Origin of the sequence: Aquipseudomonas alcaligenes NBRC 14159, assembly GCF_000467105.1 — a bacterium.
GTDB classification, from domain to species: domain Bacteria; phylum Pseudomonadota; class Gammaproteobacteria; order Pseudomonadales; family Pseudomonadaceae; genus Aquipseudomonas; species Aquipseudomonas alcaligenes.
Genome location: NZ_BATI01000017.1, coordinates 1 through 55,883, shown reverse-complemented (window position 1 = coordinate 55,883; position 55,883 = coordinate 1). Strand labels below are relative to the sequence as shown.

Sequence of the window (55,883 nt, the reverse complement as noted above, 5' to 3'; positions counted from 1 at the left end):
TTCTACGCCCTCGACGAGGCCGAGCGCGACGGCATCCTCGACCGCCTGGTAGCCGAGAAGCGCCGTGGCAAGCCGCAGGTCACCCGCTTCAAGGGCCTTGGCGAGATGAACCCGCCGCAACTGCGCGAAACCACCATGGACCCCAACACCCGACGCCTGGTGCAGCTGAGCCTGGACGACTTCCAGGCTACCCATGAGGTGATGGACATGCTGCTGGCGAAGAAGCGCGCCGGCGACCGCAAGAGCTGGCTGGAAAGCAAGGGCAACCTGGCCGAGGTGCTGGCGTGAGGCTGAGCCTGGCCCTGGCTGGCCTGCTGCTGGCCGGTACGGCCGCTGCCGGCGACCAGCCTGCCGCGCTGGCGGAACTGGAGCTGCTCGCCGAGCACCCGGTAGCCGGCATGACCGCCGGCAACCTGTCCGGCCTGACCCGCTGCGGCGGCGAATGGCTGGCGCTGTCCGACCGCGAGGACGACCGCCTGTACCGCCTGCAGCCGGGCGATGGCGTCTGGCAGGCCGAGGCCGAGACCTTCGATGCCCCGCCGGTACCGCCCAGCGCCCTGCCCTGGGGCCTGCGCATGCGCACCTGGGCCGCCAACCTGGTGCGCGGCGGCAAGCTCGACTTCGAAAGCATCAGCTGCGACGCCAAGGGCAACCGCTACCTGCTCAGCGAGGCGCACGTCGCCCTGCTGCAGGTGGGTCCCAGCGGCATGGCCGAATGGCTGGCGCTGCCGGACGGTCTGATCCGCCAGGCGCGCGCCAGCGGCATGCTGCTGCGCCACAACGCCCTGCTCGAGGGCCTGGCCATCGAGCCGGGCGGCACGCGCCTGTGGCTGGCCGCCGAGCGTGAGCGCCGCGGCCTGCTGGTACTGCACCTGGAGAAGGGCCGCTGGCGCTGCACCGGCGGCTGCATCCTGATGTCCGAGGCCGGGCAGCGGCGCTCACCGCTCACCCCACAGAGCGATGCGCACTACCCGCGCAGCTTTGGCGACCTGGCCTACTTCGACGGCAAGCTGTTCAGCCTGGAACGTCTGGAACACCGCATCTGCCGCCGTGACCCGACGACCGGCGCGGAAGAAAAATGCTGGTCGTTCGTCGCTGCCGCCCTGGCCGAGGGTCGCGCCTACCCCGAACCCTACGGCGTCGCCGAGGCCCTGTGGCTGGATCAGGAGGGTGCCTGGCTGGGCCTGGACAACAACGACCTGGCCCGCGCCGACGGCGAGCGCCGCCCGCTGCTCTGGCAGTTCAAGGCGCCGGCCGGCGGCTGGAGCGCGCCATGAGCGAGCGGCCGGCCGGCCAGCGTGCCGCCCGCATCATGCTGGTGCTGGCCTGGGTCGCCGCCCTGGCCCTGGCCACCCACTGGTTCGGCAACTGGGAAGAGCAGCAGGCCAACCCCAATCGCCAGCCGCAGTCGGTGCATGGCGACGGCTACATCGAAGTCAGCCTGGCCAGCAGCCGCGGCGGCCACTACCTGCTGGACGGCAGGATCGACGGTCACACCGTGACCTTCCTCCTCGATACCGGCGCCAGCGCCGTGGCCATTCCGCAGCAGCTGGCCAAGGAGCTCGGCCTGCAGCCCGGCGCTCCCGTACAGATCCGCACCGCCAACGGCACAGTCACCGGCTGGCGCACTCGCCTCGGCTTGCTGCAGCTCGGCGATATCCAGCTGCGCGAGGTGGCGGCACTGATCACCCCCGGCATGGAAGGCCACGAGGTGCTGCTCGGCATGAGCGCCCTCAAGCAACTCGAATTCACTCAGAAGGGCGGCACCCTGGTGCTGCGCCAATCAACACGATAATGAGGCACGCATGAGCGACTCCCTCGATTTGAGCCTGGAAGGCGTGGAACGCCGTTCCCTCGCCGATTTCACCGAGCAGGCTTATCTCAACTATTCCATGTACGTGATCATGGACCGCGCCCTGCCGCATATCGGCGACGGTTTGAAGCCTGTGCAGCGGCGCATCGTCTATGCCATGAGCGAGCTGGGCCTGGACGCCGACGCCAAGCACAAGAAGTCGGCGCGTACCGTCGGTGACGTGCTCGGCAAGTTCCACCCGCACGGCGACAGCGCCTGCTACGAAGCCATGGTGCTGATGGCGCAGCCGTTCAGCTACCGCTACACCCTGGTCGACGGCCAGGGCAACTGGGGTGCGCCGGACGATCCCAAGTCCTTCGCCGCCATGCGTTACACCGAGGCGCGCCTGTCGCGTTACTCGGAAGTGCTGCTGGCCGAGCTGGGCCAGGGCACGGTGGACTGGGTGCCGAACTTCGACGGCACCCTGGACGAGCCGGCCACCCTGCCGGCGCGGCTGCCCAACCTCTTGTTGAATGGCACCACCGGCATCGCCGTGGGCATGGCCACCGACGTGCCGCCGCACAACCTGCGCGAGGTGGCTACTGCCTGCGTGCGCCTGCTGGACGAGCCGAGCGCCACGGTCGAGCAACTATGCGAGCACATCCAGGGCCCTGACTTCCCCACCGAGGCGGAAGTCATCACGCCCAAGGCCGACCTGCTGAAGATCTACGAAACCGGCCGGGGCTCGGTGCGCATGCGCGCCGTGTACCGCGTCGAGGACGGCGATATCGTGGTCACCGCGTTGCCGCATCAGGTCTCCGGAGCCAAGGTGCTGGAGCAGATCGCCGCGCAGATGCAGGCCAAGAAGCTGCCGATGGTCGCCGACCTGCGCGACGAGTCGGACCACGAAAACCCCTGCCGCATCGTCATCATCCCGCGCTCCAACCGCGTGGATGCCGACGAGCTGATGACCCACCTATTCGCCACCACCGACCTGGAGTCCAGCTACCGGGTCAACACCAACGTCATCGGCCTGGACGGCAAGCCACAGGTGAAAGACCTGCGCACCCTGCTCACCGAGTGGCTGGTCTACCGCGTTGGCACCGTACGGCGCCGCCTGCAGTTCCGCCTGGACAAGGTCGAGAAGCGCCTGCACCTGTTGGAGGGCTTGCTGGTTGCCTTCCTCAATCTGGACGAAGTGATCCACATCATCCGCACCGAGGACCAGCCCAAGCCGGTGCTGATGGCGCGCTTCGGTCTGACCGAGGTGCAGGCCGACTACATCCTCGACACCCGCCTGCGTCAGCTGGCGCGTCTGGAAGAGATGAAGATCCGTGGCGAGCAGGACGAGCTGGCCAAGGAGCGCGACAAGCTGCTGGCCCTGCTCGGCAGCGAAGCCAAGCTGAAGAAGCTGGTGCGCCAGGAAATCCTCGACGACGCCGAGAAATACGGCGACAACCGCCGCTCGCCGATCGTCGCCCGCGCCGAAGCCCGCGCCCTGTCGGAAACCGAGCTGATGCCGACCGAACCGGTCACTGTGGTGCTCTCGGAAAAAGGCTGGGTACGTTGCGCCAAGGGCCACGATATCGACGCCACCGGCCTGTCGTACAAGGCCGGCGACGGCTTCAAGGCCGCCGCGCCGGGCCGCTCGAATCAGTACGCGGTGTTTATCGACTCGACCGGGCGCAGCTACTCGCTGGCCGCGCACTCGCTGCCGTCGGCCCGTGGCCAGGGCGAGCCGCTCACCGGCCGCCTGACCCCGCCACCGGGCGCGACCTTCGACTGCGTGCTGCTGCCGGACGACAGCGCCCTGTACGTGATCGCCTCGGACGCCGGCTACGGCTTCGTGGTCAAGGGCGAGGACCTGCAGGCCAAGAACAAGGCCGGCAAGGCCCTGCTGTCCCTGCCCAACGGCTCGCTGGTGGTGCCGCCCAAGCCGGTGACCAGTGTCGAGGACAACTGGCTGGCGGCGGTGACCACCGAAGGCCGCCTGCTGCTGTTCCCGGTGCGCGATCTGCCGCAACTGGGCAAAGGCAAGGGCAACAAGATCATCGGCATCCCCGGTGAGCGCGTGGCCAGCCGCGAGGAATACCTCACCGACCTGGCCGTGCTGCCCAGCGGCGCGGCGCTGGTGCTGCAGGCCGGCAAGCGCACCCTGACGCTCAAGGCCGACGACCTGGAGCACTACAAGGGTGAGCGTGGCCGCCGTGGCAACAAGCTGCCGCGTGGCTTCCAGCGGGTCGACCAGCTGCTGGTCGAGGTGCCCGGCGCCTGACCGCGCGACCGCCAAGGAGACGCACCATGGACGCCGCCGAACTGCGCTGGCAACAGGACACCCAGGGCCGCACGCACCTCTGCGTCAGCGGCCACTGGACCCTGGCCACGCGCAAGCCGGACCTGCAGGCGGTGTTCGAGGCCTTCGCCAGCCAGGACGCCGAGCTGCCGGTACGGGTAACGGTCGCGGCCTGGGACAGCAGCCTGCTGGCCCTGCTGCGGCGCCTGCAACGCCTAGCCAAGGAGCGCCAGCTGCAGTTGCGCTGGCTGGAACTGCCGGACGGCGTCGAGCGCCTGCTGCAGATGGGCAGCGCCCATCCGATCCAGCCCGGCAGCAGTGCCCAGACGCGCGGCGGGCCGCTGACCCGCCTGGGCCTGATGGCCATGGCGGCCCAGGCCAGCCTGAGCACCGCGGCCACCTTCCTCGGCGAAGTCAGCCTGGCCCTGCTCAACCTGCTGCACGGGCACGCGCGCCTGCGTGGCGGCGACTTCTGGCTGGCCCTGCAGCAGTGCGGCCCCGGCGCCCTACCCATCGTCGCGTTGATCGCCACCCTGGTCGGCCTGATCCTCGCCTTCGTCGGCGCTGCCCAGCTGGAAGCCTTCGGCGCCCAGCTGTACATCGCCAACATGGTGGCCATCGGCATGACCCGCGAGATGGGCGCGCTGATGACCGCAGTGATCATGGCCGGGCGCACCGGCGCGGCCTACGCCGCCGAACTGGGCAGCATGCAGGCCAACGAGGAGATCGACGCGCTGAAGACCTTCGGCTTCCCGCCGCTGGAATTCCTCGTGCTGCCGCGTCTGCTGGCGCTGCTGGTGGCCATGCCGCTGCTGTGCGTGTTCGCCGATGCCCTGGGCATCCTCGGCGGCTTCGTCATCGGCGCCGGGCTGTTCGACATCTCCGCCGCGCAGTACCTCCACCAGAGCCTGGAGATGCTCAGCCTCACCGACTTCCTGCTGGGCGTGTTCAAGAGCCTGGTGTTCGCCGTGCTGATCGGCCTGATCGGCTGCCACTACGGCCTGGCCTGCGGCCGCAACGCCCAGGCCGTGGGCCAGGCGACGACCCGCGCGGTGGTCAGCATCATCGTCGCGCTGGTGGTCAGCGATGCGCTGATCACGCTGATCTGCACACAACTGGGGATCTGAGATGAGCGATGCCGTGCTGATCGCCGAAAACCTCGCCGCCGGCTACGGCAAGCGGGTGATCCAGCGCGACCTGAACTTCCGCATCGCGCGCGGCGAGGTGTTCGTCATCATGGGCGGCAGCGGCTGCGGCAAGAGCACCCTGCTGCGCCACCTGATCGGCCTGCAGGCGCCGCTGGCCGGGCGCATGCTGTTCAACGGCGAGGAGTTCTGGGCGCAGTCCGAGGCACGCCGCGCCGAGCTGCAGCAGGAGTTCGGCGTGCTCTACCAGAACGGCGCGCTGTGGGGCTCGATGACCCTGCGCGAGAACATCTGCCTGCCACTGGAAACCTACCGCCCCAACCTCGGCCGCGCCGAGCTGGACGAACTGGCCGCGCTCAAACTGGCCCTGGTCGGCCTTGGCGGCTGCGACGAGCTGTACCCGGCCGAGCTGTCCGGTGGCATGCGCAAGCGCGCCGCACTGGCCCGCGCGCTGGCGCTGGACCCGCAGGTGCTGTTCTTCGACGAACCCTCGGCCGGCCTCGACCCGATCAGCTCGATGGCCCTGGACGAGCTGATCCTGCAGCTGCGCGACAGCCTCGGCTCCAGTATCGTACTGGTCACCCACGAGCTGCCGAGCATCTTCGCCGTCGCCGACACCTGCCTGTTCCTCGACGGCCAGGCCGGCACCCAACTGGCCCTCGGCCCACCCGACGAATTGCTCGCCCACGGCCCGGAGGCGGTGCGCCGCTTCCTCGGCCGCAGCCGGCACCCGGCCAAGGAGGCCCCATGAGTGAATCACGCAAGCCGCTGCTGATCGGCAGCTTCCTGCTCAGCGGACTGTTCCTGCTGGTCGTCGGCACCCTGCTGCTGTCGCGGGACAGCTGGTTCAGCCAGCCCAGCGAGTACGTGGTGTACTTCAAGGGCGCGCTGGATGGCCTCGACGTCGGCGCCGACGTCACCTACCGCGGGGTCAAGGTCGGCAGCGTGCGCGAAATCCGCCTGTCCTACGACCGCAACATCAAGGATGTGGTGATGCCGGTGATCCTGCGCATCGACCCGCGCCAGGCCACCAGCAAGCGCAGCTTCGACCAGGTCCTCGAACAGCTGGTGCAGCGCGGCCTGCGCGCCCAGCTGCAGACCCCCAGCCTGCTCACCGGCAAGGCCATCGTCGCGCTGGACATCTTCCCCGACACCCCCGGCTACGTGCGCGAGCCCAACGAGCTCGAGCTGCCGGCCATTCCGAGCGTGCCGTCGCGCATCGACCAGGCGGCCAACCTGCTCAATGATCTGGTCGCCGAAATCCGCGAACTACCGTTGCTCGAACTGATCGACTCGGCCACCCAGGCCATGCGCGGCATCGAGCGCCTGAGCCGCTCCGACGACCTCAACAACGGCCTGCACAGCCTGGCAGCCACGCTGGCCAACCTCGACCGTCTCAGCCAGCGCCTGGACGCCCAGCTGCCGGCGCTGCTCGCCTCGGCGCAGCGCAGCAGCGGCGAACTCGATGCCACCCTCGGCGAGATTCGCCAGGCCTCCGCCGGCCTGCGTCAGACGCTGGAGCAGACCAACGCCCTGCTCGGCGACAGCCGTCGCAGCCTGGGACCAGAATCCGAGCTGCAATACCAGCTGGGCAGCACGCTGCAGGAACTCAGCCGCGCCAGCAAGGCGCTGCAACGCACCGCCGAAAGCCTGGAACAGCAGCCACAATCGCTGATCTTCGGGAAGCCCAAACCATGAGCCGCTACCTGCTACCCCTGGCCCTTCTGCTGCTGGGCGGCTGCGCTGCCAGCACGCCGCAGGCGTTCTACCAGCTGCCCGCGCCCGCTGCCCAGCTGCCGGCCAACGCCGCCGGCCCGGCGGTGCTGCTCGGTCCGCTGCAGCTGGCCGACTACCTGCAGCGCGAGAACCTGATGCAGCGGCAGAGCGATCAGCGCCTCAGCGTCAGCGCCAGCGGGCGCTGGGCCGGCAGCCTGCAGGACGACATCGGCAACCTGCTGCTCGCAACCCTGGCCACGCACCTGCACAGCAGCGACCTGGCGCTCTACCCGGACCGCGTCGGCTTCAGCGCCCAGGCGCAGATCATCCTCAACATCTCCCGCCTGGACTCCGGCCCGCAGCAGGCGGCGGTGCTGGAGGCGCGCTGGCGTCTGCTCGATGCCCGGGGCCAGCAGCGTGCCGGCGACCTGCTGCAGCTGCGCGAAGAGCACGACGGCAGCCTGGAAGGCCAGGTCGCCGCCCAGGGCCGCCTGGTCGAACGCCTCGGCCAGCGCCTGGCCGAGGCCGTGCAGAAGCTGCCAGCGGGCGGCTGAGCTGGAGTCCGCACGCGCTTTGACGGATGATACGCGGCCGTTTCGCACACGTTTCCGGCCGCCCCGGCGGCCCAGGGTAGAGAGAATGAAACCGCTGTACCTCGTTTCCGTCCTGCTGCTGTCCGGCCTGCTCGGCCTGACGGGCTGCACCGTGCACCAGCCGGTGCCGCTTTACCAGCTGGACAACGGCAACGCGCCGCTGCCGACGCAGGCCCAGGGCGTGGCCGTGCTGCTCGGCCCGGTGTCGATCGCCGACTACCTGCAGCGCGAAGCCTTCCTGCAGCGCCAGACCGACGGCAGCCTGCTGGTCGCCGACGACGCGCGCTGGGCCGGCAGCCTGGCCACCGACATCGACCAGGTGCTGCTGCGCCAGCTGGCCTCGCGCCTGGACAGCCAGCGCACCGTGCTGGCCCCGACCAATGCCGAGTTCAAGGCCGACGTGCAGGTGCTGCTGAACATCATCCGCCTGGACTCCGGCCCGCAGCTGCCGGCCGTGCTGGAAGCGCAATGGCGCCTGCTCGACCGCAACGGCCAGCTGCGCGACAGCCGCCTGCTGCGCCTGGAAGAGGCGCACAGCGGCACCGTCGCCGACCAGGTACAGGCACAGAGCCGTCTGCTGCGCCAGCTGACCCAGCAACTGGCCGCGGCCATCGAACCGCTGCGCGATCAGCCGATAGCCGAGGCCAGCAAACCGGCGCAAACGCCCAAGCGCCCGGCGCGCGCACCGCAGCAGCCGGGACCGAAGATCCCCATGGTCGGCCCGACGCCGGGCGGCGGCGAAGTGCTGCGCTTCTGATCACCGGCCCCGCCGTTGCGGGGCCGTCCATTTGCCCCGCCGCGCGCCGCTCTGCTAGTGTCGCGCCCGTTCCAACCCCGCCGAGACCCTGCACATGGCCCGCAAGAAAGCCGCCGACTTCGAAACCTCCCTCGCCGAACTGCAAACCCTGGTCGAGCGCCTGGAGAGCGGCGAGCTGTCGCTGGAAGACTCCCTCGGCGCCTTCGAACAGGGCATCCGCCTGACCCGCGACTGCCAGGCCTCCCTGGCCCAGGCCGAGCAGAAGGTGCAGCAACTGCTCGAACGCGACGGCGAGCTGCAGGAAGTCCCGTTCGACACGGACGACCAGGCATGATCGGCGAATACCAGCAGCGCTGCGCCGCGCGCGTCGACGCGGCCCTGGCCGAACTGTTCGAGGCCCCGCGCGAGGAGCTGACGCGCCTGTACCAGGCCATGCGCTACAGCGTGGTCAACGGTGGCAAGCGTGTGCGCCCGCTGCTGGTCTACGCCGCCTGCGAGGCGCTGAATGGCGATCTCGATCGCGCCGATGGCGCCGCCTGCGCGGTGGAGCTGATCCACGCCTATTCGCTGGTGCACGACGACCTGCCGGCGATGGACGACGACGACCTGCGCCGCGGCCAGCCAACCACCCACATCGCCTATGACGAGGCCTGCGCCATTCTCGCCGGCGACGGCCTGCAGAGCCTGGCCTTCGAGGCACTGGCCGACGCCCGGCGCAACCCGGCGGATGCCCACCTGCGCCTGTCCATGGTCATGGGCCTGGCCCGCGCCGCCGGCCCGGCCGGCATGGTCGGCGGCCAGGCCATCGACCTCGAGTCGGTCGGCCGCCAGCTCGACCAGCAGGCCCTGGAAACCATGCACCGGCACAAGACCGGGGCGCTGATCGAGGCCAGCGTGCAGCTCGGCGCCCTGGCCAGCGGCAACGCCGACGAGCCGGCCCTGCGCTCGCTGCAACACTATGCGCAGGCCATCGGCCTGGCGTTCCAGGTGCAGGACGACATCCTCGACGTGGAAAGCGACACCGCCACCCTGGGCAAGACCCAGGGCAAGGATGAAGCCAACCACAAGCCCACCTACCCCGCCCTGCTCGGCATGGAGGCGGCCAAAGCCTACGCCCTGGAACTGCGCGACCAGGCCCTGCACGCCCTGCGTCCGTTTGGTGACAGCGCCGAACCGCTGCGCGAGCTGGCCCGCTACATCGTCGAACGACGCAGCTAAGCCGCCGCCACGAAAAACGCCGGGCATCGACCCGGCGTTTTTCATGGTCCGGCGAAATACGGCGTAGGGCGGGCGCAACCCGCGCGACAGACAACGCGAGTTTCATTCGCCCCATGAAGATCAGACGGCGGCGCCGACCGGCAGCGCCGACGCATCCCGCCGCACTGCCGCCAGCAGGCCCAGGCGCACCAGCAGCCAGGGCATCAGCCAGGCCACGAACAACCCCAGCGCCAGGCCACGCAGGCCCTGCCAGGCCAGCGGCTCCCACGGCCAGGCGGCCCCGGCCAGTTTCAAGCCCTTCTGCAGCAGGATAAACGCCAGCGCGCCGAGCACGGCGGCCGCCAGCCGGCGCCACAGCACCACCTCGGCGGAAAAGGCCAGTTGGCGATAGCCAAACAGCACCCCGAGCAACATGCCCGCCAGCAGCGGCACATAACTGGGTGCCGTGCCCGGCCAGCTCAGCCAGGCGCAGGTGGCCACCAGCAGAATCAGCACCAGATGCCAGCCGGCATGGGCCTCGCGCCACCAGTCCCAGCGGCGCACCCACTCGAACACCAGCAGCGTAGCGCTACCCAGCAGCGCGCCACCGAGCACGTCCTCGACATCGTGGGCACCCAAGTACAGACGGCTGAAGATGATACCCGTCGCGATCACCCCGGCGACCAGCCAGGCCCAGGCCCGGCGCAGCTCCCAGGCCAGCCACAGCCAGATGACGATGGCGATCTGCGCATGACCGCTGGGCAGACCGAAGCTGTCGCCCACCTGATGATCCATGCGCAGGGCAACCGGCGGGCGCGGGTCCTGCCAGAAGTCCTTGAGCCAGGCATTGAGCAGCGCGGTGAACGCCACCAGCACCAGCAGGCGCAGGAACACGCCACGGTGCCAGACCCAGTAGCCCAGCGGCAGGAAGAACAGAATGAACTTCTCGTAGCCCAGCAGGGTGAAGAAACGCATCAGCGGGGTCAGCTCGTCGCTGCGCAACGGCAAGACCCAATCCAGGCTGTGGAGCAATTCGTTCATGGCGGTCCTTGCGATACGCGGCGAAAGGTCACTGCTACTGCCCGCGCGCATGGCCGGCAAGGGCCGATTCGGACAAATCGTGCAACGGATCATCAACCACCCTGAGTGGTCGGTATTCGGCGCGGCACAGTTGGCTGCGGTAGCCGGCCGCGACTGCCTAAGATGGCGGATCACAAGAACGACACCGGAGCGGTGCGCATGCCCTTCACCTCCCTGCTGATCGCCAACCGCGGCGAGATCGCCATCCGCATCGCCCAGGCCTGTGCCGACCTCGGCATCCGCTCGATCGCGGTCTACGCCGAGGACGACGGCCCCTGCCTGCACACGCGCAAGGCAGACCTCGCCGTGCCGCTCAAGGGCCGTGGCGTGCCGGCCTATCTGGATATGGACCAGCTGATCACCATCGCCCTGGAGCAGAGCTGTACGGCGGTGCACCCCGGCTACGGTTTTCTCGCCGAGAACGCCGAGTTCGCCCGGCGCTGCCAGGCCGCCGGGCTGACCTTCGTCGGGCCGGCGCCGGAGGTGCTCGAGCTGTTCGGCGACAAGGCCGCTGCCCGCGCCCTGGCCGAGCGTTGCGGCGCGCCGCTGGTGGCCGGGCTCAACCAGGCGGTGAGCCTGGAGCAGGCGCGCGCCTTCCAGGCCGAACATGGCGCGGTGATGATCAAGGCCCTGGCGGGCGGTGGCGGGCGCGGCATGCGTGCGATTCATGCTGCCGCCGAGCTGGACGAGGCCTACGCGCGCTGCCAGTCCGAGGCGCAGCACGCCTTCGGCAACGGTGCGCTGTATATCGAGCAACTGGTGCGCAGCGCCCGCCATATCGAGGTGCAGGTGCTGGGTGACGGCAGCACGGTCAGCCACCTGTGGGAACGCGACTGCAGCCTACAGCGCCGCCACCAGAAACTGCTGGAAATCGCCCCCAGCCCGGACCTGCCGAGCGCTACTCGCGACGCCATCATCGCCTGTGCCCTGCGCCTGGCCGCCGCGGTGAACTACCGCGGCATCGGCACCTTCGAGTTCCTCCTCGAGGGCGAGCACTTCTACTTCATGGAGGCCAACCCACGGGTGCAGGTGGAGCACACGGTGACCGAGCAGGTCACTGGCATCGACCTGCTGCACACCCAGCTGCGCCTGGCTGCCGGCAGCAGCCTGGAGCAGCTCGGCCTGCGCCAGCCACCGCCCGTGCAGGGCTGCGCCGTGCAGCTGCGGATCAACCTGGAGACCCTGCACGCGGACGGCAGCGCGCGCCCGGCCGCCGGCGTGCTGAGCGCCTACCAGCCGCCCTCCGGCCCCGGCCTGCGGGTGGATGGCCATGGCTATGCAGGCTGCCCGGTGAGCCCGGCCTATGACTCGCTGCTGGCCAAGCTGATCGCCAGCGCCGCCGACTACCCGAGCGCCCTGCGCCGCGCCTACCGCGCCCTCTGCGAATTCCGCCTGGAAGGCGTGGCGAGCAACCTGCACCTGCTGCAGAACCTGCTGCAGCGCGAAGAGGTCATCGGCAACCGCGTCGATACCCGCTTTATCGAGCAGCACCTGGCCGAGCTGCTCGGCGCCCACGGCGAAGCCCACCCGCACCGCTATTTCGCGGCCGGCGCCAGCGGGCAGGACAGCACGCGGAAGGCCATCGATGCGCCGCCCGGCACCCTCGCCAGCAACGCGCCGAGTAGCGGCGTGCTGGTTGCCCTGGCGGTGGCCGAGGGCGACGCCGTGGCCGCCGGCCAGGTCATCGCCGTGCTGGAAGCGATGAAGATGGAGTTCGAAGTGCGCGCCGAGTGCAGCGGGATCGTCCGCGCCCTGGCGGCCGCCCCCGGCGATGCCCTGGCCGAGGGCCAGCCCCTGCTGTTCCTCGAGCCGGCCGAAGTGGCCAGTGCTGGCGGCGCCAGCGAGGAGAGCCGCGACCTCGAACATATCCGCGCCGACCTCGCCGAAGTGCTGGAACGCCACGCGCGCCTGAGCGACGCGCGGCGCCCCGAGGCCGTGGCCAAGCGGCGCAAGACCGGCCAGCGCACCACCCGCGAGAACCTCGCCGACCTGCTCGACGCAGGCAGCTTCAACGAGTACGGCGCCATGGCCCTGGCCGCCCAGCGTCGCCGGCGCTCGCCGGAAGAACTGCTGGAGCTGAGCCCGGCCGACGGCCTGGTGGCCGGCACCGGCACGGTCAACGCCGGGCTGTTCGGCGACCAGGCCGCGCGCTGCCTGGCCATCGCCTACGACTACACGGTGTTCGCCGGCACCCAGGGCGTGATGAACCACAAGAAGACCGACCGCATGCTGGCCCTGGCCGAGCAGTGGCGCCTGCCCGTGGTGCTGTTTGCCGAGGGCGGCGGCGGCCGGCCGGGTGATACCGACTTCGTCGGCGTGGCCGGGCTGGACTGTCACACCTTCGTCGGCATGGCCAGGCTGTCCGGCCTGGTGCCGACCGTGGGCGTGGTTTCCGGCCGCTGCTTTGCCGGCAACGCCGCGCTGCTCGGCTGCTGCGATGTGATCATCGCCACGCAGAACGCGACCATCGGCATGGCCGGCCCGGCGATGATCGAAGGCGGCGGGCTGGGCAGCTACAAGCCGGAGGAAGTCGGCCCCACCAGCGTGCAAGGCCCCAACGGGGTGATCGACGTGCTGGTGGCCAACGAAGCCGAGGCAGTGCGGGTAGCCAAGCAGTACCTGGGCTACTTCCAGGGGCCACTGGCCGACTGGCAGTGCAGCGACCCACGCGAGCTGCGCCATGTAATCCCCGAGAACCGCCTGCGCGTCTACGACATCCGCAAGGTCATCGAGCTGCTGGCCGACCACGGCAGCGTGCTGGAGCTGCGCCGCCAGTTCGCCCCGGGACTGATCACCGCGCTGATCCGCATCGAGGGCAAGCCCTTCGGCCTGATCGCCAACAACCCGGCCCACCTCGGCGGCGCCATCGACGCGCTGGCGAGCGACAAGGCCGCGCGCTTTATGCAGCTGTGCGATGCCTTCGATATCCCCATGGTTTCGCTGTGCGACACCCCCGGCTTCATGGTCGGCCCGGAGGCGGAGAAACAGGCCACGGTGCGCCATGTGTCGCGCCTGTTCGTCGCTGCTGCCAGCCTGTCCGTGCCCTTCTTCACCCTGGTGCTGCGCAAGGGCTACGGCCTCGGCGCCCAGGCCATGGCCGCCGGCAGCTTCCACGCGCCGCTGTTCACCGCCGCCTGGCCCAGTGGCGAATTCGGCGCCATGGGCCTGGAGGGCGCGGTACGCCTGGGCTTCGCCAAGGAGCTGGCGGCCCAGGCGGACGACGCCAGCCGCCAGGCGCTGTTCGACAAGCTGGTGGCCAAGGCCTATGACAACGGCAAGGCGCTGAACATGGCCAGCTACCTGGAAATCGATGCCGTCATCGACCCGGCCGAAAGCCGCGCCTGGCTGCTGCGCGGGCTCAATGCCACGCCGGCACCGGCGCCACGCAGCGGCAAGAAGCGCCCCTTCGTCGACACCTGGTAAGGAGCACGACATGCCTATCGAGAATCAGCTGCTGGCAGTCAACGGCATCGACCTCAGCCTCTACAGCGCCGGCCCGGCCGATGGCCGTCCGGTGTGGCTGCTGCACGGCTTTCCCGAGTGCTGGTACGCCTGGCATCCGCAGATCGAGGCGCTGAGCAAGGCCGGTTACCGGGTATTCGCCCCGGAGATGCGCGGCTACGGCCAGAGCAGCGCGCCACGCGACCCGGCCGCCTATGACCTGCTGACCCTGTGCGGCGATATCCAGGCCGCCATGGACGCCCTCGGCCACACCCGCGTCGCCGTGGTCGGCCACGACTGGGGCGCGCCGGTGGCCTGGCACCTGGCCCTGCTGGAACCCGCGCGGGTGCAGGCGCTCGGCGCGCTCTCCGTGCCCTTCGGCGGGCGCCCGAAACGTCCGGCCATCGAGATGATGCGCACGGCCTACGCCGGGCGCTTCCACTACATCCTCTACTTCCAGCAACCGGGCCTGGCCGAGGCCGAGCTGGACGCCGACATCGGCCGCAGCCTGCGCCTGCTGCTCGGCGGCCTGGGCGGCGCGCTGCTAGCCGACAAGGCGGCAGACGCCAAGCTGTTCGACGGCCTTGCCGATCTGCCGCTGCCGGCCTGGTGCTCGCCCGCACTGTTCGCCATCTACGAAAGCACCTTCGCCGGCCGCGGCTTTTACGGCGCGCTCAACTGGTACCGCAACTTCGAGCGCAACTGGCAGCGCACCGAGCCACTGGCCGAACTGCAGGTGCGCCAGCCCACTCTGTTCCTGCTCGGCGAACACGACCCGGTCGGCCGCTTCGAGGCACCGACCCTGGCACGCATGGCGGCCAAGGTGCCTCTGCTGGAACAGCACCTGCTGCCCGGCTGCGGCCACTGGCTACAGAGCGAGGACGGCCCGCGGGTCAACACGCTGCTGCTGGATTTCCTCGGTCGCCACTACCCCGCCGTCTGATCGCGTTACAGGTCGTTTGGGCTGTTCCCAGCGCTTCGGGTAAACTGCCGCATCTTTTGTACGCCTATAACGATCTGCCTGATGCCGACCACCTTCCACGAAATCCCCCGCGAGCGGCCCGCCACGCCGCTGCTCGACCGCGCCGACACCCCGGACGGCCTGCGTCGCCTGGCGGAAGGCGAGCTGGAAAGCCTTGCCGACGAGCTGCGCCAGTACCTGCTGTACAGCGTCGGGCAGACCGGCGGGCACTTCGGTGCCGGTCTCGGCGTGGTCGAGCTGACCATCGCCCTGCACTACATCTTCGATACGCCGGATGACCGCCTGGTGTGGGACGTCGGCCACCAAGCCTACCCGCACAAGATCCTCACCGGCCGCCGCGAGCGCATGGGCAGCCTGCGCCAGAAGGACGGCCTGGCCGCCTTCCCGCGGCGCAGCGAGAGCGAGTACGACACCTTTGGCGTCGGCCACTCCAGCACCAGCATCAGCGCCGCGCTGGGCATGGCCATCGCCGCGCGCCTGCAGGGCAGCAAGCGCAAGGCAGTGGCGGTGATCGGCGACGGCGCGCTGACCGCCGGCATGGCCTTCGAGGCGCTCAACCACGCCTCCGACGTCAAGGCCAACATGCTGGTCGTGCTCAACGACAACGACATGTCGATCTCCAAGAACGTCGGCGGCCTGTCCAACTACCTGGCCAAGATCATCTCCAGCCGCACTTACTCAAGCATGCGCGAAGGCAGCAAGAAGATCCTCTCGCGCCTGCCCGGCGCCTGGGAGATCGCGCGCAAGGTCGAAGAACATGCCAAGGGCATGCTGGTGCCCGGCACCCTGTTCGAGGAGCTGGGCTGGAACTACGTCGGCCCGATCGACGGCCACGACCTGCCCACACTCGTCGCCACGCTGCGCAACATGCGCGACCTGGAGGGCCCGCAGTTCCTCCACGTGGTGACCAAGAAGGGCAAGGGCTTCGCCCCGGCCGAGGCCGACCCGATCGGCTACCACGCCATCACCAAGCTGGAGCCGATCAACGCCCCGGTGGCGCCCAAGCAGCCGTCCGGGCCCAAGTATTCCGGCGTGTTCGGTCAGTGGCTGTGTGATATGGCCGCCGCAGATCCGCGCCTGGTCGGCATCACCCCGGCGATGAAGGAAGGCTCGGACCTGGTGGCCTTCAGCGAGCGCTTCCCCGAGCGCTACTTCGACGTGGCCATCGCCGAGCAGCATGCGGTGACGCTGGCCGCCGGCATGGCCTGCGACGGCGCCAAGCCGGTGGTGGCGATCTACTCCACCTTCCTGCAGCGCGCCTACGACCAGCTGATCCACGACGTGGCGGTGCAGAACCTCGATGTGCTGTTCGCCATCGACCGTGCCGGCCTGGTCGGCGAAGACGGTCCGACCCACGCCGGCAGCTTCGACATCTCCTACCTGCGTTGCATCCCCGGCATGCTCATCGCCACCCCCAGCGAAGAGAACGAACTGCGCCAGCTACTGACCACCGGCTACCACTTCCAGGGCCCGGCAGCCGTGCGTTATCCGCGTGGCAGCGGCCCCAACGCGGCCATCGACCCGGCCCTGGAAGGTGTCGAGATTGGCAAGGCCGTGGTGCGCCGCCAGGGCCAGGGCGTCGCCCTGCTGGTCTTCGGCGTGCAGCTGGCCGAGGCCCTGCGCGTGGGCGAAAGCCTGGATGCCACGGTGGTCGACATGCGCTTCGTCAAACCCCTGGACGAAGCCCTGCTGCGCGAACTGGCGGCCAGCCACGCGCTGCTGGTGACCATCGAGGAAAACGCCGTGATGGGCGGCGCAGGCAGCGCGGTCAGCGAGTTCCTCGCCGCCGAGAACCTGGTCAAGCCGCTGCTGCACCTGGGCCTGCCCGATTACTACGTGGAGCACGCCAAGCCGGCGCAGATGCTCGCCGAGTGCGGCCTGGACCAGGCCGGCATCGAAGCGGCCGTCCGTCGCCGCCTGCAGCAACTTGAGCAAAGTTCAAGCTAAGCCACGCTAAACTTGCTTGAGCTTCAACACGCCGTGCACTAAGGTGCGCGGCGTTTTGTTATCCACCAGGTGCGCCGGTCAATGCCGGCGATAATCGGGAAGCCGGTGCGCTCCATGAGCAATCCCGGCGCTGCCCCCGCAACGGTAATCGATCGCAGCCCTGCTGCAGGTCCGCGCAACAGCCACTGGGTCAACCGGGAAGGCGCGCGGAGCGGAATCGAGAGCCCGGAGACCGGCCTGACGGATTCGACTGGTGTTGCGGAGGGCCGCACCGTCAGGTGCAGCCGCGCGCCTGCTTTCTGCCCTCCTCGAAGTCTTTGTCTTTGAGGAACCCCGATGAAACTGTCTCACACCCTGCCTCTCTCGGCCCTGAGCCTGGCCCTGCTGCCTGCCGGTCTCGCGCTGGCCGCCGGCCAGGACGCCGCGCTCAAGCTGCCCGAGACGCTGATCAGCGCCAACCGCGACGTGCAGCAGCGCGATGCCAGCAGCACGGCGAGCACCGTGTTCACCCGCGCCGACATCGAACGTCTGCAGCCTGCCTCGGTCAGCGATCTACTGCGCCGCGTACCCGGCGTGCAGGTAACCGACAACGGCGCCGGCAGCCTGGCCAGCCTGTATATCCGCGGCACCAAGTCGGCCCAGAGCCTGCTGCTGGTGGACGGCATGCGCATCGCCTCGGCCAGCTCCGGCGACAGCAACCTGCAGTTCCTCAATGTCGACCAGATCGAACGCGTCGAAGTGCTGCGCGGCCCGCGTTCGGCGGTGTACGGCGCCGACGCCATTGGCGGCGTGGTGCAGATCTTCACCCGCCGCAGTGCCGGCGAGGGCCTGCAGCCCTTCGTGCGCATGGGCTACGGCAGCAATGCCAGCTGGCGGCGCAGCGCCGGCATCTCCGGCGGCGACGCGCAAACCCGCTTCAGCCTGGCCGGTAGCCTCGACGAAACCGACGGCATTGACCGTACCGGCCCTTCCTACGACTCCGACCAGGACCACGACGCCTACCGCAACAAGGCCTTCAGCCTCAGCCTCAGCCACAGCTTCAGCGACAGCCTGGAAGCCGGCGTCAACGTCCTCGACCAGCGCGGCCGTACCGAGTTCGACAATCCCTTCGGCCGTTTCGACATGACCACCTTCGAGTCGGTCGGCCAGGAGCCCTACAGCGACTTCACCCTCAGCAGCGTGTCCAGCTACCTGGACGCGCAGGTCAACGACCTGTGGAGCAGCCGCCTGGAAGTCGGTCACAGCGAGAACCGCGAGGAAAGCCTGGACAAGCTGAGCGACGAGCGTGGCGTGTTCAACACCTACCGCGACTCGGTGAACTGGCTCAACACCCTGGCCCTGAGCGACAGCCACAGCCTGCTGCTGGGTGGCGAGTGGTACGAGGACCAGCTCAACAGCAACACCGCCTTCGCCGAGCAGCAGCGCTGGAACCAGGCGGCGTTTGTCCAGCATCGCTATGAGAGCGAGCACTTCTCCACCGAGCTGGGCGTGCGCCACGACAAGAACGAGCAGTTCGGCAGCGAGAACACCTGGAGCGGCGCCCTGACCCTGCCGCTGAACGCCGCCAATGACCTGGTGCTGTCGTACAGCGAGGGCTTCCGCGCGCCGACCTTCAACGACCTCTACTACCCGGACTACAGCAACCCGGACCTCAAGCCCGAGCACTCGAAGAGCTACGAGCTGCAGTGGCGCAGCCAGCTGGCCGAGCGCACGCGCCTGGAGGCCTCGCTGTATCGCACCGATATCGAGGACGCGATCGCCAGCGACCAGGACTTCATCCCGCAGAACATCGCCGAAGCCCGTATCCACGGCTTCGAGGCCAACCTGCAGCAGGAGCTGTTCGGCTGGCAGGGCCAGCTCGGCATCGCCTTCGTCGACCCGCGCGACCGCGACAGCGGCCACACCCTCAATCGCCGCGCCCGCCGCACCCTCAGCCTGGACCTGGACCGCGCCTTCGGTGCCTTCGCCGTCGGCGCCACCTGGCAGCTGGCGAGCAGCAGCTACGACGACCCGGACAACCAGCACGAACTGGGCGGCTACGGCCTGCTCGGCCTGCGCGGCAGCTGGCAGGCCACCGGCGAGCTGAAGCTGGAAGCGAAGATCGACAACCTGCTGGACAAGGACTACCAGCGCGCCCTGTACGAGCACGAAGGCGAGCGCTACGGCTACCGCCAGGAAGGCCGCACGGCACTGCTCGGGTTCGTCTGGACGCCCAGGCTGTAAACGCACAAGGCCCCGCGAGGGGCCTTTTTACTTAATGCCTCAACGGGCCCTGGCCAACAGTTCGCAGAGCTGTTCGGTGGCCGCCAGCATCTGGAAGCTGGGCCGCTCCAGGCCCTTGTCCGGTACCGTCCACAGCTGGCCCAGACGCACCGCGGGCAGCTGCGGCCAGGCTCGCCAGCGCTGCAGCTCGGCCTCGCTGCCAGCGACAATCACCTCGGGCGCGCGGCCCAGCACCGCCTCGACATTGACCTGAGGTGCCGGCAACTGCAGATCGGCGAACACGTTGCGCGCGCCACACACCCGCAGCGCGTCGCTGACGATCTGCCGCCCGCCGAGGGTATACAGCGGCTCGTTCCAGACCTGATAGAACACCGCCAGCGGCGGCTCGCGGCGATAGCGCTGACGCAGCTCGGCCAGGCGCGTGATGAAGCGCTCGCGCAGCTCGCGCCCGCGGGCCTCGGTACCGACCAGCCGGCCCACTTCGGCGAACTGTTCGGCCAACGCCTGCAGATCATGAGGCTCGCCGACATACAGCGGGATATCGAAGGCCCGCAGCTGTGCCTGCTGGGCCGCCGGCACACTGCCGGGCCAGAGCAACAGCAGGTCCGGCTTGAGCGCCAGCAGTGTTTCCAGCTCGACCTGGCCATAGCGCCCAACTGAAGGCACACCCGCCAGCGCCGGTGGGCGCGGCCCGCCATCGAGCAGGCCGACCAGGCGCGACTCGGCGCCCAGCTCCAGCATGATTTCCGACATCGAAGGGGCCAGGCTGACCACACGTTCGGCCGCCGTCAGCGCCGGGCTGAGGGCGAGCAGGCAGGCCGCCAGCAGTGCGCGCATCAACCCAGCTGGCGGGGAATGCGATACAGGCAGAGCAGCACCACGCTGCTCAGGGCCAGGAGGATCAGCGCAACGGTATTGAGCCCGCTGAACAGAGCAATGGCGGCGATCCAGGCCGGCAGGCCGGCACCGAGGAAGGCCTTGCGCCGCTGCACCGCCAGCGCCAGCCAGGCCTCGCGCTCATGCTCGCCATCCAGCGCGGCCTGGGTGGCGATCAGCGCGCGCTTGTAGGCGGAGAACAGCGGCAGGCTGACGAACATGGAAGCTACGCCGGCGATGAACAACGGCATTTCCAGCACGCTGCCCAGCGCCTGGCTGCCGCCGAACAGCAGGTTGAGGAAGAACAGCGGCGCCAGGGCAAAGCCGAGCCAGCGCCACCATTCCAGGGCCAGACGGCGACGCACCTCGGCGCGGGTCATCACTCTTCTTCCTGGTGTTTCAGGCCCAGCATGTGGCCGAGCTTGCCGGCCTTGGTCGCCAGGTACTTGCGGTTGTGCGGGTTGAGGCCGATTTCCAGCGGGCGGCGCTCGGCGACGCGTACGCCGAAACCTTCCAGCGCCTTGACCTTGCGCGGGTTGTTGGTCATCAGCAGGACCGAGCGGATGCCCAGGTGGTCGAGCATCGGCTGGCAGATCGAGTAGTCACGCTGGTCGGCGGCGAAGCCCAGGCGCTCGTTGGCCTCGACGGTGTCGGCGCCACCATCCTGCAGCTCGTAGGCGCGGATCTTGTTCAGCAGGCCGATACCCCGGCCTTCCTGGCGCAGGTACAGAAGCACGCCACGGCCCTCGGTGGCGATGGCGCGCAGGGCGGCTTCAAGCTGGGCACCACAGTCGCAGCGCTGGCTGAACAGGGCATCGCCGGTGAGGCACTCGGAGTGCAGACGGCCCAGCACCGGCTGGCCGTCGGCGACGTCGCCCAGGGTCAGGGCTACGTGCTCCTTGCCGCTCTCCTCATCGAGGAAACCGTGCATGGTGAAGACCGCGAAAGGTGTGGGCAGCTGGGAGGCGGCGACGAAGACGACGGACACCGGGAGCTCCTGTGAGGTTCGACAGAAAGGCCGGCATTGTACCAGCCGCGACGCCGCCCGGCGCAGCCTGAATTGTCGGGGATAAGGATCGAAGCGGCCGATGGGTCGGCCATGGGCGATGGCTAGAACTTGGATTCCAACTGCAGTACGCCGTTTTCCTCGCGCCAGCGCACCCGACTGAGGAAGCTCATGCCCAGCAGCACCTCGGTGGGCGAATCCCCCTCGAGCACCGCCGCCTCGACCCCCAGAACCTCGAGGGCCCCGACCTTGACGCTGTCGAGCTTGATCTGCCAGGCCTTGACGTTGCCACCGGCCGTGCTAGCCACCATGGCCCGGCCCTTGACGCGGTAGTCGATGCCGAGCATGCGCGCCTGGCTCTCGTTCATCGCCACCGAAGTGGCCCCGGTGTCGACCAGGAACTGCACCGGATGGCCCTCGATGGAGCCGGCGACCCAGTAGTGATTGCCCGCGCCACGGCTGATGCTGAGCTGAGCTGAGCCTTCTGCGGCTCCGAGCTGCCGGCCTGGTTGTATTCCCGGGTCATGGCGTAACTGCGCTGCACGCCATCGACCTCCAGCACCGCCCCCTTGCTGTCGGCACTGATCACTTTGACGCCACCCGGGCCGACCTGGCCGGCCCGCACCAGCTTGCGCTGACCGTCGACCAGCAACACCGCCGCGTTGGGGAACAACCCCACTACCTGCACCTGGGTCTCGGCCTGCAGCACGGGGCACAGGGCCAGCAGCACGCTGGCAGCGAACAGCTCAAGGCGACGCATCGGGGATCTCCATGTCCTCGTCAAAGGGGTACGGCTGCTGCCAGCGGCGGAAGATCGGGCGCAGTTCGCCATCGCGCAGCAGCTCGGCCATGCGCCGGTCGAAGAGCTCGACCAGGGCGCGGCCGCGGGCAGTATCGGCAAAGCCGGCATAGAGGGGCAAGCGGATCAGCTCGGTTGTGCGAAAGAGCGCAGGGTCGGAGCCCTCATGCAGTAAATCCTCAACTTCGGTGGAGGCATCTAGGTAGAAGTCGGCGTGCCCCAGTTCGAGCATGCGCAGGATGCCGACGCGGCGCTGGATCTCCTGGAAATGCTGTACGCCAGGCAGATAGTGCTGGTAATCGTAGCCACGCATCCAGGCCAGGCGGTAGCGGCCGATGTTCTGCAGGGTGGCCTCCGGCGCGCTGCGCAGGGACAGGGCAACGATGCGATCGGCATCGTAGGGGCTGCGCGGGTAGATGATGCGTTCGCTGATCTCGTTGCGATAAGAACCCAGCCAGGCATCGGCCTCGCCCCGCTGCACCAGGCCAATGGCACGGGTGTAGGGCACCAGCTGGTAGTTCAGCTTCACGCCCGCGGGCTCGAACACCACGCGCATGATCTCCCAGGCCAGGCCGCTGCCATCGGCATTGGTGTGCCCGGCCCAGTGCTCGCTGACCAGGTTCACCTGTGCGGGCAGAGGCTCGTCAGCCTGTACGCCGAAGCCCACCAGACACAACAGCAACCCCAGCAGCCAGGCACGCATCTACAGCCTCCGAGTCAGGCCAGCCCCCACACCAGCAACTGCATGGTCAGCCAGGCGAATACCCCCGCCAGGACGTCATCCAGCATGATGCCGATGCCGCCATGCACATGCCGGTCGATCCAGCGGATCGGCCAGGGCTTGAGAATGTCGAACACCCTGAATACCAGAAAGCCTAGCAGCAACCAGTACCAACCCTCGGGCACCAGCCACAGGGTGATCCACATGCCGACCATTTCGTCCCAGACGATGCCTTCGTGGTCATGCACGCCCATGTCCTCGGCCACCCGGCCACAGAGCCAGAAGCCGAACAGCATGGTGACGCCGAGCATCAGCCAGTAGCCCCAGTCCGGCAGTAGCTGCCACAGCGGGATGAACGGCAAGGCCACCAGCGAGCCCCAGGTGCCGGGCGCCTTGGGCATCAGCCCGGAGCCGAAGCCGAAGGCGAGGAAATGCCAGGGATTGCGCCATACCTGCGGCGCGACTTTCACGACTTCAGTCACCACGACTCCCGAAATGTTGGTAGCCCGCGCTAGGCGGGTCGAGACGGCGACCCGCGCCGTCCAGCAGTTGTAAGCCCTGCCCTGCCACGGCCCGGCCGATCACCACGGCCTCGGGCCATTGCGCCTGCAGTGCCGGCAGGTATTGCGCCGACAGGGTAAAGGCCAGGCGGTAATCGTCGCCGCCGCTCAAGGCGCAATCCAGTGCGCGCTCGCCCGCCAGGGTGCGCAGAGCAGCGGACAGCGGCAGGCTGTCGCGCTCAATCTGCAGCGCCACGGCGGAGGCCTTGGCGATATGCCCGCAATCGGCCAGCAGGCCGTCGGAAATATCCAGCGCCGCCGAGGCCCGGCCACGCAGCCACTGCCCCAGAGCAAGCTGCGGCTGCGGTGCCCAGTAGCGCTGCAGCAGATAGTCGGCCTCGGCGCCTGCAGCCACCTGCTGCCCGAGCACCAGCGGCAGCGCTGCGGCCGCATCGCCGAGGCTGCCACCGACGCAAAGCAGGTCGCCCGGACGGGCACCCGCACGGGTCAGGGCCTGGCCGGCCGGCAACTGGCCGAATACGCTGAGGGTCAGACTCAAAGGACCGCGAGTGGTATCGCCACCGACCAGGGCAATGGCGCATTGCGCCGCCATCTGCGACAGACCACGGGCGAAGCCTTCCAGCCAGGGCGGATCGGCTTCGGGCAGGGTCAGCGCCAAGGTGAAGCCCAGCGGCTCGGCGCCCATGGCGGCCAGGTCACTGACGCTCACCGCCAGGGCACGCTGGCCGAGCAGAAACGGATCGCAGGGTTGAGGGAAATGCACGCCGGCCACCAGGGTATCGGTGGACACGGCCAGTTGCTGGCCGACGGCCGGCTGCAGCAGGGCACAGTCGTCACCAATGCCGAGGACGACGCCTTCGGCCGCCTGCGCACAGGGCGCGGCGGCGAAGTAGCGGCGGATCAGCTCGAACTCACCCACGACGGGTTTGCCGGCTCAGCGCTTGGCGGCCTTGACCTCGGCCGCGCGCAGTACCGGGGCCAGCTTGTCCAGCACGCCGTTGACGAACTTGTGCCCGTCGGTGGCGCCGAACACCTTGGCCAGCTCGATGCCCTCGTTGATCACCACCTTGTAGGGCACATCGACGCGGCTGGTCAGCTCCCAGGCGGACAGGCGCAGGATCGCCAGCTCGACCGGGTCCAGCTCTTCCAGCGGAATGCTCAGGAAAGGCGCGAAGGACGCGTCCAGCTCGGTCTTCTGCCGGGCTACGCCGGTGAGGATGTCGTGGAAGTAGGCGCCGTCGACGCCGCTGAAGTCGTTATCGACGCGGAATTGCGCTTCGATCTCGTTCAGCGACTGACCGGCCATGTGCCACTGATACAGCGCCTGCATGGCCAGGCTGCGGGCCACGCGACGCTGCGCGATCTTGCCCTTGGCCTTGGGCTGCGGAGCGTCCTGGCTGTCGTCGTGATTCAGGCTCACTTGGCCTCCAGCTGCGCCAGCAGACTCACCATTTCCAGAGCGGACAGGGCGGCTTCGGCGCCTTTGTTGCCGGCCTTGGTGCCGGAGCGCTCGATGGCCTGCTCGATGGAGTCGACGGTCAGTACGCCGAAGGCGACCGGTACGCCGTATTCCATGGACACCTGAGCCAGGCCCTTGGTGCACTCGCCGGCGACGTATTCGAAGTGCGGGGTGCCACCACGGATCACCGCGCCGAGGGCGATGATGGCGGCGAACTCGCCGCGCTGAGCGACTTTCTGGGTGACCAGCGGAATCTCGAAGGCACCCGGCGCGCGGATGATGGTGATGTCGCTTTCCTTCACGCCGTGGCGGACCAGGGCGTCGACGGCGCCGCTGACCAGGCTCTCGACGACGAAGCTGTTGAAGCGGCCAACCACCAGGGCGTATTTGCCTTGCGGGGCGATGAAGGTACCTTCGATGGTCTTCAGGGTCATGGGCGAGTCTCAGTCTGTATAAAGAGCCGGGGCGCCGATGGGCGTCCCGTGGATATCAATGTAGAACGAAAAGCCAGGCCGGGCGCAGGCTGCACTCGGCCGGAGTCATCATTCAGCGGGCAGGTATTCTACAACTTCCAGGTCAAAGCCGGATATGGCGTTGAACTTCATCGGCGCGCTCATCAGGCGCATCTTGCGCACGCCCAGGTCGCGCAGGATCTGCGAACCGGCACCGACGGTGCTGTAGGTCGCCGGGCTCGGCGCCGGCTGCTTGCCGCCCAGGTGAGCCAGCAGCTCGGGACCGGTGAGCGGATTACCCAGCAGCAGCACCACGCCGCTGCCGGCCTTGGCCACCTCGGCCATCGCCGCGCGCAGGCTCCAGCGCCCCGGCTGCTTGACCAGGAACAGGTCACGCAGCGGCTCCATGTTGTGCACGCGCACCAGGGTCGGCTCCTCGGCGCACACCTTGCCCAGAGTCAGGGCCATGTGTGCGGTGTTCTCCACGCCGTCACGGTAGGTGACCAGGGTGAACTGGCCCAACTCGGTATCCAGCGGCTGCTCGCTGACGCGCTCGACGGTGCGCTCGTGGATCAGCCGGTAGTGGATCAGGTCAGCAATGGTGCCGATCTTGAGGTTGTGCTCGGCGGCGAACACCTCCAGCTCCGGGCGGCGGGCCATGGTGCCGTCGTCGTTCATGATCTCGCAGATCACCCCGCTCGGCTCGAAGCCGGCCATGCGCGCCAGGTCGCAGGCCGCCTCGGTGTGCCCGGCACGGGCCAGCACGCCGCCGGGCTGGGCCATCAGCGGGAAGATGTGGCCGGGGCTGACGATATCGTCGGCCACCGCGCTCTTCGCCACGGCGGCCTGCACGGTACGCGCGCGGTCGGCGGCGGAGATGCCGGTGGTCACGCCCTCGGCCGCCTCGATGGAGACAGTGAACTTGGTGCCGAAGCCGGAGCCGTTGCGCGGCGCCATCAGCGGCAGCCGGAGCAGCTCGCAGCGCTCGCGGGTCATCGGCATGCAGATCAGGCCACGGGCGAAGCGGGCCATGAAGTTGATGTGCTCGGCGGTCACGCATTCCGAGGCGATGATGATGTCGCCCTCGTTCTCGCGGTCCTCGTCATCCATGAGGATGACCATCTTGCCAGCGCGGATGTCTTCGATCAGTTCTTCTGCGGTATTCAGGGCCATGGCGGCGCGTCTCACTTGTTCAGGTAGCCGTGTTCGGCCAGGAAAGCTTCGCTGATGCCGGAAGCGCTGGGCTCGGCGGCCTTGTCGCCCAGCAGCAGGCGCTCCAGGTAGCGCGCCAGCAGGTCCACTTCGAGGTTGACCCGACGCCCCGGCCGGTAGTCGGCCATGATGGTCTCGACCAGGGTGTGCGGCACGATGGTCAGCTCGAACTCGGCGCCGTTGACGGCGTTAACCGTCAGGCTGGTGCCGTCGACGGTGATCGAGCCCTTCAGCGCGATGTACTTGGCCAGCTCACGCGGTGCGCGCACGCTGAACTGGATGGCGCGGGCGTTATCCTCGCGCTTGATGATCTCGCCGACGCCGTCGACATGGCCGCTGACCAGGTGGCCGCCGAGGCGGGTGGTCGGGGTCAGGGCTTTCTCCAGGTTGACGCGGCTGCCGGCCTTGAGGTCGACGAAGGCGGTGCGGGTCAGGGTCTCGCGGCTGACGTCGGCCCAGAAGCCGTCGCCGGGCAGCTCGACCGCAGTCAGGCACACGCCGTTGACCGCGATGCTGTCACCCAGCTTGACGTCGCCGAGGTCCAGCTTGCCGGTCTCGACGTAGACGCGCACGTCGCCGCCCTTGGGGGTGATCGCGCGGATGGTACCGATGGATTCGATTATGCCGGTGAACATGCGTCCTCCCGGTAAGTGGTGCAATGCAGCATGGACGAACTCCTGTTTTGGTCAAAAACAGGGCAATGCCGATCGATAGGGATTTTCGCGGGCGCAGACGGACGGCGCCCCGGAAGGGAATCCCGCTCTCTCTTTATCCGGACTATACCGTCGGCCCCGGAATCGCACCGGGTCTGCTGTCCCTTTCGCTGGAAAGGCGCTCGCGGGCTAGACGCAGCGCGTCATTACCGCCGGTGGGGAATTTCGCCCCGCCCTGAGAACGTTGCGGCCACTCACGTGGCCGCGCGCCTTTTTATCACAAAGTCGCGGCTGCCGGCCACGTCAGCGCTTGGGTACGGCGGTAATGCGCCAGTCATTGCCCACGGCGCGGATGTCGCGGATCTCCAGTTCCTGCGCCTCGGCCATGCGCGCCAGCGGCCAGTCCAGCAGAGGGCGGGCGCTGGAGCCGAGGAACTTGGGCGCGACGAACAGCTGGTACTCGTCGACCAGATGGGCCCGGGCGAAGGCGCCGGCCAGCCTGGGTCCGGCCTCCACCAGCACCTCGTTGGCGCCACGCGCGGCCAGCTCCAGCAGCAGCTTGCGCAGGTCGACATGGCCGTTGCTGCCGGGCACCGCCAGCAGCTCGTGACCGTCTTCGAGGAAGCGATCACGCGCGGCCGCCGCCGCGCAGGTGGCCACCAGCGCCGGCCCGGCCTGGAAGAACGGAGCGGCCAGCGGCACACGCAGGCGCCCGTCGACCAGTACGCGCAGCGGTGGGCGGTCGAGGGCCAGGGCGGTCAGCTCGGCATTCAGGCCCAGCTCCTCGGCACGCACGGTCAGGCGCGCCTGATCGGTGAGCACGGTATCGGCGCCGGTGATGATCACGCTGGCGCGGGCGCGCAGGCACTGCACGGCGGCACGCGCCTCGGGCCCGGTGATCCACTGGCTCTCGCCGTTGGCCATCGCGGTACGGCCGTCCAGGCTCATGGCCAGCTTGACCCGCACGTAGGGCAGACCCTGTTCCATGCGCTTGATGAAACCGGCATTCAAGGTCCTGGCCTCGGCCTCCAGCACGCCGCTGTGCACGGCGATGCCGGCGTGCATCAGGCGCAGCAGGCCCTTGCCGGACACCTCGGGATTGGGGTCCTGCATGGCTGCCACCACCCGCGCCACGCCGGCCGCCACCAGCGCATCGGCGCAGGGCGGGGTACGGCCGTGATGACTGCAGGGTTCCAGGGTCACGTAGGCGGTGGCGCCGCGCGCCTTGTCGCCGGCCTGGCGCAGCGCGTGCACCTCGGCATGCGGCTCGCCGGCCTTGGCGTGCCAGCCTCCACCGACGATCCTGCCGTCCTGCACGATGACGCAACCGACGCGCGGATTGGGATGGGTGGAATACAGCCCCTTGCGCGCCAGCTCCAGCGCGCGGGCCATGAACTGCTGGTCGGCGGCGCTCATTCTTTCGAAGGCTCACGGGCCAGGCGCTCGATCTCCTCGCGGAACTCGTTGAGGTCCTGGAAGCGCCGGTACACCGAGGCGAAGCGGATATAGGCGACCTCGTCGAGCTTCTGCAGCTCGGTCATCACCAGCTCGCCAAGCACCCGCGACTTGATCTCGCGTTCGCCGGTGGCGCGCAGGCGATGCTTGATGTGGGCGATGGCCTCTTCCAGGCGCTCGACGCTCACCGGGCGCTTCTCCAGCGCGCGTTGCATGCCGGCGCGCAGCTTGTCCTCGTCGAACGGCTGGCGGCTGCCGTCGGACTTGATCAGGCGCGGCATCACCAGTTCGGCGGTCTCGAAGGTGGTGAAGCGCTCGCCACAGGCCACGCATTCGCGGCGGCGGCGTACCTGTTCGCCCTCGGCGACCAGGCGGGAGTCGATGACCTTGGTGTCGTTGGCGGAGCAGAACGGACAGTGCATGAAGGAAAAGGCCCTACGAAACGGTGGCCCATGGTAGCGCATGGTCCCGGCAAGACAAGCCGCAGGCTTTGCGGTATACAGGCGCGCGTTTTTTGCGCTATTCCAGAATCATCTGCCGCATCGGATGCCGCCATGCCCCGCCGCCCCCTTCTCGCCTGCCTGTTCCTGCTGCTGGCTGCCTGCGCCGGCGAAGCGCCCAAGCCCGTGACACCGCCCGCTCCGGCCAAGCCCGAGGTGGCGATCACCTCGGCCGCGCCCATCGAGCAGCCGCTGCCCGCCCATCTGCGCGAGCTGCGTGGCAGCCTGCTGACCCCGCCGGCCGGCAGCGACGTGGAGCTGGCCCTGCTGGTGGTGGACGAGCGTGATCGCCCGCAGCGCCTGCTGGCCAGCCAGGCACTGGCGGGCACCGGCAACGCCCTGCCCTTTCGCCTGCGCTTCGATCCGCAACAGTTTCCCGGTGGCGCGCGGATCGAGCTGCGCGCACGCATCAGCCAGTCCGGCCGCCTGATCCTGCGCCTGCCGCCGCAGCGGGTGCTGCAGGCCGACAGCCGCGACTTCGGCGCCCTGCCGCTGGTGAGCGCACCATGAACGCCCCCGCCGAACTGCAGAACGCCCTGCAACAGCTGCTCGGCGACGCCCGCCTGAGCGCCGAGACCCTGCCAGGCACCGACATCCGCCTGTGGCTGGTCGACCCGAGCAACATGGACCGCAGCTTCAGCCCGGAAGAAACCCGGCGCATCCTCGAAGAGCCGCCCTACTGGAGCTTCTGCTGGGCCAGCGGCCTGGTCCTGGCGCGCTGGCTGGCGGAACGCCCCGAGTGGGTACGCGGCAAGCGTGTGCTGGACTTCGGCGCCGGCTCCGGCGTGGCGGCCATCGCCGCGGCCAAGGCCGGCGCGACCGAGGTGGTGGCCTGCGACCTCGACCCGCTGGCCATCGAGTCCTGCCGCGCCAATGCCGCGCTGAATGGCGTCGAGCTGAGCTACTCGCTGGACTTCTTCGCCGAGGAAGATCGCTTCGACCTGATCATCGTCGCCGACGTGCTCTACGACCGCGCCAACCTGCCGCTGCTGGATGCCTTCCTCAGCCGTGGCCAGGAGGCGCTGGTGGCCGACTCGCGGGTCAAGGACTTCCAGCACCCGCGCTACACCCGCCTCGGCCTGCTGGAGGCCTGCACCTGGCCGGACCTGGCCGAGCCGGCGGAATTCCGTAATGTCAGCCTCTATCACGCCAAGCGCGGCTAACACTCCCCTCGCCCACTTGTGGGAGAGGGGCTGGGGGAGAGGGGACTGCTTGTATCCGAGCCCTACCGCCCGCATTTATAGTTCCAGCCTTTCGCCTCTCCGAGAACAGCCATGAGCGATACCCCCTACATCTTCGACGTCTCCGGTGCCGCCAATTTCGAGCAGCTGGTGATCCAGAACTCCTTCCACAAGCCGGTGCTGGTCGACTTCTGGGCCGAGTGGTGCGCGCCGTGCAAGGCGCTGATGCCGCTGCTGGCGAAGATCACCGAGGAGTTCCGCGGCGAACTGCTGCTGGCCAAGGTGGACTGCGACGCCGAGCAGGACATCGTCATGCGCTTCGGCATCCGCAGCCTGCCAACCGTGGTGCTGTTCAAGGACGGCCAGCCGGTCGACGGCTTCGCCGGCGCCCAGCCGGAGTCGGCGATCCGCGAAATGCTCAAGCCGCATGTGGCCGAACCGGCGCCGCTGGCCGCCGATCCGCTGGAGACGGCCCAGGCGCTGTTCGCCGAGGAGCGCTTCGGCGAGGCCGAGGCCCTGCTCAAGCAGGTGCTGACCGAGAACAACGAGAACGGCGCGGCGCTGATCCTCTACGCCCGCTGCCTGGCCGAACGCGGCGAGCTGGGCGAAGCCGAGGCGGTGCTGAACGCGGTCAAGGGCGACGAGCACAAGCAGGCCCTGGCCGGCGCCAAGGCCCAGCTGACCTTCCTGCGCCAGGCCTCCAGCCTGCCGGATGGCGCCGAGCTGAAGAGCCGCCTGGCACAGAACCCGGACGACGACGAGGCCAGCTACCAGCTGGCGGTGCAGCAGCTGGCGCGCCAGCAGTACGAGGCGGCGCTGGACGGCCTGCTCAAGCTGTTCGTGCGCAACCGCAGCTTCCAGGAAGGTCTGCCGCACAAGACCCTGCTGCAGGTATTCGACCTGCTCGGCAACGACCACCCGCTGGTCACCCTGTACCGCCGCAAGCTGTACCAGGCGATCTACTGATGGCGCCCTTCCGCCTGCTGCTGCGGGTGCGCTACGGCGAATGCGACGCCCAGCAGGTGGTGTTCAACGCCCGCTACGGCGACTACGTGGACGTGGCGGCCACCGAGTTCTATCGCGCCGTGTTCGGCAGCTACCAGGCCCTGCTGGAGCAAGGACTGGACAGTCAGGTGGTACGCATGGTCACGGACTGGAGGGCGCCGGCGCGCTTCGACGACGTGCTGCAGCTGGAGGTGCGCACCCTGCGCCTGGGCACCAGCTCGTTCACCCTGGAAGTGGACATCCGCCGCCAGACCGACCAGGCCGCCATCGCCCGCGCCGAGGTCACCTACGTGATGGTCGATGCCCGGGTCTTCACCAAGGTCGCCATCCCCGAGGCCATCCGCGCCCTGCTGGAGCGCGGCGCACCGGGCGTGACGGTCAACCAGGCCGGTTAGCAGCAGCGCAACGCAACCCGCACCTAGCCAATCCAGCGATACAACGGCGCCGCATCAGCACTTTCCACCTGCACCTGCGGGCAGTGGCGCAGGCGCACCAGCAGACGCTTGCCGGCCACCTCATTGCCGGCCAGGGCGGCCAGTTCGCCGAGCAACTGCGGCCCCTCCAGGCTGCCGGCACGCTGCAGCAGCGCCTGCGCCTGCTGCCAGTGCTCGTCGGCCGGACTAGCGGCCGGGGCACTGCGCACCGCGCCGGGTGGTGCCTCCAGTGGCAAATGCGCCGCCAGCTGCGCCCAGTCCTCGGCATCCATTTCCACCGTCAGGTCCACCGGCCAGTCGCCGACCCGCCCCTTGATTCGCAGCATCTTCGCTCTCCCGAACATCAGGTTGCCATGCTGCCATGCATACCGAGGCTGGCCAATTGTGCAGAATAAGTGTTATATCATAACCTAACATTTAACCATCGGAGCCGATTCATGCGCTACGCCCTGCTCGCCCTGCCCTTTGCCCTGCTGCCCCTGCATGCCGCTCAGGCCGCCAACCATGAACACAGCCATGCGCATGCCCACGAGGAACACGCCAGCCTCGACGCCCACGAGCACGGCGTAGCCAGCCTCAATGTGGCGCTGGACGGCCAGACCCTGGAGATCCAGCTGCAGAGCCCGGCGATGAACCTGGTCGGCTTCGAGCACGAGGCCAAGAGCGACGCCGACAAGGCCAAGGTCGCCGCCGCCCGCCAGCATCTGGAGCAGCCGCAAGCGCTGTTCGCCCTGCCGATCGAGGCCAAGTGCGCACTGCAGGACAGCGAGCTGGACAGCCCGCTGTTTGGCGGTCACGCGCATGATGAACATGAGCATGCCGACGAGCACGGCCACAGCGATATCGACGCCAGCTACCGCTTCGCCTGCGCCAATGCCGAGGCGTTGCAGACCCTGGAGCTGGGCAGCTTCTTCGGCACCTTCCCCGGCACCGAGAAACTGGAAGTGCAGCTGATCGGCCCGAGCGGCCAGCAGGGCGCCGAGCTCACCCCGAGCAACTCGCGCCTGAGTTTCTGACACATTTGCGGTGCGCCTGCCGGGTGCACCGTCCTTCCTCTTGCCTTTAAGCTGTCGCCTTCTCCGACTCGCGGATCGTCCATGTCCGACGCACTGATCGAACTCACCGACCTCGGCTTTGCCTGGCCCGGCCAGGTCGAGCTGCTGGATATCCCCAGCTTTACCCTGCGCCGTGGCGAAAGCCTGTTCCTCAAGGGCCCCAGCGGCAGCGGCAAGACCACCCTGCTCGGCCTGCTCGGCGGCGTACAGAAGCCTGGCCGAGGCTGCCTGAAGCTGCTTGGCCAGGAGCTGGCGCAGATGTCCTCTGGCGCGCGCGACCGTTTCCGCGTCGACCATACCGGCTACATCTTCCAGCAGTTCAACCTGCTGCCGTTCCTCTCGGTACGCGAGAACGTCGAGCTGCCCTGCCGCTTCTCGCCTAGCCGCGCGCGCCGCGCCGTCGAGCGCCACGGCAGCGTCGATAAAGCCGCTGCCCAGCTGCTGCAGCACTTGGGCCTGAAGGCCGAACTGCTGGAGCGCCGCGCCGACTCGCTGTCCATCGGCCAGCAGCAGCGCGTCGCCGCCGCCCGCGCGCTGATCGGCCAGCCGGAGCTGGTGATTGCCGACGAGCCGACCTCGGCGCTCGACCACGACGCCCGCGAGGCCTTCCTCCAGCTGCTGTTCGCCGAATGCCGCGCCGCCGGCGCCAGCCTGCTGTTCGTCAGCCACGACCAGAGCCTGGCGCCGCTGTTCGACCGCAGCCTGTCGCTGGCCGAGCTGAACCGCGCGACTAAACCGGCGGAGGTCTGATATGCATTTATTACGCATCGCCCTGGCCAGCCTGGCCAACCGCCGCTTCACCGCGCTGCTCACGGTGTTCGCCATCGCCCTCTCGGTGTGCCTGCTGCTGGCCGTCGAGCGGGTACGCACCGAGGCACGCGCCAGCTTCGCCAGCACCATCAGCGGCACCGACCTGATCGTCGGTGCGCGCTCGGGCAGCGTGAACCTGCTGCTGTACTCGGTGTTCCGCATCGGCAACGCCACCAACAATATCCGCTGGGACAGTTTTGAAACGCTGAGCAAACACCCGCAGGTGAAGTGGGCCATCCCGCTGTCGCTGGGCGACTCGCACCGCGGCTACCGGGTGCTGGGCACCGACACCGGCTACTTCGAGCACTACCGCTACGGCCGCGGCCAGCCGCTGCAGCTGGCCCAGGGCAAGCCGTTCGCCGACCTGTTCGAGGTGGTGCTCGGCGCCGAAGTGGCCGAGGCACTGAAGTACAAGTTGGGAGACCAGATCGTCCTGGCCCACGGCGTGGCCACGGTCAGCCTGACCCAGCACGACGACAAGCCGTTCCGCGTGGTCGGCATCCTCGCCCGTACCGGCACGCCGGTGGACCGCACCCTGCACATCTCGCTGGCCGGCATGGAGGCGCTGCACGTCGACTGGCAGAACGGCATGCCCGCGCGCGGCAACGCCAAGGTCTCCGCCGAGCAGGCGCGCGACATGCATCTGCAGCCCAAGGCGATCACCGCCGTGCTGCTCGGCCTGAAGAGCAAGGTCGCCACCTTCGCCGTGCAGCGCCAGGTCAACGAGTACCGTGGCGAGCCGCTGCTGGCGATCCTCCCCGGCGTGGCCCTGCAGGAGCTGTGGAGCCTGATGGGCACCGCGGAAAAGGCGCTGTTCGTGGTCTCGCTGTTTGTCGTGCTGACCGGTCTGATCGGCATGCTCACCGCCATCCTCACCAGCCTCAACGAGCGCCGCCGCGAGATGGCCATCCTGCGCTCGGTCGGCGCGCGGCCCTGGCATATCGCCGGGCTGCTGGTGCTGGAGGCCCTGACCCTGGCCCTGGCCGGCGCGGCGCTGGGCCTGGCCCTGCTGTACGGCGGCATCGCCGCCAGCCAGGGTTGGGTGCAGGCGCAATACGGCCTGTATCTGCCGCTGGCATTGCCCAGCGCCTATGAGTGGAGCCTGCTCGGCGCTATTCTGGGCGCCGCCCTGCTGATGGGCGGTGTGCCGGCCTGGCGCGCCTATCGGCAGTCGCTGGCCGACGGCCTGTCCATTCGTCTATGAGGTTGTTCATGCGTCATCTGCTGCTCGCCCTGCTGTTCTGCACCTCCTCGCTGTGGGCCGCGGAGCCGCGCGAGCTGACCTGGAGCGAGCTGATCCCGCCGGACGCCCCGCCGCAGCAGGTCCAGCCGGCGCCCATGCATGACCTGTCGCAGCTGGCCGACGCCCTGGCCGCCGAGAGCGGCCCGGCGGCGCAGCAGCAGGCGCCGGACGCGCCGGTGATCGCCGCGCTGGATGGCGAGCAGATCAAGCTGCCCGGCTACATCGTGCCGCTGGACGTGACCGAGGAAGGCCGGGTGACCGAATTTCTCTTCGTGCCCTACTTCGGCGCCTGCATCCATGTGCCGCCACCGCCGTCCAACCAGATCGTGCATGTCACCAGCGAACTGGGCGTGCTGATGGACGCGCTGTACCAGCCGTTCTGGATCGAAGGGCCGCTGAAGGTCGGCAGCCACAGCAGCGAGATGGGCACCGCCGGCTACCAGATGGCCGCCGAGAAGATTTATCCCTACGAGATGTAGGCCTCCGGGGGGTGTGCCAGATTGCCGCAGCACAAAACCCCACAACAGGCCCGGCTATTGAGCTGGGTCAAGAAGTGCACAGGTGACCTTGTCGACAATCCACTCAGCCAACACATCCTAAAACTGATTGGAGCACACCATGCGCAAGTCCCTGCTGACCGCATCCCTTCTCGCCCTTGCCGTTGCGGCGCCGATGGCGCATGCCTTCGAGGCGGGTGACATCATCGTTCGTGCCGGCGCCATCACCGTCGACCCGCAAGAAGACAGCAGCGAGCTGAAAGTCGGCGGCGCCGACGTCGCTGGCACCAAGGCCACCCTGGACAGCGACACCCAGCTGGGCCTGAACTTCGCCTACATGATCACCAACAACATTGGTATCGAACTGCTGGCCGCCACCCCGTTCAGCCACAGCGTGGGCCTGAAAGGCGTCGACGCCGCACTGGGCACCCCGGCCGGCACCATCGACGGCAGCTTCGGCGACATCAAGCACCTGCCGCCGACCCTGAGCGCCGTGTACTACCCGCTGGACAGCAAGTCGGCCTTCCAGCCCTACGTGGGCCTGGGCATCAACTACACCATCTTCTTCGACGAAGACCTGAGCAGCCGCCAGAAGGACAATGGTTTCAGCAACCTGGAGCTGGATGACTCCTGGGGCCTGGCCTACCAGCTCGGCATGGACTACATGCTCACCGACAACCTGCTGCTCAACGCCCAGGTGCGCTACATCGATATCGACACCACGGCCACCGTTGACCACAACGCGCTGGGCAAGGTCAAAGTCGACGTCGACGTCGACCCGTTCGTCTACATGGTCGGCCTGGGCTACAAGTTCTAAGCCGCCCACCCACAAAAAAGCCCCGCCAGTGCGGGGCTTTTTTATGCGCGCGGTTCAGCGTCCCAGCAGCTGCGCCAGGCCCTGCGCCAGCGGCGTGGCGGCGCCCAGCTGAAAACGCTGACGCAGCAGCGTGCTGTCCGCCCGCGAATGGCGGATATCGCCCGCACGCGCCTCGCCGTAGGTCACCTGCGGCAGGCTGCCGAGCACCTGGCGTACGGCCTCCAGCAACTGATTGAGACTGACCGACTGGCTGTGCCCCACATTCACCGCGCCGGGCGCCACCACCTCGTTGCGCAGGCCCTGCACCAGCAGCGGTACCAGATCGTCGATGTAGAAGAAGTCGCGGGTCTGCTCGCCATCACCAAAGACGGTGATCGGCCGGCCGGCCAGGGCGCGCTCGGTGAAGATGCTGATCACCCCGGAGTACGGCGAGGACGGGTCCTGGCGCGGGCCGAAGATATTGAAGAAGCGGAAGATTGCCGGTTCCAGGCCATGCTGGCGACGGTAGAAGTCCAGGTAGTACTCACTGGCCAGCTTGTCCGAGGCATAGGGCGTGAGCGGCGCCTTGGGCGTGTCCTCGGTCACCGCCACACCTTCGCCATTATTGCCGTACACCGCGGCGCTGGAAGCGAACAGCACCCGGCGCACACCCGCTTCGCGCATGGCTTCGCAGATATTCAGGGTACCGACGAAGTTGCTCTGGTGCGTGCTTACCGGGTCGTCCACCGAGGCCTGCACCGAGGCCACGGCCGCCAGGTGCGCCACCGCGCTGCAGCCGGCCACGGCACGACGCACCAGCGCCGCATCGGCCACATCACCCTCGATCAGTTCCACGCGCGGGTCCTGCAACGGCAGGTTGGCGGGCTTGCCGGTGGACAGGTTGTCCAGCACGCGCACCCGATGGCCGGCAGCCAGCAGGGCATCACAGAGGTGGGAGCCGATGAAGCCGGCGCCACCGGTAACCAGGATCAGGGAGTCGGACATGCAATTCTCGAAAACGTATCAGGCGTGACGGTAGTAGCGGTCAAGCAGCGCCGGCAGCGCCGCGCGCCAGGCCCGCGGCTTGATGCCGAAGGTATGCAGGATCTTCTTGCAGGCCAGTACCGCGTGTTGCGGCTCGTCGGCGGCGTCGCTGCGCGCGGCATGCGCCTGGGCGCCCACCTCCTGCACCCGCAGCGCGTGCAGCGGGCGCGCCTCGGCCAGCACGGCCTGGCCCAGGGCCAGGGGCGTGGTGGCTTCATGGCCGCCGTAATGATAGATGCCCCACAGCGGCGTCTGGCAGTCCAGCTGCTTGAGCACCGCGAGTATGACGCGCGCAGCATCGTCGACAGGCGTCGGGTTGCCGCGCCGGTCATCGGCCATCAGCAGTTCCTGATCCTGCTCGGCACGTTGCAGGAAGCGGCCCAGGACGCCATCGGCACTGCTGTCGAGCAGCCAGCCGAAGCGCAGCAGCACATGCCGCGGGCAGGTGGCGCGCACGCACTGCTCGATGCGCAGCAGTGCCTGGCCACGCAGGCCCAAGGGTACCGGCTCGTCCTTCTCGCTGTAGGCGGTCGCCCGCGAGCCATCGAAGACCCGGTAGCTGGAAGGCTGCAGGAGAATCACGCCATGGTGCTGGCACAGCTCGGCCAGGCGCTCGACCGCGCGTTCCTGGCGGGCGAAGCGCTGCGCGTCGAAACCCTCGGCCTGGAACCAGTCGAAGTAGTAGGCCAGGTTGATCACCGCATCGGGGCGTGTCTCATCGAGCAGCTGGGTCAGGCTCGAGGCCTCCCAGCCACCCTCTGGCGGGCGCGGGGCGAGAAAACCGATGTCTTCCTCGGCTCCCTGACGCACCAACGCCTGACCCAGGGCATTCCCCCCACCCAGCAACAACAGCCGCATTCGCATAGTTCAGAACAGGACCCGAGAGACTGACCAAGGCCCCGACCGCCGGGGCGGCGGGGCGAAAGTAGGCATTCTGCGGGTTTCGCGGCGGCACGTCACTACCGCGCGAGGGCGGCTACTGGACGATGAAGCTGCGGCTGGCACCGGAGAAGGCGCTGATCCTGCCGGTCACCGGCGCCTTGCTGTCGCCATAGTGGACCAGGCGGTACTCGCCGGCCGGGGTGCCGGCGGGAATGGTCCAGCGCAGCGTGGCCTGCGAGGTGCCCCAGAAGCCGTCCTTGCGCAGCCAGTGGTACTGGGTGCTCCAGTCGTTGTCGCGGGCCACCACCTGCCAGGCGCCGTTCACCTTGCGCTGCACTTCGAGGAAGGTGCTCTCGGTGCGCAGGTTGTTGCGCGGGTGGCCGGTCCAGAATACCGCCTGCACCGTATCGCCGATGCGGTACTGGGTATTGGCGTCCGTCACCACCTGACCGAAGCGCTTGCCCACGGGCGGATTGTCGTAGACCACACCGGTGACGAAGTTGCTCTGGTCGTTGCGCAGGTCGCGCGGCACCAGGGTGCTGATCACCGCCTGCTGATCGCGCAGGGCCACCGCCAGGTCGTGGAACACCTGCTGGTAGGCGGCCAGGGTCCAGCGCCCGAAGTGGGTGGAGCCGCCCTCGTAGTGCTGCTTGTCGTACTCCTCGGCAGTGGTGACGTAGCCGGAATAGGCATTGGACAGCCCGGCCACCACCAGCAGCTGGTCGTTGCCGAGCACCCCGCGCACCGTTTCACGCAGGCGCCGGCCGGACATTACGGTGAACTCGCCGGGCACCGCCAGCAGGGCGAACTGGCCGATGCGCAGAATCGATGCCGGCAGCACCTCCGGGCTCCACGGATAGGGCTTGAATGCGCTCTGTTGGAGGATGATCGGCTTGGGCGCCTGGCAGGCGATGTCCGCCTCGGTCGGCGGCGTCAGCACCTGGGTGATCAGGTTGAGCAGCGGATTGGTCTCCACCGTGCCCTCGCCGACGTCCTCCAGCCCTCGCCCATCCTCGGTACCGGCGGCGAAGGCGTAGCCCAGCGCCGCGTTGCAGGTCTGTCGCGGCTGGCCGGCGCCGAACTCCGGGCGCACGCGGATTTTCGAGTAGTCGTTGTACTGATGACGGAAGTCGACGGCCCCGGTCAGCTGCACAGCGGCGCCCTGGTACAGCGCCAGCGCCTTGTCGAACTGACGGTCGCCAATGATCTCGGTGTTGCGCAGTTGGTCCTGGGTCGGACCGGTACCGTCCAGATTGAGATTGGGCGTGGTGTCGGCGTGGTTGCTCTGGGCGAAGGAAGCGACGAAGTCCGGATTGCCCTGGGCCCTGGCCAGCTCCTCGAAGCGCCACTCCGCGCGGCCCTTGTTGTCACTGGTGAGCAGGGTGTTGCTCTTGTTCATCGACACCGGGTGTACGGCGAACCAGCTGATCATGCCGGCATCCCGTTCGCCCTGGCGCAGACGCAGCACGATCATCTCCGGGTCCACCGAGGTGCCGTAGCGCGCACGCTCCTCGGCCGGGTTGTTGTCGTAGGCCGGTTGCGAGCGGTTGATGCTGGCATTGTGCAGCTCGCCGCGATTGACCAGCACATGGCCAGGCAGCAGGTTGGCATGGGCCTCGGCGATGGCGGCCACGATGCCGTTCACCTGCGCCTCGAAGTTCTCCTTGATGAAGCCGAAGATGGTCACGTTGTACAGCGCGTAGTGCGACTGGCCACCGGCGGCGCCGTGAGTGTGGGTGGCGCTGAGCACCACATTGCTCTCGTTGTAGCGCTCGCCGAAGCGCTGGCGCAGGCGCTCGATTACCGCCTGGTTGACCGACTGGAACAACGCGCCGGCATCCACGTTGACGAACACCACCGCGCGTTCGCTGCCAGGCTCGGCAATGATGTAGGCGCGTGCGTACTGGCGGTTGTGGATGCCGCTGCTTTTCTGCGCGGGGTCGGCATAACCCATCATGCCGACCTCGGCGGCGGCACCGGTGACATCGTGCTTGCCGACGCCAATCAGGTAGTTGTCGCTGTAGGCCTGGACGGCCAGGGACAGAACGCTGCCCAGAAACGCGAGCAGCAGTGTGGCGATTCTCCTTGTTTTCATGTTTTCAGCACCTCGAGCCGGAGGCTCTTGCAAGAACTGCAATCGGTGGCTTGAACTCAGCCGTTGGGTTTCTCGGTCGGCCCGGTTTGCGACGGCAATGCTTCGCCCTGCGGCGAGGCCGCATGCCCGAACCCCCAAGGTGGAAAAGCGTCAGGTTCCCTCTCCCGTGAACGAGAGGGTCAGGAAGATGCAGGCCCCTCTCCCACAAGCGGGAGAGGGGCGTAACGGTTACTGCGTGCCTTTGCGGCGCAGGCTGGCCGGAGTGAAGTAGCTCTCCGGCGGGGCTGCCAGGAGGAACTGGCGCGGCGCCTTCTCGTTGTTGCGCAGGCCCAGGGCCGAATAGCTGCGGGCGATCAGGTCGTGGAACACCAGGTTGACCGGCGCGATGGTCGGCACCTCGTAGGCGTTCTTGCTGAAAGCCAGGTTGACGTGCCACAGCTCGCCACGCGCATCGTAATTTTCCACCATCAGGGCGTACCAGCTGTCCTCGTCCAGGTAGAAGCGGCGCTTGGCATGCACATGGCGCTGGCCCGGACGCAGGGTGGCCTCGACTACCCAGACGCGGTGCATTTCCCAGCGGGTCAGGTCGGGGTTGAGGTGGCCTGGCTTGATCAGCTCCTCCAGCTTGCGCCCCGGCTGCTCCATCGCATAGTTGTGGTAGGGCACCAGCAGCGCCTGCTTGCCGACCAGCTTCCAGTCGTAGCGGTCGGTGGCGCCGTTGTACATGTCGGTGTCGTCGGCGTAGATGCCGTCGATCGGCGTGTCGTAGGCCAGGGTCGGCGCACGGCGCACGCGGCGCTGGCCGGGGTTGTAGATCCACGCCGAACGCGGCTCGGCCACCTGGTCGATGGGCTCGTGCACCAGCAGCGCGCGGCCGACATCACGCGACGGCGGCAACAGCTCGCTGGCATAGGCGTACAGCTGGTTGTCCAGGCTGCCGGCGTCCTTCTGCGGGTTGTAGTAGTTGGACAGCAGCTGGATGCGTTCGCGCAGGATCGAGTAGCTGCCGCTGGCGGTGACCTGGGCGGTGATGGCCACTTCGTCGATGTAGCGCCCCTGCCAGCGGGCGATGTGGTTCCAGATGGCCTCGCGACCGTCCGCCGGAATCGGGAAGGGAATGCCGGCATAGGCGCCCTGCAGACCATTGCCACCATCGGCCAGGGTAGCCTGCTCGGCGTTGCGCCGGGTGTTGGCGTAGATCTCCTGCGGCGCGGCAAAGCTGCGGTGGCTGGGGTAGACCGGCACCTTGAAGGTCTGCGGATAGGCCTTGAACAGCGCCTTGACCCCGTGGCTGAGGTTGGCCTCGTCGGCCGCCAGGTTCTGCGCATCGATCACCCGCAGCGGCTGCTCGCCGGCAAAGGGGTCGACATGGAAGCTGCCCGGCCCGCCGTAGCCGGCCGGTGCCTGGGTCAGGCCACCTGTCCAGTCGGGGATGCCCTTGGCGGGGTCGCCCTGGCGCTCGGCACCGAAGGGCGTGAGGGGGCCGTCCAGCTGGGCCGCCTGCTCGGCACTGACCTTGGCCTGGGCAGCCAGGGGCAGCAGGGCGAACAGAAGGGTCGCAGCGCTCAACGCGGTTCTAGTCATGGTGATCCCTGCCATCAGAAGGAGTAGGAGACATTGAGGGCGACGTGGTCGCGGTCGATCAGCGCGTTGTCCTTGCGCGCGCCCCAGAACGAGGTGTAGGCCAGCTTGCCGGCCAGCTTCTGGCCGTACTTGGCACCCAGTTCGAGGGTGGCCGACTTGCGCCCCTGGATGAAGTTCTCGTTGAGCGAGGGCGAGGTGCCGGAGACGTCCTGGCGGAAGGTGATGCCCGGTAACAGGTCGAAGTTCGGCTTAACGTCCTGGATCAGGCCGGAGACATTCAGCGTGTAGCCCCAGGCAAAGGAATCCAGGTACTCGTAGTTGACCGAGTCCAGCAGGCTGCCCGGCACATGGTTGAAGGCCGCCTCGCCCAGCACGATGAGGTCGTCCAGACCGACCACCGGGCCGAAGCTGTGAATCGCCGAAACCGAGCCGGTATACAGCTCGCCCCGCTTGTACAGGTCGATGCTGCGCCGCGGGTCGTTGGCCGAGCCGTCGCCGAACTCACCCAGGTCGATGCTGCCGCCGCTGGCGCCTCCACCACCCAGGGCACTGCCGGCCAGGGTCTCCAGCTCATAGATCATCGACGGCTCGAGCGGCGCATTGGGCCGGTAGGTCAGCTCGCCGGCCAGGCTGGTGTCGCCCACGGTGCCGGACACGCTGAGGCCGAACAGGCGGATGTCCTCGGGGTAGACGAAGTCGTAGTAGGTACTGTCGAGCAGGGCCAGGCCATCGACCGTGGAGTCGAGCCCGAAGCCGCAGAGCCCGCTGAACTGCCCGGCCTGGCCGGTGCTGCAGGCGAAGGAGCGGCCCTTCTGGATGCGCAGGAAGGGCACCTTGCTGTGGTAGTTGAGGTAATAGAGGCTGAACTCGGTGTTGTTCCAGTCCTCCGCCAGGTAGCGCATGGCCACGCCGAACTGGCCGTCATCGCGGGCGTCATGCTCGCGGCCGTAGCGCGCACCGGCGACGATGCCGTTCTCGCCATTGAGCCCCGGCACCAGCTCGGCCAGGTCGCCCAGCTCGCTGCGCAGGTCCACCAGCACGCCGTTGCTGCCCTTGCCAAAGTAGTCCTGGTTGTTGAGGAAGGCGCCGGTGGGAATCAGCTCGTGGCCTTTCCACTCCAGGCCGTAGAAGGCCTCGATGTTGAAGGCATCGGTCAGGCCGAGCTGACCGGAGATCATGTTGGTCGGCAGCAGCGCGTCCTTCAGGCTGGCGTTGGGCAACACCACGCGGCCGATGTCCACCGGGTTGATCACGTTGATGCCGTCGGCGTAGTAGATGCCCTCGCCCCAGTTGATCACCTGGCGGCCAAAACGCAGGCTGTAGGGCATCTCGCCGGCATAGCGGTTGGTGTAGAGGTAGGCATCGAGCAGGCGCGCGCGATGGCCGGCGCGGTTGCGCAGGTCCGAGGGGTAGCGCTCGTCGCTGTCGGTGTTGTGGGTGGCGAAGCGATCCCCGCTGGGATCGTTGTCCATGATCTGGGTGTCGTACCAGGCGGTGCCGCGCACGAACAGGCCATCCTGCTCGGTGCGCACATGCAGCTCGGAAGTCAGCTTGAACTCGTTGGAGACGAAACCGGTGTCGTAGTACTCGCTGCCATCGTTGTTGTTGGCAAAGATGTTCTGCCCGCCGCGCTCGATGCGCTCGGGCGAGGAGGTGCGATACACCGAGGTGAACTCGGCGACGCTCTCCAGCGAGGTGGTGACATTGGGCCCGGTATCGATCTCGAAAGCCTGGGCCTGCATCCCCCAGATTCCTATCCCGACTGCCAGCGCTATCTTGCTCTTGTTATGCGACATGCTGCTGTCCCCTAGCGGTTGTGAAGCGAAACTAGCCGACTTGCGAAAACCTCCATGGGGCCGAACCGGACAAAAAACGGTGTCGAAAGGGCCCTTGAAACATTTGTACACAGGCGCCGCTACAGCGCTCGGGCAAAGGCCTCGATGCTGTTGGCGTAGACGAACTGCAGGGTCTTTTTCAGTTGCGCCAGCGTGCGCGAGCGCTCCGGCTCGGGCAGCGACAGCGCCAGCTTGGTCACCGAACTGCCCGCTTCGCACAGCAGCAGCGCCAGGCCGCGCACCTGCTCGGCATCCGCCTGCGGACGGGCCGCGCGGATGGCCGTGGCGACCAGTTCGGCGGTGGCCAGCGTGTCGGCGCTGTTCAGCGCGCGCAGCTCCGGCGAGGCGGCCACGCAGCCCCACACCTCGACGAACCCCGGGTGGCTGACCTGGATGTCCACCATCAGGTCGATCAACCGCTCGATCATCGCCCCCGCCGCCGCGCTGTCCGGCGCGCCCTCGAGCAGCGCCAGGTCGGCCTGCAGGCGTTCTCCCACACTGCTGGTGTAGCGCTGCCAGACTTCCCGGACGATCGCCAGTTTGGTCGGGAAATACAGGTACAGCGAGGCGATAGGCATGCCTGCCTCGCGGGCGATTTCACGCATCGATACCGCCTCGTAGCCGTGCGCGGCGATCAGCTCCAGGCCGGTGCGCAGGATGGCTTCGAAGCGCACCTGGCTGCGCTCCTGCTTGGGCGCACGAGGGGCACGAGGCTTCGCCGGGGTGCTTGACAAATTTTTGGTGGCCACAGCATTCTCGAAAAAGATGAGCAATGCTTATGTTTTAGCGCGACTCGCGAACGATGGGAAGAGGCGAATGCAAATGGGGCGCAAATCGTGAGTGAACTGGTACTGGCCGTGGACCTCGGCAGCTCCGGCTGCAAGACCGCGCTGGTCGGCCTGGACGGCCGCGTGCTGGCCTTCGCCTTCCGCCCGGTGAGCAGCCATGTGCTGCCCGGTGCCGGCGTCGAGCAATGCCCGGAGGACTGGTGGCAGGCCTTTCTCGCCAGCGCCGGCGAGGTGCTGCACAGCCAGCCGCAGGCCCGGCAGAAACTGCTGGCCATCGCCTGCTCGTGCCAGGGCGAAGGCACCCTGCCGGTCGACCGCGACGGCAACCCGCTGGCCCGCGCCCTGCTGTACATGGACATGCGCGGCCAGGCTGCGGTACAGCGCCAGGTCGGCGGGCGCCTGCCCCGGGTGGCCGGCTATGACCCGCTGAAACTGTGGCGCTGGTTGCGCCTGACCGGCGGTGCGCCGGCACTGTCCGGCAAGGACCCGTTCGGCCATATCGCCTTTATCCGCGAGGCCATGCCGGAGCTGTACGCACGCACGGCCAAGTTCCTCAACGTGCTCGACTTCATGAACCTGCGCCTGACCGGGCGCACGGTCGCCACTGTCGATTCGGCGCTGACCACCTGGGTCACCGACAACCGCGACCCGGCCCATATCCGCTACGACGACGGCCTGCTACGCCTGGCCGGTCTCGACCGCGAACAGCTGCCGGAACTGGTGCGCTGCAGCGAGGTGCTCGGCCCGCTGCGCCCGGCCGTGGCCGAGCAGCTCGGCCTGCCAGCGGGCATCCCGGTGGTCGCCGGCGCGGTGGACAACAGCGCCGCCGCCCTCGGTTCCGGCGCGGTGGCGGACAACGCCCTGCACCTGTACGTCGGCACCTCGTCGTGGATCGGCGGCCATGTGGCGCGGAAGAAGACCGATGTGTTCAAACAGATCGCCGCGGTGCCCTGCGCCCTGCCCGACCGCTACCTGATGATGGTCATGCAGTCCGCCGCCGGCGCCAACCTGAGCTTCCTGCGCGACCGCATTCTCTACGCCAGGGACGCCCTGCTGCAGGACGAAGCGCGCCCGGACGTCTATCGCATCCTCGACGAGATCGCCGCCGGCGTGCCGGCCGGCGCGCGCGGTCTGCTCTACCTGCCCTGGCTGATGGGCGAGCGCAGCCCGGTGGACGACGCCAACCTGCGCGCCGGCCTGCTCAACCTGAGCCTGGAACATGCGCGCGAAGACATGGTGCGTGCCTTCCTCGAAGGCGTGGCGCTCAACACGCGCTGGATGATGGAAGCGGTCGAGGGCTTCCTCGGCGCGCCTGCGCGGGAAATCACCCTGGTCGGCGGCGGTGGCCAGTCCGATGTGTGGAGCCAGATCTTCGCCGACATCCTCGGCATCACGGTGCACCAGCCGCACCAGCCGATCCAGGCCAACGCCCGCGGCGCGGCTTTCCTGGCCGGCGTCGGCATCGGCGCCATGCGGTTCAGTGACATCCCGGCGCGGGTCGCCCTGCGTCGCAGCTTCGAGCCGAGCAGCGGCAACCGCCAGCGCTACGCCGACAGCTACGCCACCTTCCGCGCCGCGCACAAGGCGCTGGCGCCCTTCTACGCCAAACTCCACGGAGCCCGGGCATGAGTATCGAACGAGAAGCCCGCGAGGCCGTGGTGCGCACCGCCGTGCAGCTGGCCGACCAGGGCTACCTGGCCGGGGTCGGCGGCAACCTGGCGCTGCGCATCGACGCCGAGCGCATCGCCGTCACGCCCTCGGCCAGCGACTACTACGCGATGACGGCGGACGATATCTGCGTACTGCGCCTGGCCGACCTCAAGCAGCTCTCGGGGCACGGCAAGCCCTCGGTGGAAAGCGGCCTGCATGCGCGCATGTTCAAGGCCCGCCCGGACTGCCGGGCCAGCGTGCACACCCACCAGCCGGTGGCCAGCGCCTTCACCCTGCTCGACCGGCCCTTGCCGATCAGCGATGCCGAGGCGCGCGAGCGGATCGGCGGCGACGTACCGGTGTGCGCCTACGCCCCCTCCGGCACCGGCTGGCTGGCCAGCAATGTCGGCAAGCGCGTGCGCCGCGACCTGAATGCCTACCTGATGCGCAACCACGGCGCCGTGTGCCTCGGCGCCACCCTGGAAGACGCCTGCCGCGTGGTGCAGCTGCTGGAGCAGGAAGCCATCGCCTGGTTCCAGCGCGCCCTGGCCACGCAACCCGAAAATCGCGCGTTCCGGCATGCGCTGGCCGCCCTGAATTCCTAGAACCTAATTACTAGAAGAGCACCCGCCATGAACGCCTCCACCCAGCCTGACCCGCAAACCTCCGGCATTTCCCACTGGCCGGATACCGACAGCATCGACGCGCGCCTCAAGGCGCTGATCAGGCAGCCGATCCGACCGATCCGCCGCGAGCACATGGACCAGGTGCACGGTTACTTCGAGCAGCAGTGCCAGGGCTCCAAACGCCTGGCCGAACAGGCCGCGACCGTGATCCCCGGCGGCATCCAGCACAACCTGGCGTTCAACTACCCGTTCCCCCTGGCGATGAAGAGCGCCCGGGGCGCGCACCTGGAGGACGTCGACGGCAACCGCTACATCGACTTCCTCCAGGCCGGCGGGCCGACCCTGCTCGGCAGCAACGACCCGGTGGTGCAGGAGAAGGTCATCGAAACCCTGCGCGAGTGCGGTCCGGTCACCGGCCTGCTGCACGAGTACGAGTACAAGCTGGCCGAACTGGTGTGCCGGCATGTGCCCTCGGTGGAGATGTTCCGCATGCTCGCCTCCGGCACCGAGTCGGTGATGGGCGCCATCCGCCTGGCCCGCGCCTATACCGGCAAGAAGTGGGTGATCAAGATCGGCGGCGCCTACCACGGCTGGAGCGACCAACTGGTGTATGGCATGCGCATCCCCGGCACCGGCCGGCGCGAGGCCATCGGTATCCCGCGCGGCGCCACCAGCCACACCCAGGAAAGCTTCCCCAATGATCTGGCCGCCATTCGCCGGCGCCTGCAGCTCAACCGCCTGCGCGGCGGCACCGCAGCGATCATCGTCGAACCGCTCGGCCCGGAAAGCGGCACCCGCCCAGCGCACAAGGAGTTCAACGCCAACCTGCGCAAGCTGTGCGACGAGTTCGGCGCGCTGCTGATCTTCGACGAAGTGGTCAGCGGCTTCCGCGTCGGCCTGAGCGGCGCCCAGGGCTACTTCAAGGTGAAGCCGGACCTGACCATCTTCGGCAAGTGCCTGACCGGCGGCTACCCGATGGCCGGCGGCATCGGCGGCCGCCGCGAGGTGATGATGCTGCTGGCCGGCGGCATCGGCGGCAAGCAGACCAAGCGCGCCTTCGTCGGCGGCACCCTGACCGCCAACCCGCTGTCCTGCGTGGCCGGCTACTACAGCCTGATCGAGATGGAGAAGCGCAACGCCGCCGCCGTGGCCGGCCGTGCCGGCGACCGCCTGACCGCCGGTCTGGCCGCAATCATCGAACGCCGCGGCCTGCCCTACGTGGTCTACAACCAGGGCTCGGTGGTGCACCTGCAGACCTCCGGCGTGCTGCTGCTCAACGTGCGCAATCCGATCCAGCTGCTGCGCGAGGTCAACCCGCGCAAGCACATGATGGAAGAGATGGGCGCGGCCTACATGGCCCACGGCCTGGTCACCCTCGCCGGCAGCCGCCTGTACACCAGCGCCGCCGACACGGACGAGATCATCGACGAAGCGCTGAACCGCTTCGACGATGTATTCGGGCTGGTCTGACCATGCATGAGGAACTGCTGCAGGCCGCCGCGCGGCTGACCACCAAGGGCTTCTTCCAGCAAAGCGGCGACAGCCTGTCCCTGCTGCAACCGGGCAGCGGGCTGATGCTCCTGCTGCAACAGGGTGGCGAGGTCCAACAGGTTGCGCTGGAGCGCCCCACCGACAACCTGAGCCGCCTGCATGCCGAGGTCTATCGCCTGCGCGGCGACGTCGGCGCCGTGGCCACCCTGAGCTCGCGCTGGAGCCTGCAACTGGGCGAGCTGGGCGAGGCGATGCCGGCGGTATTCGACGAACAGGCGCGGCATATCGGCCGCTCCTGGGCACCGGCCACGGCGCAGCAGCTGCCGGCGCTACTGGCCGCTGGCGGCAATGCCGGGCTGGTCGACGGCCACCTGCTGGCCCTCGGTGTCACGCGCAACCGCATGCTGTTCAATGCCGAGCTGTTCGAGAAGTGCGCCATGGCTTACGTGCTGGCGCGCCTGGGTGGCGGGCGGGTCAGGCAGGTGCCCTGGTGGGTGCGCCTGATCGCCGGCCGGCGCCTGCTCAAGGACCAGGCCAACGCCGCCGCCAGCCACGCCTTCGGCCAGCCGGCGGCGGAGTTGGGGGCTTACTGACCGTAGGGTGGATGACGCTCCGCTCACCCACCGACGGCCCGCTCGGTGGACCGCCACCCGGTGGATCGGCGAAGCGTGATCCACCCTGCGCTGCCTGAACCAACGCGGAACGCCCCAGCGAGCGCAGAACGCAGGGCGGGTGGAAGCCGCGTTTACGAATTAGCGGCACACGCGGGTTTCACCCGCCCTACACGATGCAACTGGCGTCAGATCCTGACGCCATGCTAACTATGCAAAACAGCACCCGACGAGGTGCCGCATAACAACAAGAACCAGGCGCCCAGCGCCAGTGACCTCCTGCCGGGAGCGTACTCATGAAACCCATCGCCGATCCGCGCTATTCGGAAGCCTCAGCCCCGCCCCAGATTTCCCGCTTCCTCCTGCAGCACGTCGCCGAACTCGGCCGCGACCCGGCCATGCTCTGCCGCGGTCTGGGCTTCGAGCCGGACGACCTGAAGAAGCCCGACTATCGCCTGTCCTACCGGCAGAGTTACCTGCTGGTGCGTCGCGCCTTGCACAGCCTGGGCGACAGCGGCCTGGGCCTGGCCGTGGGGCATCGGCAGACCGCCGTGTCCTGGGGGCTGGTGGGCATGGCGATGCTGGCCAGCCCGACCCTGGGCGAGGCGCTCGACCTGGCCATCCGCTACCAGCGCCACACCGGCGCCCTGCTCGACTACGAGCTGCAGATGAACAACGGCCGCTGCCGGGTGCTGGCGAGCACGCGCTTCTTCGACCCGGAGGTGGCGGTGTTCTACCTGGAAGAAGCCTTCGCCAGCGCCCTGGCCATCGTTCGCCACCTCTCCGGCCGCGACCTGATCCTCGACCGCATCGAGCTGGAATACCCGCGTCCGCCGCACTGGCAGCGCTACGCGGAAATCTTCCGCTGCCCAGTGAAGTTCGGTGCCGGGCACAGCCTGATCGCCTTCGACGCGCGCTGGCTGGAATTGCCGCTACCGACCCGCGACGACTATGTCGCCGCCGAGATCGCCGAGATGCTCGACAGCGCGCGCTGGGAGCAACAGGGCAGCTCTGACCTGATCGAAACCATCCAGCGTGAAGTGCGCAAGAGCCTGGGGCGCCCGCCGCAACTGGCCGAGCTGGCACAGCAGCTCAACCTCGGCGAGCGCACGCTGCGCCGGCGTATCGACGAGGCGGGGCTGTCCTACCACGGCATCATCGACTCGGTGCGCCGGGCCAAGGCCCTGGCCCTGCTCAGCCACCGTGACAGCCGGCTGATCGACGTGGCCAGCGAGACCGGCTTCAGTGATGTGCGCAACTTCCGTCGCGCGTTCAAACGCTGGACCGGGGTGACGCCGCGCACGGCGAAGCAGCGGATTGCTCAGGAGTCCTAAACCTCCCCCAGGTCTTACCGAGGGGTTTGTGGGCTACACCGATCCAGCCCCCTCTCCCAAAGGGAGAGGGGAGGAATCACTCCTGATACACCGGCCAGCGCTCGACTATCCTGCCGCCACGCACCGCCAGCAGATCGCCGAACTGCAGCAGCACCGACTCGCTCTGGGTCGGGCGCAGGAACACCTGATCGTCCACCGCCAGGCCCACCGCCGGCGAGCCATTGATCAGTTCCTGGTTCGAGCTGCGCCCGTACAGCCCGCTCAGCTGCAGCCCGGCCGGCGAAATCGGGTCGGCCTGCCAGTTGCCGCCGTAGATGAAGAAGGTCTCGCGCTGGTTGACGTCCCACCAGGCGAACAGCCGCGACTTCTCGTCCAGCGCCGGAATGCGCAGCGCCCCGGTGCGCTTGAGCACCGGCGTGGCGATAAACGCAGCCGGCACATGCTCGGCCAGCGACGGCAGGTCGTAATGGCTGGGCTTGAGCAGGCCGGTGCCGATGGCCACCTCGCTGCTCAGGCGCTCCTGCTCGTGCGCCCGGTAGCTCGGGCTGCCGGCGGTGTTGAGGGTCAGCCCCGCGCGCCACAGCGCCGGGAAGCGCTGGCGGGTGAAGTCGACATAGCCCTGATACAGCGCCATGACCTTGGCCAGCAACGCGTCCTGGCTGCCGAGCACGGACGGCAGGTTCATGCCGACGAAGGGGTCGTAACCCATGAAGCCGGCGAACTCCAGCTGCTGCGGATGATCGGCGATCAGCTGCAGAAGCTGCCCGAGCGTCTGGGTGTCGCTCACGCCACCGCGGTGCAGGCCCACATCCAGTTCGATATTGATCCGTAGCCGCGTGCCCAGCCCCTGGGCCAGGGCCAGGTATTGCTGCAGGCGCGCGGGCGTGTCGATCAGCCACTGCAGCTGTTTGGCCGGATCAAAGGGGCCGCTGTGCTGCTGGTAGAACAGCTGCGCCGAGCGCACCGGCAACGGCTTGCCGAGCAGGATGTCAGCCTCGGGGAACAGTCGCGCATCATGGTTGAGAAACGGCTGATGAAAGGACATCAGCCGCTGGGTGCCGAGCTGCTCGCCGAGATAGCGCAGCAGGCCGGGCGCCGGCAGGGACTTCTCCACCAAGCGCAGCTGCTTGCCACTGCGGGCGAGGAACTGGCGCACCACCTCGATGTTGTGGTCGAGGCGGTCGAGGTCGATCAGCATTACCGGGCGCATCGGCCCGTTGGCCTTGAGCTCCTGGCTCAGCGCCTGGAAGTAGGCATCATGCGGCTGGCCGCGATCACCGGGGCGCAGCCAGGCAGTGGCCAGCAGTCCGCCGGCGCCCAGGCCAGCCAGTACGAGCGTGCGTCGCTTCATCCCCTCTCCTCAGCCCAGGTTCAGACCGAACAGCCCGGCCAGGTGCGCATTGACGAAGCGCCCCTGCGGGTCGAGCGCCTGGCGCAGTTCGGTGAACTCCTTCCAGCGTGGGTAAAGCGACTGCAACTGGCGCGCGCCCAGGCTGTGCAGCTTGCCCCAGTGCGGCCGGCCCTGATACTTCCAGAAGATCGGCTCGATGGCGGCGAAGAAGTCGTGGTGGTCCATCGAATAGTGCTGATGGATCGAGATCGCGCAGCTGTCGCGCCCCTCGAACATGCTCAGGGGGATATCGTCGGCCTTCACGTAGCGGTACTCGACCGGCATCCAGGTGCGCAGGTTGCCGTCGTCGATGCGCTTGAGGATCTCGCGCAGGCAGGCCGGGCCATGCTCGGCCGGTACCGAGTACTCCATCTCGTTGAAGCGCACGTTGCGCACGTTGGCGTAGATCTCGTAGGAGGCGTCCACGCGGTCGTCGAAGCTGGCCAGGTGGCGCATGTTGTTGAGCAGGCTGCGACGCAGGCCGGGCGAGTCGCTCAGGTGCTTGTCCAGCCCCTCGATGATGTCGATGAAGCCGTTGCCACCCTCCTCGTCCGGCGGCACCGGCGGCGTGGCCGGGTCCTCGGTCTCGTTCAGCGCCACGGCCAGGGCATAGTCGGAGTGGGTCACCACCAGCATCTCCCAGTGCTGGTTGTCGCGCTTGAGGTTGTCGATGTCCTCCAGCAGCTCTTCGGTCTTGCCCAGCCACTGGCGCTCACGCAGGCGAAAGGCGGCGCGGTTCTGCATGCGTACCTTGGTCACCACGCCCAGCGCGCCGAGCGAGACGCGCGCGGCAGCGAACAACTCGGGGTTCTGCTCGCGGCTGCAGTCGAGCACCTCGCCCGCGGCGCTGACCAGTTGCAGGCCGCAGACGTTGGAGGAATAGGAACCGAAGCCGATGCCGGTGCCGTGGGTCGAGGTGGCGATGGCGCCGGCCAGGGTCTGGTAGTCGGTGTCCGCCATGTTGATCAGCGCCTGGCCGACGTCCCGAAGCGGCGCGCCCATGGTCGACATCGGCGTGCCGGCACCGAACTCCGCCTGCAGGGTCTGTGCATCATGCGCCAGCAGCCCGGAGAAGTGAGCGAGCGACAGCAGGGTGTCATTGGTCGGCACCAGGGCGCTGAAGGAGTGCCCCGCGCCCACCGGACGAATCTTGCCCGTCGCCTTGCGGATCAGCTGCACCAGCTCATCCAGGTTCTGCGGCGCGGCCCGCTCCAGCGGCAGGCAGCTCTGCACGCCGGACCAGTTGCGCCAGGGAATCGGCCGCGGCGTTTCCGCCGCCCAGAGCGAACGGGCCGGCAAGGCCAGGCAGGCCCCCAGCAGACTGGCACGCTGCAACAGCTGACGACGCGAGACCATCTCAGCGGCCCTCCGCAGGCTGCGGCGCGGCCGCCATGAACTCGATCAGCGCGCGGAAGTCGGCCTCCCCGCACTGCATGCACAGCCCCAGTGGCGGCATGCCCTGGAAGCCGTTGATGCTGTGATCCAGCAGGGTATCCATGCCCTTTTCCAGGCGTGGTGCCCAGGCCTGGACATCACCGGTCAGCGGTGCACCGGCAGCCGGGTTGGCATGGCACTGTTTGCAGCTGGCGCCATACAGCTGCGCCAGCTTTGCATCCGTCGGTACGCCCTGCCCGGCGCCCGCGGGTGCCTGCGCGACATCCTCTGCGCCACAGCCCGTCAGCAGCATGCACAGCAGCAGGCCGACGGCCGCCCCGCGCTTCCCGCTCTGCCCTGCCCGCATATCCATCCTCCGCCCATAGGCTCATTTCGATAGCACCACACTAAAGGAGCCACGGGCCGCCCATGAGGTCCCAAACGGCCAGCCAGGCACCAGCAAACGGCCAATCCCCGCGCGCTCATCGCTGTCCGTTTCGGCCCTCTTTGGTGGCCACATCGCCCCTGCTTGCACTCCCCGCGCCTGGCTACCGTGGAAGCATCGAACGTCCCGACATGGAGCATCCTCGTGAGTACAACAACCCCCAACATCCAGGATTGCGGTGATGCCGTATGCATCATCGGTGGCGGCCCCGGCGGCCTGTGCATGGCCCGCGCGCTCAAGCGCCAGGGCCTGGCTTACGAGCAGTTCGAACGCCATCGCGATGTCGGCGGCGTGTGGGACATCGACAACCCCGGCACGCCGATGTACGAATCCGCACATTTCATTTCCTCGCGCGACCTGTCGGGCTTCCTCGACTACCCGATGCCCAAGCATTTCCCGGACTACCCGAGCAACCGGCAGATCCTCGAGTACGCCCGCGCCTTCGCCAGGGCCTTCGACCTGTACGACAACATCCGCTTCAACACCGCGGTGGAGAAGGTCGAGAAGCAGGACGATGGCCGCTGGCAGGTGACGCTCGCGGGAGGCGAACAACGCCGCTATCGCGCAGTGGTCTGTGCCACCGGCTGCAACTGGGACCCGAACATGCCGGAGGTAAAAGGCCAGTTCAACGGCGAGATCCGCCACTCGGTGACCTTCAAGAAAGCCGATGAATTCCGCGGCAAGCGGGTGATGATCATCGGTGCCGGCAACTCCGGCGCGGATATCGCCTGCGACGCCGCCACCCACGCCGACAAGGCCTTTATCAGCATGCGCCGGGGCTACCACTTCATTCCCAAGCACCTGTTCGGCCTACCGGCCGACGAGGTCAGCGAGAAAGGCCCGCAACTGCCGATGTGGCTGACCCGACCGATCTTCCAGGTGATCCTGCGCCTGATCAACGGCGACACCAGTCGCTTCGGCCTGCCCAAACCGGACCACAAGCTGTTCGAGAGCCACCCGCTGATGAACACCCAGCTGCTGCACTACCTGCAGCACGGCGACATCCAGGTGAAACCGGACGTGTCGCACTACGAGGGCGACTACGCGGTGTTCAAGGACGGCAGCCGCGAGGCGCTCGATCTGGTGCTCTATGCCACCGGCTACAAGTGGAGCTGCAAGTACGCCGCCGACTACTTCGAGTGGAAGGGCGGACGCCCGCAGCTGTACCTGTCGATCTTCAGCCGCCAGCACCACAACCTGTTCGGCATCGGCTACCTGGAAACCAACTCCAGCGCCTACAAGCTGTTCGACAACGAGGCCCACGCCATCGCCTGCTACCTGCGCGACCAACTGCAACGCCCCGAGCAGGCCCGCCAGTTCGACCAGTTGATCGCCCATGACCACCCGGACCTGTCCGGCGGCATCCAGTTCGTCAAATCCCAGCGCCACGAGGTGTACCTGGAAGTGCATGCGCTCAAGAAGCACCTGCGCAAACTGCGCCAGCAGATGGGCTGGGGCGAACTGGAAGAGGGCTACTACGCCGGCCTGCGGCGCACGACCGCGCCGAACCTGAAAGCCCATGCCGAACCCGCTCTCTGAGCCTGGAGCCGCCCATGAATGAAGTCGTGCTGATTACCGGTGCCGCCGGTGGCATCGGCCAGGCCATCTGCGAGCGCCTGATCGCCCGCGGCATGCGCCTGGCCCTGCTGGACATCGACGCCGCGCGCCTGCAGGCCCTGGCCGATCGCCTCGGCGAGCAGGCCTGCGCCTTCGCCCTCGACCTGACCGACCAGGCCGCCCTGAGTGGAGTGCTGGCGCAGATCGAGGCGCGCTTCGGCCGCCTCGACATCCTCATCAACAACGCCGCCGTCGCGCATGTCGAAGCCTTCGACGAGCGCTCGGTGGAAAGTATCGTCAGCGAACTCAACATCAACCTGATCGCGCCGCTGGTGCTCACCCGTCTGGCCATCCCGCTGCTCAGGCGCTCGGCCGATGCGCGGGTGATCAGCACGGTGTCGCTCGGCGGCATCTTCCCGCTGCCGGAAACACCGATCTACGCCGCCAGCAAGTTCGGCCTGCGCGGCGCCATGCTGTCGATCGGCCTGGATCTGGAAGCCAAGGGCATCCGGGTCGGCTCGATCCTGCCCGCCGCCACCGAGACGCCCATGCTGCTCAAGGAAGCCGTCCACGGCGGCAACCCCCTGCAGTTCATGGACCCGCCGCAGCAGCCGGCAGACGTGGCCGAACAGGTCCTGCGGATGCTCGACAAGCCCTGCCTGGAGCGCACACCCAAGGCCAGCGAATCCTGGCTGTCCAGCCTGGCCATGCTCTTCCCCAACCTGCTGCCACACAGCATCCGCCTGCTGCGCAAACGCGGCGAGAAAGGGATGCAACGCTACCTGGAGTCGCTCGGTGAGCGCGGGCTGGCGCAGCGGGTGGATGGGCGCTGGGAGCTCAAGCCTTAGCCCAGAAAGCAGAAGGCCCGGCAGATGCCGGGCCTTCCGTTACAGCCAGGTAGTGATTACTGCCAATTGGCGGCGATCACCACATCCAGTTGCTGACGTTGATCGGCAGTCAGGTTGCCCTCACCACCTGCCGGCACGCCGAAGCTGGCCATGGCATTCACCAGGTTCTGCACCTGACCATCCAATAGCGTTTTTCCATCAGCGGTTTTGAATTGGTCCAAGTGATAGGTGCTACCCGAATACCAGCTGCCAACCGTCACTTTGTCATTGGTGCCGATGACGCTGACTTCCAGGCTGGAACCTGACTTCCTGAACCACAACTGCTCAATCGATACACCCTCCATAAACTGCAGGGTATCGATGCTGCCTGCAGCACCGTCGTTATTACTGATCGAGTCCTGGCCATCACCCAAGCCGAAACGGTAGGTGTCCGAACCCGCGCCACCGGTCAGTGAATCATTACCAGCGCCACCAACAAGCAGGTCATC

At 68.0% G+C, this 55,883-nt stretch carries 55 protein-coding genes, 1 pseudogene and 2 riboswitches (1 of these 58 running past the window's edge); of the genes and pseudogenes, 31 read left to right on the top strand and 25 right to left on the bottom strand.

Annotation, left to right across the window (positions count from 1 at the left end):
• The 11 genes from parE to ispA all read left to right on the top strand — a co-directional run.
• Positions 1–288: the 3' portion of a DNA topoisomerase IV subunit B gene (gene parE, locus PA6_RS11170; RefSeq protein WP_021701028.1), read on the top strand. It extends 1,611 nt beyond the left edge of the window; only the last 288 of its 1,899 coding nucleotides appear in the window; its start codon lies off the left edge, out of view; its stop codon occupies positions 286–288.
• Complete coding sequence (locus PA6_RS11165; protein WP_021701027.1) at positions 285–1,277, top strand: esterase-like activity of phytase family protein; 993 nt, start codon at positions 285–287, stop codon at positions 1,275–1,277. Before parE ends, PA6_RS11165 begins: the two co-directional genes overlap by 4 nt.
• Positions 1,274–1,795 carry a retropepsin-like aspartic protease family protein gene (locus PA6_RS11160; protein ID WP_021701026.1) on the top strand — a complete coding sequence of 174 codons (522 nt, stop codon included), beginning with the start codon at positions 1,274–1,276 and terminating at the stop codon, positions 1,793–1,795. Before PA6_RS11165 ends, PA6_RS11160 begins: the two co-directional genes overlap by 4 nt.
• Before the next feature lie 10 nt (positions 1,796–1,805).
• Positions 1,806–4,067: a DNA topoisomerase IV subunit A gene (parC, locus tag PA6_RS11155; protein ID WP_021701025.1), complete on the top strand. Its 2,262-nt coding sequence runs from the start codon at positions 1,806–1,808 to the stop codon at positions 4,065–4,067.
• A gap of 26 nt (positions 4,068–4,093) precedes the next feature.
• Positions 4,094–5,212, top strand: a complete 1,119-nt coding sequence (locus tag PA6_RS11150) for an MlaE family ABC transporter permease (RefSeq protein WP_021701024.1) — start codon at positions 4,094–4,096, stop codon at positions 5,210–5,212.
• 1 nt (position 5,213) lies between these two features.
• On the top strand, positions 5,214–5,981 hold the full coding sequence (locus PA6_RS11145) for an ABC transporter ATP-binding protein (protein WP_021701023.1): 768 nt from the start codon (positions 5,214–5,216) through the stop codon (positions 5,979–5,981).
• Positions 5,978–6,928, top strand: a complete 951-nt coding sequence (locus PA6_RS11140) for an MlaD family protein (RefSeq protein WP_021701022.1) — start codon at positions 5,978–5,980, stop codon at positions 6,926–6,928. The genes PA6_RS11145 and PA6_RS11140 overlap by 4 nt, the downstream gene beginning before the upstream one ends.
• The gene (locus PA6_RS11135; protein ID WP_021701021.1) at positions 6,925–7,500 is read left to right on the top strand and encodes a PqiC family protein; all 576 of its coding nucleotides are present in this window, start codon (positions 6,925–6,927) and stop codon (positions 7,498–7,500) included. The genes PA6_RS11140 and PA6_RS11135 overlap by 4 nt, the downstream gene beginning before the upstream one ends.
• An 85-nt stretch (positions 7,501–7,585) precedes the next feature.
• Positions 7,586–8,296, top strand: a complete 711-nt coding sequence (locus PA6_RS11130) for a PqiC family protein (RefSeq protein ID WP_021701020.1) — start codon at positions 7,586–7,588, stop codon at positions 8,294–8,296.
• 94 nt (positions 8,297–8,390) lie between these two features.
• A complete protein-coding gene (locus PA6_RS11125) occupies positions 8,391–8,630 on the top strand; it encodes an exodeoxyribonuclease VII small subunit (RefSeq protein ID WP_021701019.1) in 240 nt (79 codons plus the stop codon).
• Entirely contained in the window at positions 8,627–9,514 is an 888-nt protein-coding gene (gene ispA / locus PA6_RS11120) for a (2E,6E)-farnesyl diphosphate synthase (protein ID WP_021701018.1), read from the top strand. The genes PA6_RS11125 and ispA overlap by 4 nt, the downstream gene beginning before the upstream one ends.
• 120 nt (positions 9,515–9,634) lie before the next feature.
• Here ispA and PA6_RS22475 read toward each other — a convergent pair whose 3' ends face one another.
• On the bottom strand, positions 9,635–10,534 hold the full coding sequence (locus PA6_RS22475; protein ID WP_021701017.1) for a phosphatase PAP2 family protein: 900 nt from the start codon (positions 10,532–10,534) through the stop codon (positions 9,635–9,637).
• A 198-nt stretch (positions 10,535–10,732) separates the two neighbouring features.
• Between PA6_RS22475 and PA6_RS11110 the strand changes: the two genes are divergently transcribed.
• From PA6_RS11110 to PA6_RS11095, 4 genes are all read left to right on the top strand, one after another.
• On the top strand, positions 10,733–13,996 hold the full coding sequence (locus PA6_RS11110) for a carboxyl transferase domain-containing protein (protein ID WP_043216572.1): 3,264 nt from the start codon (positions 10,733–10,735) through the stop codon (positions 13,994–13,996).
• A gap of 10 nt (positions 13,997–14,006) precedes the next feature.
• Positions 14,007–14,957, top strand: coding sequence for an alpha/beta fold hydrolase (locus tag PA6_RS11105; protein WP_021701015.1), 951 nt, complete (start codon positions 14,007–14,009; stop codon positions 14,955–14,957).
• An 81-nt stretch (positions 14,958–15,038) separates the two neighbouring features.
• Positions 15,039–16,943, top strand: a complete 1,905-nt coding sequence (dxs, locus tag PA6_RS11100) for a 1-deoxy-D-xylulose-5-phosphate synthase (RefSeq protein WP_021701014.1) — start codon at positions 15,039–15,041, stop codon at positions 16,941–16,943.
• A 50-nt stretch (positions 16,944–16,993) separates the two neighbouring features.
• A riboswitch (cobalamin riboswitch) is annotated at positions 16,994–17,198 on the top strand.
• An 81-nt stretch (positions 17,199–17,279) separates the two neighbouring features.
• Complete coding sequence (locus tag PA6_RS11095; protein WP_021701013.1) at positions 17,280–19,166, top strand: TonB-dependent receptor domain-containing protein; 1,887 nt, start codon at positions 17,280–17,282, stop codon at positions 19,164–19,166.
• A 39-nt stretch (positions 19,167–19,205) separates the two neighbouring features.
• Here PA6_RS11095 and PA6_RS11090 read toward each other — a convergent pair whose 3' ends face one another.
• The 13 genes and pseudogenes from PA6_RS11090 to nrdR form a co-directional block, all read right to left on the bottom strand.
• A complete protein-coding gene (locus PA6_RS11090; protein WP_021701012.1) occupies positions 19,206–20,003 on the bottom strand; it encodes a helical backbone metal receptor in 798 nt (265 codons plus the stop codon).
• Positions 20,003–20,422 carry a hypothetical protein gene (locus PA6_RS11085; protein ID WP_021701011.1) on the bottom strand — a complete coding sequence of 140 codons (420 nt, stop codon included), beginning with the start codon at positions 20,420–20,422 and terminating at the stop codon, positions 20,003–20,005. Before PA6_RS11085 ends, PA6_RS11090 begins: the two co-directional genes overlap by 1 nt.
• Positions 20,422–21,030, bottom strand: coding sequence for a GTP cyclohydrolase II (gene ribA, locus PA6_RS11080; protein WP_021701010.1), 609 nt, complete (start codon positions 21,028–21,030; stop codon positions 20,422–20,424). Before ribA ends, PA6_RS11085 begins: the two co-directional genes overlap by 1 nt.
• A 122-nt stretch (positions 21,031–21,152) precedes the next feature.
• Positions 21,153–21,808: pseudogene (locus PA6_RS11075) on the bottom strand (retropepsin-like aspartic protease family protein).
• Positions 21,795–22,550: a substrate-binding periplasmic protein gene (locus PA6_RS11070; RefSeq protein ID WP_021701007.1), complete on the bottom strand. Its 756-nt coding sequence runs from the start codon at positions 22,548–22,550 to the stop codon at positions 21,795–21,797. Before PA6_RS11070 ends, PA6_RS11075 begins: the two are co-directional and overlap by 14 nt.
• 14 nt (positions 22,551–22,564) lie before the next feature.
• A complete protein-coding gene (locus PA6_RS11065; RefSeq protein WP_021701006.1) occupies positions 22,565–23,050 on the bottom strand; it encodes a phosphatidylglycerophosphatase A family protein in 486 nt (161 codons plus the stop codon).
• Entirely contained in the window at positions 23,043–24,008 is a 966-nt protein-coding gene (thiL, locus tag PA6_RS11060) for a thiamine-phosphate kinase (protein WP_021701005.1), read from the bottom strand. The genes PA6_RS11065 and thiL overlap by 8 nt, the downstream gene beginning before the upstream one ends.
• A gap of 15 nt (positions 24,009–24,023) precedes the next feature.
• Positions 24,024–24,509, bottom strand: coding sequence for a transcription antitermination factor NusB (gene nusB / locus PA6_RS11055; RefSeq protein ID WP_021701004.1), 486 nt, complete (start codon positions 24,507–24,509; stop codon positions 24,024–24,026).
• Positions 24,506–24,982, bottom strand: coding sequence for a 6,7-dimethyl-8-ribityllumazine synthase (gene ribH, locus PA6_RS11050; protein WP_021701003.1), 477 nt, complete (start codon positions 24,980–24,982; stop codon positions 24,506–24,508). Before ribH ends, nusB begins: the two co-directional genes overlap by 4 nt.
• Before the next feature lie 108 nt (positions 24,983–25,090).
• Positions 25,091–26,173: a bifunctional 3,4-dihydroxy-2-butanone-4-phosphate synthase/GTP cyclohydrolase II gene (ribBA, locus tag PA6_RS11045; RefSeq protein ID WP_021701002.1), complete on the bottom strand. Its 1,083-nt coding sequence runs from the start codon at positions 26,171–26,173 to the stop codon at positions 25,091–25,093.
• 11 nt (positions 26,174–26,184) lie between these two features.
• On the bottom strand, positions 26,185–26,847 hold the full coding sequence (locus PA6_RS11040) for a riboflavin synthase (RefSeq protein WP_021701001.1): 663 nt from the start codon (positions 26,845–26,847) through the stop codon (positions 26,185–26,187).
• Between the two features lie 120 nt (positions 26,848–26,967).
• A riboswitch (FMN riboswitch) is annotated at positions 26,968–27,112 on the bottom strand.
• A gap of 56 nt (positions 27,113–27,168) precedes the next feature.
• Positions 27,169–28,281, bottom strand: coding sequence for a bifunctional diaminohydroxyphosphoribosylaminopyrimidine deaminase/5-amino-6-(5-phosphoribosylamino)uracil reductase RibD (gene ribD, locus PA6_RS11035; protein WP_021701000.1), 1,113 nt, complete (start codon positions 28,279–28,281; stop codon positions 27,169–27,171).
• Entirely contained in the window at positions 28,278–28,742 is a 465-nt protein-coding gene (gene nrdR / locus PA6_RS11030) for a transcriptional regulator NrdR (protein WP_021700999.1), read from the bottom strand. The genes ribD and nrdR overlap by 4 nt, the downstream gene beginning before the upstream one ends.
• Positions 28,743–28,874: 132 nt before the next feature.
• Between nrdR and PA6_RS11025 the strand changes: the two genes are divergently transcribed.
• The 4 genes from PA6_RS11025 to PA6_RS11010 all read left to right on the top strand — a co-directional run bounded on the left by PA6_RS11025 (position 28,875) and on the right by PA6_RS11010 (position 31,401).
• Positions 28,875–29,330 (top strand): YbaY family lipoprotein, encoded by a 456-nt coding sequence (locus tag PA6_RS11025; RefSeq protein ID WP_021700998.1) that lies wholly within the window; start codon positions 28,875–28,877, stop codon positions 29,328–29,330.
• Positions 29,327–29,983, top strand: coding sequence for a class I SAM-dependent methyltransferase (locus tag PA6_RS11020; protein WP_021700997.1), 657 nt, complete (start codon positions 29,327–29,329; stop codon positions 29,981–29,983). The genes PA6_RS11025 and PA6_RS11020 overlap by 4 nt, the downstream gene beginning before the upstream one ends.
• 111 nt (positions 29,984–30,094) lie before the next feature.
• A complete protein-coding gene (trxA, locus tag PA6_RS11015) occupies positions 30,095–30,967 on the top strand; it encodes a thioredoxin (protein WP_021700996.1) in 873 nt (290 codons plus the stop codon).
• Positions 30,967–31,401: an acyl-CoA thioesterase gene (locus PA6_RS11010; RefSeq protein WP_021700995.1), complete on the top strand. Its 435-nt coding sequence runs from the start codon at positions 30,967–30,969 to the stop codon at positions 31,399–31,401. Before trxA ends, PA6_RS11010 begins: the two co-directional genes overlap by 1 nt.
• A gap of 23 nt (positions 31,402–31,424) precedes the next feature.
• Here PA6_RS11010 and PA6_RS11005 read toward each other — a convergent pair whose 3' ends face one another.
• The gene (locus PA6_RS11005) at positions 31,425–31,766 is read right to left on the bottom strand and encodes a hypothetical protein (RefSeq protein WP_021700994.1); all 342 of its coding nucleotides are present in this window, start codon (positions 31,764–31,766) and stop codon (positions 31,425–31,427) included.
• 111 nt (positions 31,767–31,877) lie between these two features.
• Between PA6_RS11005 and PA6_RS11000 the strand changes: the two genes are divergently transcribed.
• The 5 genes from PA6_RS11000 to PA6_RS10980 all read left to right on the top strand — a co-directional run bounded on the left by PA6_RS11000 (position 31,878) and on the right by PA6_RS10980 (position 35,862).
• Positions 31,878–32,456 (top strand): DUF2796 domain-containing protein, encoded by a 579-nt coding sequence (locus tag PA6_RS11000; protein ID WP_021700993.1) that lies wholly within the window; start codon positions 31,878–31,880, stop codon positions 32,454–32,456.
• A gap of 81 nt (positions 32,457–32,537) precedes the next feature.
• A complete protein-coding gene (locus PA6_RS10995; protein WP_021700992.1) occupies positions 32,538–33,245 on the top strand; it encodes an ABC transporter ATP-binding protein in 708 nt (235 codons plus the stop codon).
• 1 nt (position 33,246) lies between these two features.
• On the top strand, positions 33,247–34,509 hold the full coding sequence (locus PA6_RS10990; protein ID WP_021700991.1) for an ABC transporter permease: 1,263 nt from the start codon (positions 33,247–33,249) through the stop codon (positions 34,507–34,509).
• Between the two features lie 8 nt (positions 34,510–34,517).
• Positions 34,518–35,027 carry a DUF3299 domain-containing protein gene (locus PA6_RS10985; RefSeq protein ID WP_021700990.1) on the top strand — a complete coding sequence of 170 codons (510 nt, stop codon included), beginning with the start codon at positions 34,518–34,520 and terminating at the stop codon, positions 35,025–35,027.
• A 139-nt stretch (positions 35,028–35,166) separates the two neighbouring features.
• The gene (locus PA6_RS10980) at positions 35,167–35,862 is read left to right on the top strand and encodes an OmpW/AlkL family protein (protein WP_021700989.1); all 696 of its coding nucleotides are present in this window, start codon (positions 35,167–35,169) and stop codon (positions 35,860–35,862) included.
• Between the two features lie 54 nt (positions 35,863–35,916).
• Here the strand turns inward: PA6_RS10980 and PA6_RS10975 are convergent, their stop codons facing one another.
• The 6 genes from PA6_RS10975 to PA6_RS10950 all read right to left on the bottom strand — a co-directional run bounded on the left by PA6_RS10975 (position 35,917) and on the right by PA6_RS10950 (position 43,955).
• Positions 35,917–36,846, bottom strand: a complete 930-nt coding sequence (locus PA6_RS10975) for an NAD-dependent epimerase/dehydratase family protein (RefSeq protein ID WP_021700988.1) — start codon at positions 36,844–36,846, stop codon at positions 35,917–35,919.
• Between the two features lie 18 nt (positions 36,847–36,864).
• Complete coding sequence (locus tag PA6_RS10970; RefSeq protein WP_043216569.1) at positions 36,865–37,749, bottom strand: sugar nucleotide-binding protein; 885 nt, start codon at positions 37,747–37,749, stop codon at positions 36,865–36,867.
• A 112-nt stretch (positions 37,750–37,861) separates the two neighbouring features.
• A complete protein-coding gene (locus PA6_RS10965; RefSeq protein WP_021700986.1) occupies positions 37,862–39,862 on the bottom strand; it encodes a neutral/alkaline ceramidase in 2,001 nt (666 codons plus the stop codon).
• Positions 39,863–40,090: 228 nt separating this feature from the next.
• Positions 40,091–41,446 (bottom strand): DUF1329 domain-containing protein, encoded by a 1,356-nt coding sequence (locus PA6_RS10960; RefSeq protein WP_021700985.1) that lies wholly within the window; start codon positions 41,444–41,446, stop codon positions 40,091–40,093.
• 14 nt (positions 41,447–41,460) lie between these two features.
• Positions 41,461–43,242: a DUF1302 domain-containing protein gene (locus PA6_RS10955; protein ID WP_043216568.1), complete on the bottom strand. Its 1,782-nt coding sequence runs from the start codon at positions 43,240–43,242 to the stop codon at positions 41,461–41,463.
• Between the two features lie 119 nt (positions 43,243–43,361).
• Complete coding sequence (locus tag PA6_RS10950; protein ID WP_021700983.1) at positions 43,362–43,955, bottom strand: TetR/AcrR family transcriptional regulator; 594 nt, start codon at positions 43,953–43,955, stop codon at positions 43,362–43,364.
• 162 nt (positions 43,956–44,117) lie between these two features.
• Here PA6_RS10950 and PA6_RS10945 point away from each other — a divergent pair, with 162 nt between their 5' ends.
• The 5 genes from PA6_RS10945 to PA6_RS10925 all read left to right on the top strand — a co-directional run bounded on the left by PA6_RS10945 (position 44,118) and on the right by PA6_RS10925 (position 49,781).
• Positions 44,118–45,698, top strand: coding sequence for a xylulokinase (locus PA6_RS10945; protein ID WP_021700982.1), 1,581 nt, complete (start codon positions 44,118–44,120; stop codon positions 45,696–45,698).
• Positions 45,695–46,324 (top strand): class II aldolase/adducin family protein, encoded by a 630-nt coding sequence (locus PA6_RS10940; protein WP_021700981.1) that lies wholly within the window; start codon positions 45,695–45,697, stop codon positions 46,322–46,324. The genes PA6_RS10945 and PA6_RS10940 overlap by 4 nt, the downstream gene beginning before the upstream one ends.
• 27 nt (positions 46,325–46,351) lie before the next feature.
• Positions 46,352–47,815, top strand: coding sequence for an aspartate aminotransferase family protein (locus PA6_RS10935; RefSeq protein ID WP_021700980.1), 1,464 nt, complete (start codon positions 46,352–46,354; stop codon positions 47,813–47,815).
• A gap of 2 nt (positions 47,816–47,817) precedes the next feature.
• On the top strand, positions 47,818–48,429 hold the full coding sequence (locus PA6_RS10930; protein WP_021700979.1) for a class II aldolase/adducin family protein: 612 nt from the start codon (positions 47,818–47,820) through the stop codon (positions 48,427–48,429).
• 314 nt (positions 48,430–48,743) lie between these two features.
• Positions 48,744–49,781: an AraC family transcriptional regulator gene (locus tag PA6_RS10925; RefSeq protein ID WP_021700978.1), complete on the top strand. Its 1,038-nt coding sequence runs from the start codon at positions 48,744–48,746 to the stop codon at positions 49,779–49,781.
• A 76-nt stretch (positions 49,782–49,857) separates the two neighbouring features.
• Here the strand turns inward: PA6_RS10925 and PA6_RS10920 are convergent, their stop codons facing one another.
• From PA6_RS10920 to PA6_RS10910, 3 genes are read right to left on the bottom strand one after another with little or no spacing between them, the layout of a single operon-like run.
• A complete protein-coding gene (locus PA6_RS10920; RefSeq protein ID WP_021700977.1) occupies positions 49,858–51,132 on the bottom strand; it encodes a DSD1 family PLP-dependent enzyme in 1,275 nt (424 codons plus the stop codon).
• 9 nt (positions 51,133–51,141) lie between these two features.
• The gene (locus PA6_RS10915) at positions 51,142–52,527 is read right to left on the bottom strand and encodes a D-arabinono-1,4-lactone oxidase (RefSeq protein ID WP_021700976.1); all 1,386 of its coding nucleotides are present in this window, start codon (positions 52,525–52,527) and stop codon (positions 51,142–51,144) included.
• Position 52,528: 1 nt separating this feature from the next.
• Complete coding sequence (locus PA6_RS10910) at positions 52,529–52,912, bottom strand: c-type cytochrome (RefSeq protein WP_043216565.1); 384 nt, start codon at positions 52,910–52,912, stop codon at positions 52,529–52,531.
• 222 nt (positions 52,913–53,134) lie between these two features.
• Between PA6_RS10910 and PA6_RS10905 the strand changes: the two genes are divergently transcribed.
• Both PA6_RS10905 and PA6_RS10900 read left to right on the top strand, forming a co-directional pair.
• Positions 53,135–54,529 carry a flavin-containing monooxygenase gene (locus PA6_RS10905; RefSeq protein ID WP_021700974.1) on the top strand — a complete coding sequence of 465 codons (1,395 nt, stop codon included), beginning with the start codon at positions 53,135–53,137 and terminating at the stop codon, positions 54,527–54,529.
• Positions 54,530–54,543: 14 nt separating this feature from the next.
• On the top strand, positions 54,544–55,395 hold the full coding sequence (locus PA6_RS10900) for an SDR family oxidoreductase (protein ID WP_021700973.1): 852 nt from the start codon (positions 54,544–54,546) through the stop codon (positions 55,393–55,395).
• 56 nt (positions 55,396–55,451) lie between these two features.
• On the opposite strand, the gene PA6_RS10895 is transcribed toward PA6_RS10900, so the two are convergent.
• Positions 55,452–55,883 (bottom strand): calcium-binding protein (locus tag PA6_RS10895; RefSeq protein WP_021700972.1); only part of this gene is annotated, 432 nt, incomplete at its 5' end.

Coding starts and splice junctions, on each gene's coding strand:
- PA6_RS11110 (WP_043216572.1), top strand. CDS start 10,733: ATGCCCTTCACCTCCCTGCTGATCGCCAACCGCGGCGAGATCGCCATC.
- PA6_RS10900 (WP_021700973.1), top strand. CDS start 54,544: ATGAATGAAGTCGTGCTGATTACCGGTGCCGCCGGTGGCATCGGCCAG.
- trxA (WP_021700996.1), top strand. CDS start 30,095: ATGAGCGATACCCCCTACATCTTCGACGTCTCCGGTGCCGCCAATTTC.
- PA6_RS10965 (WP_021700986.1), bottom strand. CDS start 39,862: ATGAAAACAAGGAGAATCGCCACACTGCTGCTCGCGTTTCTGGGCAGC.
- PA6_RS10955 (WP_043216568.1), bottom strand. CDS start 43,242: ATGTCGCATAACAAGAGCAAGATAGCGCTGGCAGTCGGGATAGGAATC.
- PA6_RS11090 (WP_021701012.1), bottom strand. CDS start 20,003: ATGCGCGCACTGCTGGCGGCCTGCCTGCTCGCCCTCAGCCCGGCGCTG.
- PA6_RS10920 (WP_021700977.1), bottom strand. CDS start 51,132: ATGAAGCGACGCACGCTCGTACTGGCTGGCCTGGGCGCCGGCGGACTG.
- PA6_RS11140 (WP_021701022.1), top strand. CDS start 5,978: ATGAGTGAATCACGCAAGCCGCTGCTGATCGGCAGCTTCCTGCTCAGC.
- ribBA (WP_021701002.1), bottom strand. CDS start 26,173: ATGGCCCTGAATACCGCAGAAGAACTGATCGAAGACATCCGCGCTGGC.
- PA6_RS11070 (WP_021701007.1), bottom strand. CDS start 22,550: ATGCGTGCCTGGCTGCTGGGGTTGCTGTTGTGTCTGGTGGGCTTCGGC.
- PA6_RS11040 (WP_021701001.1), bottom strand. CDS start 26,847: ATGTTCACCGGCATAATCGAATCCATCGGTACCATCCGCGCGATCACC.
- PA6_RS11085 (WP_021701011.1), bottom strand. CDS start 20,422: ATGACCCGCGCCGAGGTGCGTCGCCGTCTGGCCCTGGAATGGTGGCGC.
- nrdR (WP_021700999.1), bottom strand. CDS start 28,742: ATGCACTGTCCGTTCTGCTCCGCCAACGACACCAAGGTCATCGACTCC.
- ispA (WP_021701018.1), top strand. CDS start 8,627: ATGATCGGCGAATACCAGCAGCGCTGCGCCGCGCGCGTCGACGCGGCC.
- PA6_RS11005 (WP_021700994.1), bottom strand. CDS start 31,766: ATGCTGCGAATCAAGGGGCGGGTCGGCGACTGGCCGGTGGACCTGACG.
- PA6_RS11025 (WP_021700998.1), top strand. CDS start 28,875: ATGCCCCGCCGCCCCCTTCTCGCCTGCCTGTTCCTGCTGCTGGCTGCC.
- PA6_RS11150 (WP_021701024.1), top strand. CDS start 4,094: ATGGACGCCGCCGAACTGCGCTGGCAACAGGACACCCAGGGCCGCACG.
- ribH (WP_021701003.1), bottom strand. CDS start 24,982: ATGACCCTGAAGACCATCGAAGGTACCTTCATCGCCCCGCAAGGCAAA.
- PA6_RS11095 (WP_021701013.1), top strand. CDS start 17,280: ATGAAACTGTCTCACACCCTGCCTCTCTCGGCCCTGAGCCTGGCCCTG.
- PA6_RS10985 (WP_021700990.1), top strand. CDS start 34,518: ATGCGTCATCTGCTGCTCGCCCTGCTGTTCTGCACCTCCTCGCTGTGG.
- parC (WP_021701025.1), top strand. CDS start 1,806: ATGAGCGACTCCCTCGATTTGAGCCTGGAAGGCGTGGAACGCCGTTCC.
- PA6_RS11125 (WP_021701019.1), top strand. CDS start 8,391: ATGGCCCGCAAGAAAGCCGCCGACTTCGAAACCTCCCTCGCCGAACTG.
- PA6_RS11130 (WP_021701020.1), top strand. CDS start 7,586: ATGAAACCGCTGTACCTCGTTTCCGTCCTGCTGCTGTCCGGCCTGCTC.
- PA6_RS10940 (WP_021700981.1), top strand. CDS start 45,695: ATGAGTATCGAACGAGAAGCCCGCGAGGCCGTGGTGCGCACCGCCGTG.
- PA6_RS10995 (WP_021700992.1), top strand. CDS start 32,538: ATGTCCGACGCACTGATCGAACTCACCGACCTCGGCTTTGCCTGGCCC.
- PA6_RS11105 (WP_021701015.1), top strand. CDS start 14,007: ATGCCTATCGAGAATCAGCTGCTGGCAGTCAACGGCATCGACCTCAGC.
- PA6_RS11160 (WP_021701026.1), top strand. CDS start 1,274: ATGAGCGAGCGGCCGGCCGGCCAGCGTGCCGCCCGCATCATGCTGGTG.
- PA6_RS11010 (WP_021700995.1), top strand. CDS start 30,967: ATGGCGCCCTTCCGCCTGCTGCTGCGGGTGCGCTACGGCGAATGCGAC.
- PA6_RS11000 (WP_021700993.1), top strand. CDS start 31,878: ATGCGCTACGCCCTGCTCGCCCTGCCCTTTGCCCTGCTGCCCCTGCAT.
- PA6_RS10960 (WP_021700985.1), bottom strand. CDS start 41,446: ATGACTAGAACCGCGTTGAGCGCTGCGACCCTTCTGTTCGCCCTGCTG.
- PA6_RS10990 (WP_021700991.1), top strand. CDS start 33,247: ATGCATTTATTACGCATCGCCCTGGCCAGCCTGGCCAACCGCCGCTTC.
- ribD (WP_021701000.1), bottom strand. CDS start 28,281: ATGAGCGCCGCCGACCAGCAGTTCATGGCCCGCGCGCTGGAGCTGGCG.
- PA6_RS10970 (WP_043216569.1), bottom strand. CDS start 37,749: ATGCGAATGCGGCTGTTGTTGCTGGGTGGGGGGAATGCCCTGGGTCAG.
- PA6_RS10930 (WP_021700979.1), top strand. CDS start 47,818: ATGCATGAGGAACTGCTGCAGGCCGCCGCGCGGCTGACCACCAAGGGC.
- dxs (WP_021701014.1), top strand. CDS start 15,039: ATGCCGACCACCTTCCACGAAATCCCCCGCGAGCGGCCCGCCACGCCG.
- PA6_RS10935 (WP_021700980.1), top strand. CDS start 46,352: ATGAACGCCTCCACCCAGCCTGACCCGCAAACCTCCGGCATTTCCCAC.
- PA6_RS10975 (WP_021700988.1), bottom strand. CDS start 36,846: ATGTCCGACTCCCTGATCCTGGTTACCGGTGGCGCCGGCTTCATCGGC.
- PA6_RS10910 (WP_043216565.1), bottom strand. CDS start 52,912: ATGCGGGCAGGGCAGAGCGGGAAGCGCGGGGCGGCCGTCGGCCTGCTG.
- PA6_RS10980 (WP_021700989.1), top strand. CDS start 35,167: ATGCGCAAGTCCCTGCTGACCGCATCCCTTCTCGCCCTTGCCGTTGCG.
- PA6_RS10925 (WP_021700978.1), top strand. CDS start 48,744: ATGAAACCCATCGCCGATCCGCGCTATTCGGAAGCCTCAGCCCCGCCC.
- PA6_RS11020 (WP_021700997.1), top strand. CDS start 29,327: ATGAACGCCCCCGCCGAACTGCAGAACGCCCTGCAACAGCTGCTCGGC.
- PA6_RS22475 (WP_021701017.1), bottom strand. CDS start 10,534: ATGAACGAATTGCTCCACAGCCTGGATTGGGTCTTGCCGTTGCGCAGC.
- PA6_RS11135 (WP_021701021.1), top strand. CDS start 6,925: ATGAGCCGCTACCTGCTACCCCTGGCCCTTCTGCTGCTGGGCGGCTGC.
- PA6_RS11145 (WP_021701023.1), top strand. CDS start 5,214: ATGAGCGATGCCGTGCTGATCGCCGAAAACCTCGCCGCCGGCTACGGC.
- PA6_RS10915 (WP_021700976.1), bottom strand. CDS start 52,527: ATGGTCTCGCGTCGTCAGCTGTTGCAGCGTGCCAGTCTGCTGGGGGCC.